A 55,692-nucleotide genomic window follows, 5' to 3' on the forward strand; every position below is an offset into this window, starting at 1 on the left:
GCGCAGATGAACACGATCATCATCGGGCTCAGGAAGATGGTGGATTTCACCGACGCGGCAACGCCCTGGAATTTCGTGATGGTGACGGCGATCCTTGCGATCATCCCGCCCATCCTCGTCGTGGTGCTGATGCAGCGCTGGTTCGTAAAAGGTCTTGTGGAGACGGAGAAGTAATGGCCAGAATCACCCTCAAGGATGTCCGCAAGACCTATGGCGGCGGCGTCGAAGTCATCAAGGGCGTTTCGCTTGACATCGCCGACGGCGAGCTCGTCGTTCTCGTCGGCCCCTCCGGCTGCGGCAAGTCCACGCTGCTCAGAATGATCGCCGGCCTGGAAGGCATCACGTCGGGCCAGATCGCCATCGGTGAGCGCGTCGTCAACGATCTGGAACCCTCAGAGCGCGATATCGCCATGGTCTTCCAGAACTATGCGCTCTATCCGCATATGACGGTGCGCCAGAACCTCGCCTACGGCCTGAAGAACCGCAACACGCCGAAGGACGAGATTGAGCGGCGGATCGTCAAAGCGGCGAAATCGCTGGAGATCGAGCCCTTCCTCGAGCGCAAGCCGCGCCAGCTCTCCGGCGGCCAGCGCCAGCGCGTCGCCATGGGCCGCGCCATCGTTCGCGAACCCGCGGCCTTCCTGTTCGACGAGCCGCTCTCCAATCTCGATGCCAAACTGCGTGTGCAGATGCGCGTCGAGATCAAGCGGCTGCAGCGGGCGCTCGCAACGACCAGCGTCTATGTCACCCACGACCAGATGGAAGCCATGACGCTCGCCGACCGGCTTGTCGTCCTGAACGGCGGCCAGATCGAGCAGGTCGGAACACCGATCGAGCTTTACGAAAAGCCGGCAACCACCTTCGTCGCCACCTTCATCGGCTCGCCCTCGATGAACCTCTTGGAGACCAGCGGCAGCGGCTTTGCACTCGGCAACGGCGCCACGCCGCTGCCGTCTGGTACCGCCACCCTCGGCATTCGCCCGGAAGACCTGCACCTTGCCGAACCCGGTAAGCCCGATGCCTTCACCGCCGATGTCCGGGTCGGCGCTGTCGAGTTGGTCGGTGCCGAGAGCTATGTCCACGGCACGCTGCCGAACGCCCAGGACATCGTCTTCCGCGTTCCCGGCCGGTCGCAGATCGCCATCGATTCCCGCGTCACCGTCGGCGCCGCCCAATCCAGCCTTCATTTCTTCGACGGCAACGGCAAACGGATCGGCTGACCCCAGCAGTCATCCCCTGATCTTCTGTTCCTGAGCAGCCCGGCAACGGGCTGCTCAGTCGCCGTTCTGCGTCCTGCAATCCCCTCCACTCGCCAAACGACCCGATTGCTGCGGCCTATGCGCTGCGCGACGTCGGGAGGTACTGTATGGACCACTATTTCAGAAATCCATACAATTAACGGTTTAGAGACGTTCATTCGACGCCACTTTGTCGCAGATTGTCGGCTTTCGTCGCGAGCGTGTTGATTGCGACGGCCTTTCCTGTTAGCGCATGCAGCACACAATCAATATTGTATGCGTATAAGGCATATTATGACAGAATTTTGTATGCGCCATGACGCGATGTCCGGCCGACCGAACCGTCGCGGCACGCTCTCCCGCGTTTTCCGTTTTCTCCGCACCGGCGGCGCGATGCTGCTGACGGCGGCCTCGCTCACCGCCTGCGAACATCTCGAGCTGATGAACCCGAAAGGCGATATCGGCGCGCAGGAAAAGACGCTGATCCTCATCGCGCTCGGCCTGATGCTGCTGGTCGTCATTCCCGTCATGGTGCTGACGGTGTTTTTCGCCTGGCGCTACCGCGCCACGAATACCGACGCGACCTATGCCGCCGGACTGGGCGCATTCGACCAAGATCGAAGCGATCGTCTGGACGATCCCCTGCCTGATCGTCGGCATCCTCGCCGTGATGATCTGGGAAACCACCCATTCGCTCGATCCATACAAGCCGCTGGATTCGAAGCTGCCGCCGGTACGCGTCGAAGTGATGGCGCTGAACTGGAAGTGGCTGTTCATCTATCCGGATTACGGCGTCGCTTCCGTCAATCACCTGGCGATCCCGGCCGGCACGCCGATCAACTTCACGCTGACGGCGGAATCGATGATGAATTCCTTCTTCATCCCGCAGCTCGGCACGCAGATCTACGCCATGGCCGGCATGCGCACCCGGCTGCATCTGATCGCCGACGAGCAGGGCACCTATGACGGCCTGTCCTCGGCCTTCAGCGGCCCCGGCTTCTCCGACATGCATTTCGACGTGGTGGCAACGAGCCCCGCCGACTTCGACAAGTGGGTGGCGCAGGCCAAGAGCTCGCCGCTGACGCTGAATGCGGAGAACTACCGGTCGCTCGAAGCCCCGAGCATCAAGAACCCCGCCGCAGTCTACGCCAATGTCGATCCGGGCATCTTCGATTCCGTCGTCAACCGCTACATGGCCGACCGCATGCCGCAGACCGCGGATGCCGCCACCTCCGACATCTGCACGGCTGCCACTCCCTATCCGACCGCCTGGAACAACAACTGATGTTTGGTAAGCTCACTCTCGACGCCATCCCCCTCCACGAACCCATCATCATGGGAACAGGCGCGGTCGTCGCCCTGCTCGGCATCGCGCTCTTCGCCTGGGTCACCTATCACGGCTGGTGGAAATACCTCTGGGAAGAATGGATCACCTCGGTCGATCACAAGAAGATCGGCGTGATGTATTTCATCCTCGGCCTCGTCATGCTGCTGCGCGGCTTTGCCGACGCGATCATGATGCGTGTGCAGCAGGCGATCGCCAGTGACGGCGCCGCCGGCTACCTGCCGCCGCACCACTACGACCAGATCTTCACCGCCCACGGCGTGATCATGATCTTCTTCGTCGCCACGCCCTTCATCCTCGGCTTGATGAACGTCGTCGTGCCGCTGCAGCTCGGCGCCCGCGACGTCGCCTACCCGTTCGTCAATTCGCTGGGCTTCTGGCTGTCGGCCGTCGGCGCCGTGCTCGTCATGGTGTCGATGTTCGTCGGCGATTTCGCCGCCACCGGCTGGGTCGCCTATCCGCCGCTTTCGGGGCTCGCCTACAGTCCGACGGTCGGGGTCGATTATTACATCTGGTCGCTGCAGGTCTCCGGCCTCGGCACGACGCTCGCAGGCATCAACTTCGTGGTGACGATCTTGCGCATGCGCGCGCCGGGCATGAACCTGATGAAGATGCCGGTCTTCGTCTGGACCTCGCTGATCACCAACATCCTGATCGTCGCGATCTTCCCGGTCCTGACGGCGACGCTCGCGCTGCTCGCCGCCGACCGCTACTTCGACATGCATTTTTTCACCAACGAGCTTGGTGGCAATGCGATGATGTATATCAATCTCATCTGGATCTGGGGTCACCCCGAGGTCTACGTACTGATCCTGCCGTGCTTCGGCGTCTATTCCGAAGTGATCGCCACCTTTTCGCGCAAGCCGCTGTTCGGCTACAAGTCGATGGTCTACGCCACCTCGTCGATCGGCATCCTGTCCTTCTTCGTCTGGCTGCACCACTTCTTCACCATGGGCTCGGGCGCCAACGTCAATGCCTTCTTCGGCATCATGACGACGATCATCTCGATCCCGACAGGCGTGAAGCTGTTCAACTGGCTGTTCACGATGTATCGCGGCCGGATCCGTTTCCATTCGGCAACGCTGTGGACCATCGGCTTCATGGTCACCTTTGCCGTCGGCGGCATGACCGGCGTGCTGCTGGCCGTCCCGGGCGCCGATTTCGTCCTGCATAACAGCCTGTTCCTCGTCGCCCACTTCCACAACGTCATCATCGGCGGCGTCGTCTTCGGCTGCCTCGCCGGCATGAGCTTCTGGTTCCCGAAGGTCTTCGGTTTCACGCTCAACGAGTTCTGGGGCAAGGTTTCCTTCTGGTGCTGGCTGATCGGCTACTGGCTGGCCTTCACGCCGCTCTACATCCTCGGCTTCAAGGGTATGACGCGGCGCATGAACCACTATGAGGTGCCCGGCTGGCACCCCTACCTGGTCGTCGCCCTGATCGGCGCCATCATCATCGGCCTCGGCATCCTGGCGATCCTCGTTCAGCTCTATGTCAGCGTGCGCGACCGCGAGCAGAACCGCGACGTCACCGGCGATCCCTGGGATGCGCGCAGCCTGGAATGGGCAACCGCTTCGCCGGCGCCGTTCTACAACTTCGCCCATGTGCCGGAGATCACTTCGCTCGAGCAGCATTGGGAAGACAAGCAGACCGGCAAGGCGAATGAGCGCGTCTGGGAATACAAAGACATCCACATGCCGCGCAACACGGCGGCAGGCTTCGTGATCTCGGCCTTCAGCTTCGTACTCTGCTTCGCGCTGATCTGGCACATGTGGGTCTTCGCGGCCATCGGCCTTGCCGGGATGATCGTAACCTTCCTCGCCCGATCCTACGACCGCGACGTCGATTATTACGTGCCGGCCGCAGAGGTCGCGCGGATCGAAAACGCACGCTTCGCCCTGATGCGCAAAGGAGCCTGACGGATGAACATTCACGTTAAACCAGACCAGCACGGCAGCCACGCCGGAGGCCATCACGGCCACGGCGAGCACGATAGCGGCGGCAACACCGTGCTCGGCTTCTGGATCTACCTGATGAGCGACTGCCTCATCTTCGCGACGCTGTTTGCGACCTTCGGCGTGCTGGCGGCCAATACCGCCGGCGCCCCGGGCGGCCGGGAGATCTTCGACCTCCCCTACGTCGCGATCGAAACCGTGATCCTGCTGATCAGCAGCTTCACCTTCGGCATGGCCGGGCTGCATCTGCAGGCGGGCGCGAAGGCCAAGGTCATGCAGTGGCTGGCCATCACCTTCGTGTTCGGCGCCGTGTTCATCGTCATGGAAATCCATGAATTCATGGCGCTGATCGCCGAGGGCGCAGGCCCCAGCCGCAGCGCTTTCCTGTCGGCCTATTTCACGCTGGTCGGCACGCACGGCCTGCATGTGACGGCCGGTCTTCTGTGGCTCGCGACGATGATCCACCAGGTCTGGCGCTTCGGCCTCGACGGCATCGTGCGCCGCCGCCTCGCCTGCCTCAGCCTGTTCTGGCACTTCCTCGACCTGATCTGGATCTGCGTCTTCACCTTCGTCTATCTCAGGGGCGTTCTCTGATGGCTCACTCTCCTTCCGAAACAGCGGCGCATGCCAGCCTGCGATCCTATGTCTGGGGCTTCATGCTGTCCCTCGGCCTGACCGGTCTTTCGTTCGGCGCCGTCATGAGCGGCGTGCTGCCCTCCGAGGCGATCCTGCCTGTCATCACCGTACTTGCCGTGGTGCAGCTCCTCGTGCAGCTCGTCTTCTTCCTGCACCTCGGCACCGCACCCGACCAGCGCAGCAACACGACGATCTTTCTGCTGACGATCATGCTGATCGCCATCATCGTCTCCGGTTCGCTCTGGGTCATCCACAACGCGAACGTCAACATGATGCCCTCGGGCATGACGATCGAGCGCGCCAAGGCGCTCGACTGATCCCTTTCATCCCATCGACTGAGCCGCCGGTCGTTCCCCCAGCCAGGCGGCGGAAAAGAGCAAGGCAATGGACTATGCTGCTAGATTTGAGACCCTTCTTTCCGAGTTGAAGCTCGACGGCCGGTACCGCACCTTCGCGGAACTCGAACGCATCGCCGGCGAGTTTCCGAGCGCGCTGTGGCACGGGTCGACGGGCGAAACCCGGCATGTGACGGTCTGGTGCAGCAACGACTATCTCGGCATGGGCCAGCACCCCGACGTGCTGGCCGCCATGCACGCGGCGATCGACGATTTCGGCGCCGGCACCGGCGGCACGCGCAACATCTCCGGAACCAACCGCCAGCATGTGGCGCTGGAAACCGAACTTGCCGATCTGCACGGCAAGGAGGGCGCACTGATCTTCACCTCCGGCTGGATCTCCAATCTCGCGGCGCTCGGCACGCTCGGCAAGGTACTGCCCGATTGCGCCATCTTCTCCGACGCCCTGAACCACAATTCGATGATCGAGGGCATTCGCCGCTCCGGCGCCGAGCGCTTCATCTTCCGCCATAACGACGCTGCCCATCTCGACGAACTGATGAGCAGGATCGATCCCGCAAGGCCGAAGATCGTCGCCTTCGAGAGCGTCTACAGCATGGACGGCGACATCGCGCCGATCGCCGAAATCTGCGACGTTGCCGAAAAGCATGGAGCGCTTACCTATCTCGACGAGGTGCATGCCGTCGGCCTCTACGGCGAGCACGGCGGCGGCGTTGCCGAACAGCTCGGCGTCGCCGATCGCGTCACCATCATCGAGGGCACGCTGGCCAAGGCCTTCGGCGTGATGGGCGGCTATATCACCGGCCCGGCCATGCTGATCGACGTCGTGCGCAGCTTCTCCGACAGCTTCATCTTCACGACATCCATGTGTCCGCACCTGGCGGCAGGCGCTCTGGCAGCCGTGCAGCACCTGAAGGCCCATCCGCAGGAGCGCAGCGAGCAGCAGGCGAATGTGACGCTGCTGAAGCAGATGATGAAAGCGGCCAACCTGCCGATCCTCGACAGCGCCAGCCACATCATTCCGCTGATGATCCGCGACGCGCATCTCTGCCGCGCCACCAGCGAATTCCTGATGCGCGAGCACAACATCTACGTCCAGCCGATCAACTACCCGACGGTCGCCCGCGGCCAGGAGCGGCTGCGGATCACGCCGACGCCATTCCACACGCAGGCGCATATGCGCGCACTCGTCTCTGCTCTCTGCGAGGCCCGCGAAAAGCTCGGCTGGTTCGGCCACTCGGCCGCCGCCTGACATTGCCCCAGAGGAGACGACCATGCCTGCCCATATGATAACAGCCAACCGGCTGAGCGACGGCGTTGCCGTCTGGTTCGACACACGCGGCCGCTGGACCGAGGACCTCGGCAAGGCAACCATTATCGAAGACGAGCGCCTTGCCGAACTGATAGAAACGGCCCGGCTTTCCGAACGCGGCAACATCGTCGTCGACACCCGCACGATCGAAGCCGAGTGCGTCGAGGGCGAATGGGTGCCGGCAGTACGGCGCGAGCGCCTGCGGGGTACGGGGCCGAGCGTGCGGCGAGACCTCGCGACACCCGGCAAGCCGGCGCAGTGGCCGCAGCCGCCCTTTCCTGAGCTCCCGTCGGCGACCTCGTCGTCGCCCTATGCCGGTATCTACCGCTATGACGAGTATGACCGGCAGTTCCTGCGCGACCGCGCCGAACAATTCCGCCAACAGATCAACCGCCGTCTGGCGGGGGAGCTCAGCGAAGAGGAATTCAAACCGCTGCGGCTGATGAACGGCCTCTATCTGCAGCTTCACGGCTACATGCTGCGCGTGGCTCTGCCCTACGGCGTCGTCAGCGCCGCACAGATGCGCCAGCTCGCCTATGTCGCCCGCTATTACGACCGCGGCTACGGCCATTTCACGACGCGCCAGAACATCCAGTTCAACTGGCCGCGGCTCGAAGACGCCGCCGATATTCTTGCCGTTCTGGCCGAGGCCGATCTGCACGCGATCCAGACCAGCGGCAATTGCGTTCGCAACGTCACGACCGACCATTTTGCCGGAGCGGCTGCCGAAGAAGTCGTCGACCCCCGCCTCTACGCCGAGATCCTCAGACAATGGTCGACCGACCATCCCGAGTTCACCTACCTGCCGCGCAAGTTCAAGATCGCCATCACCGGCAGCCCCGAAGACCGCGCCGCCGTGCGCGTCCATGACATCGGCATTCTGGCGAGCCGCAACGAGGCCGGCGAACCGGGCTTCACGATCTATGCCGGCGGCGGCCTCGGCCGCACACCCGTGGCCGGCACCAAGGTGCGCGACTGGTTGCCGGTGCGCGATCTCCTGCGCTATGTCGAGGCGATCCTGCGCGTCTACAACGCGCTCGGCCGCCGCGACAACATCTACAAGGCGCGCATCAAGATCCTGCTGCGCGAGATGAAGCCGGAAAACTTCATCCGCATGATCGAGGACGAATTCGCCGCCCTGCCGGACGATCACAACGTTCTCCACGAGGAGATCGTCGAAGCCGTCGCCGCCCGCTTCAACCCGCCGCCTTTCGAGGCATTGCCGGAGATACCCGCAGAAAAGGCGAATCGCGGCTTCAGCCTCTGGGCGAAGACCAATACGCATCCGCACAAGCAGCCGGGCTACATCTCGGCCGTCATCTCGCTGAAGCCGGAGGGCGGCATTCCGGGCGATATCAGCGCCGACGAGATGGATGTGGTCGCAGACCTTGCCGACCGCTACTCGCTCGGCGAGATCCGCATATCCCATGAGCAGAACCTGGTCCTGCCGCATGTGCGCCAGGCCGATCTGCAGGCTCTGTGGACCGGGCTGGTGGAGGCCGGGCTTGCAAGCGGCAATATCGGCCTGATCACCGACATGATCGCCTGTCCTGGCATGGACTACTGCAGCCTCGCCACCGCCCGCTCGATCCCCGTCGCGCAGCGCATCGCGGCGCGCTTTGCCGATCCCGACCGGCAGCGGCAGATCGGAGCGCTCGACCTGAACATTTCCGGCTGCATCAATGCCTGCGGCCATCACCACGTCGGCAATATCGGCCTGCTCGGCGTCGATAAGAGCGGCGAGGAGGTCTACCAGATCACCCTCGGTGGCGCCGCCGACGAGAAGGCCTCGATCGGCAGCATCATCGGTCCGTCGGTCGCCTCCGACAAGGTGGTCGATGCCATCGAAGCGATCACCGGCGCCTATCTGGCCGAACGCCAGGACGGCGAGCGGTTCATCGATACCTACCGGCGTCTCGGCTCGGCGCCGTTCAAGGAGGCCGTCTATGGCGCTGATTAATCACCTCGGCGAGGAGCTTCCCGATCGCTGGCTCTATCCGCAGCCGGAGACCGATGCGATACCGGCGCCTTACACCGTTGTGCCGGCCGAAGCCCTGCAGGGGCTGGAGCGCCTGCCACCGGATGCAAGGCCGGTCGGCGTCCTGCTGCGGCCGGAGCAATCGGCCGATTTGATCGCACCGCTGCTCGATGAGCTCGACGTGGTGGTCGTCCTGTTCGAAAAATTCCGGGACGGCCGCGGCTTCACCATCGCCCATGCGCTGCGCAACAAGCACCGTTTCATGGGCGACGTCCGCGCCATCGGCCATCTGCTGCCGGATCAACTGCCGCTGCTGCGGCAATGCGGTTTCACCTCGATCGTCACCCCGGCGGAACACCCACCGGCCCGGTGGAGGAACGGCAATGCCACCCAAGACCAGCGCGTGCAGGCCAAGCCGCTGCTGCAGCGGCTGATGAACAACCGGTCGTCAGACCACGGCGCGTGACGCCAGCGAAGGCTGTGCGATCAGACCGGAGAGAAGCGTCAACGCATCCTCCAGGGCGCCGCGGTCGGGCGCGACGCCGAGCGAAATGCGGACCGCTTCGGTCGTCGCGCCTGCCGTTGCAAAGGCCGATGCCGGTACGATCGAAACGCCGGCACGATCTGCATGTTCGGCGAAATCCGCCGCCCGCCAATGATCAGGAAGCGTCAGCCACAGATGGTGGCCGTGCGGATCGGCGGCAAAGGGAATGCCGCCGAGAATGGCGGCGGCAAGTTTCTGGCGGACGGCATTCTCGGCGCGAATGGCCGCCGTCAGCTCATTGAGCGTGCCGTCGGTGATCCAGCGGCTGGCAAGCGCCGACATCAGCGGCGGCGCCATCAGGATCGTCGCGCGCAGCACGCCGGCAAGCCGCAGCCCCTGCCCGGCATTGGGCGCCACGACATAGGCAACGCGGAGCGCCGGCGTGGCGCATTTCGAGAGCGTCGCGATATGCCAGGTGATATCGGGCGCCAGCTCTGCAAACGAGACGATCCGCTCCGGCTGCAACGAGCTGTACGGATCGTCCTCGATGATCGCCACGCCGTAGTGACGGGCAAGCGAAACAAGCGCCTGGCGCCGCGCCTGCGGCAGCGTTGCCGTGCTCGGGTTGTCGATCGACGGAATGACGTAGAGCGCCTTCGGTGGCGCACGGCTGCAAAGCCGCTCGAAGGCGTCGGGGATGATGCCCTCGGCATCCATCGCCAGCGGCTCGAGCCGGATACCCTTCTGCATCGCCACCGCCTTGAGGCCGGGATAGGTGACCTCGCCCGCGGCGATGGCATCACCGCCGCGCAGCAACAGATCGCAGACGGCAAACAGCGCGCTCTGCGCCCCGCCGGCAATGACGATTCGCTCGGCGGAGATGCCTGCAATACGCTGGCCGAGCCATGTGGCAGCAGCCTTCCTGTCGATCTCGGCGCCGTTACTCTCCTGATAATGCAAGCTGAGCAGGCCACGCGATCCGGCCAGAACCTCGGCGATCCCCTGCGGCAGGACCTTCTTCAGATTGGCCGATTGCGGCTGCGGCGGGATATTCATGCTGAGATCGATGAGCGGCGCCCGGCGTTCCAGCGGGCCGTTTTCCTCCAGCCGCTCGCTGATGAAACTGCCGCGGCCGGCCTGAGCCTCGACCAGTCCGCGCCGCCGCGCCTCGTTGAAGGCGCGTGTCACGGTGGTCAGATCGACGTTCAGCGTCTCGGCGATCGTCCGCTGCGGCGGCAGCCGTTCACCCGGCGTCACCCGGCCCGCGCGGATATCCGCCTCGAGCGCCTCGACGATGCCGAGATATTTCATGCGGGCGGTTTCATTCAGCCGCGGCTGCCACATAAGATACCCTCCATGTATGCCGCATTGACATACATTTTTATGCCCATGTATGGCAATCCCGATGCGCCGCAAAACGGCTGGTATTGCTAGGGGAAGAGAATGTCTGAACGACGCGGCTTGTGGGCGGACTACGCGCTCGAGATCACCGGCAAGGGTATCGGTGAGATCGAAACCGCCCGGCCGGTAATCGCGCCGGGTACGCCGGTCAATATCGCCTTCCTCGGCAACGAGACGCATGCCCAGCGCATCGAGGTCGCGCGCATCCTGCGCCGCTCCGGGTTCGAGCCGGTGCCGATCATCTCCGCCCGCCGCCTGACATCGGAAGACGACGTGGAGACACTGATCGGTGGGCTGAAAGCCGCCGCTTCTCCGCAGCGCTTCCTCTTCGTCGGCGGCGATCCGGCCACGGCGGCCGGGCCTTATTCCGATGCGATGACACTCCTCGAAAGCCGCGTTCTACAGCGCCACGGCATCGCCCGCGCAGGGATCGTCGGCTATCCCGAGGGACATCCGAAGATCAGCGATGCGGCGCTGTGGCAGGCGCTGCTCGCCAAGCTGGCCTTCCTTCGCGACAGCGGCTGCGAGACCGAGATCACCACGCAATACGGTTTCGATGCGGATGCCATTATCGGCTGGATCGCCAGGCTGCGGGATGCGGGCATCCATGTGCCCGTCCGCATCGGCATTCCCGGCCCGGCGCGGGCGGCAACGCTGATCCGCTTCGCCCGGCAATTCGGCGTCGCACTCTCCCCTGAGCCACTCGGCGATCCCGATGCGGTGGTGACGGCCGACCGCTTTGCAGCGCGCCTGCTCGAAGGTCTCGAGAGGCGGGCGCTCGGCAACGTGTTCTTCCATCTGTACCCGTTCGGCGGCATCGCAGCAGCCATCGAGTGGTTGAACCGCGTGGTGACGCCGAACCATTCTGCTATTGACTGACGGCGGTCAGCGGCTACGAAAAGGGAACCAACCCAGAAGAAGCATCGATGACGCCGCCAGACTCTTCCCCGACCAAGGCCAAGGGCCAACGCAACGAGATCCGCCTGATCGCGCGTGCCGCGTCGATCCTGCGGGCGCTCGCCGAGGAGCCTTCGGGGCTCAGCCTCGGGCAGATCGCCAAGCAGACCGGGCTTGCCCGGGCAACCGTGCAGCGGCTGGTGGGGGCGATGGAGGTCGAGCGGCTGGTGGCGACCGAGGTGGATAAGGTCGGCGTCAGGATCGGCTCGGAAATACCGCGGATCGCGACGCTCGCCTATCGCGATATCAGGCAATTCTTCCGCACGGCGATCGAGCAGCTGCATCAGGATGTCGAGGAAAGCGTCGACCTGACCCTGCTGCAGGGCAATGCCGCCGTGGTGATCGACCAGGTCCAGGGCGCCGGGCGGGTGCTGCGCGTCGTCTCGCAGGTCGGCTCGGCCCTTCCTCTCTACTGTACCTCGAACGGCAAGGCGCATCTGTCACAGATGTCCGATGCCGATGTCGCCGAAATCATCGCCGGCGGATTGCCGAAGATCACGCCGCAGACAATCACCGACGGCCCCACGCTGCTCGCCGAAATCACCAAGATCCGTGCCGGCGGCATTGCGGCCGACGAGGAGGAATATGCGGCGGGCGTCTGCGCGCTATCGCTTCCGGTTCGCGGCGTCGGAAATGCCAGTTACGCGCTTGGCGTCCTGATGCCGCGGCAGCGGTATGACGAGCGCGCCGGACTGGTGCGCGAGGCGCTGGCAAAGTGCCGGGCCTCGATCGAGACCGTAACCGGCCACTGACCGACCGGTCTCCGGGAATCGATAAATCCAAGCGAAATTAGGATGTTAACTCGCGACGCCGCGTGCCCGCAGGGCTAAGCGGCGTTTTGCCGTTGACAATTTCCCGCTCGCGTATCTACAATTTCGATACAGCTGTACCGCATATCGATACAGTCTTGGATGCCGCAGCCTTTCTGGAGGAGGAAACCATGCTGCTTGCCGTGAAGATTCTTTTGACCATCGTGACCCTTGGTTACAGCCTCATTCCGGCTCTGGCCGATCTCAACAAGACGCACGCGACCAACCCGCGCTGGACCGGCCATGCGCGCTTCCATTGTGTGTGGCAGGTGGTGAGCTACATCATTCTCGCCATCGCCATGCTCGCGATCATCTGGTTCCCTATCCTGCCGGAACGGCCGCAGCTGATCCTGCCGCTGGTGGCTGCCGTGGCGGTCTATGGCGGCTTCTTCGCCGCCGTGCTCGGCAAGCGGTTCTACGCGGGCGAGAACTACGACGAGAACGGCTACCTGCCGGTCGGCGGCCCGCTCGGCCTCGCGCTCGACGTCAACATCACCATCTTCACCACGATGGTAGCCTTCGTCGCCGTCACCGCATTTCTGGTGTCGCAGCTTGTGACCGCGGCCGTCTGAGGCCCCCGAGCACATCAGGAAAGCGGCCGCATCCCGGCCGCTTTCGTCATCCCGTTTCAAGGACATCCGAAATGCCACTGACCGAAGCCCAACTCGACGCCGCAGCCCGCTCGCTTTTCGATGCGGAAATGAGCCGCGCCGTCATTCCGCAGCTCTCGAAGAGCCATCCCGAACTCGTGCTCGCCGAAAGCTATGAGATCCAGCGCCGCTGGGTGAAACATCATCTTGCCGAAGGCCGTCGCATTGTCGGCCACAAGATCGGTCTGACATCGCGCGCCATGCAGATGGCCTCGAAGATGACCGAACCGGACTACGGCGCCCTGCTCGATCACATGATGTTCCGCGACGGCCAGACAATCCCTGCCGGACGCTTCATCAGGCCGCGGCTCGAGGTTGAGCTCGCCTTCGTCCTGAAGGACGATCTGAGCGGACCGGGCTGCAACATCTACGACGTGATGCGCGCCACCGAAGTCGTCGTTCCCGCGCTCGAGATCATCGACTACCGCACGGAAGTGCCGCGCGCGATCACCGATACGATCGCCGATAACGCGGCATCGGGCGGCGTGGTCGTCGGCGGGCGGCCGGTGCGGCCGTTCGATGTCGATATCCGCTGGGTCGCCGCGACATTGTCGAAGAACGGTATCATCGAGGAATCGGGCGTATCGGCCGCCATCATGGGACACCCGGCCGCCGGCGTCGCCTGGCTCGCCAACAAGCTTGCAGACCAGGGCGAGGTCCTGCGCAAGGGCCAGTTCATCCTCGGCGGCTCCTTCACCCGCCCCGTCGATATCGTCTCCGGAGACGTCATCCAGGCCGATTACGGCCCGCTCGGCGCCATCGGCATCTCCTTCGCATAGGTGACGCCATGCCCCGCAATCTGTTCAAACAGGCCCTCTCGGAGGGTCGCCGCCAGCATGGCCTCTGGTGCACCCTGTCCTCTGCCTTCGCCACAGAAGTGGTGGCAGGGGCGGGCTACGACTGGCTGCTCCTCGATACCGAACATTCGCCCGGCGATGCGCTGACCGTGCTGCCGCAGCTCCAGGTGATCGCCGGCTATCCCGGCGTCTCGGCGATCGTCCGGCCCGCCTCCAACGATGCCGTGCTGATCAAGCGGCTGCTCGACATCGGCGCCCAGACGCTGCTGATCCCTTATGTCCAGAACGCGGCGGAGGCGGAAGCCGCCGTGCGCGCGACCCGCTATCCGCCATGCGGCATACGCGGCGTCTCCGGCCTGACCCGGGCGACCCGTTTCGGCCGCGAGAAGGGCTACTTCGACAAGGCCGCCGAGGATCTCTGCGTCATCGTCCAGATCGAGACGGCGGAAGCGCTTGGCAACCTGAAGGCCATCGCGGCGGTTCCGGGTGTCGATGCGCTCTTCGTCGGTCCCGCCGATCTCGCCGCCAGCATCGGCTTCGGCGCCGATCTTAGCAATCCCGGCCTGCGCAAGACGGTCGTCGATGCGATCAGCAAGATCAAGGCGGCTGGCAAGCCAGCCGGGCTTCTGAGCGGCGATCCGGTGCTGATGAAGATGGCGGCGGACGCCGGCGTCGATTTTCTCGCCGTCGGCGTCGATGCCGGGCTGCTGGCCCGGTCGTCGGAAGCGCTGCTCGCGCAGGCGGCATCGCTCTAGAAGGGCGGCCGATAGCGCCCGGTCTGCGGGCTGCGACATACTCTGCCGTGGCTTCCTGCCGCGCTGATTTCCTGTTGATTTTCAATAGGAAATGCGCGGCATTGCCGTATCTGCGCCCCGGCAGGAAAACGCCGAAAAATCGTTAATGTCTTATTTTTTTCATATTGACGTAATCATGAAAAATAATAGACTTCACTGCAGATCAATACCAGACAGTCAGCCCGCCCGTTCGGGTCGCGGAATGTGAGTTCGACGCCCCGCGCATCGCGGCGGCGAAGGGTCTCGCTCGGCCTCAAAACGATCGGTCACGCATGCCCAATCGCCCGGAGATGCCCTCCGGGAGACAGGTTCTTTGCTGCCAATAAAGGGGAACGATATGACGGCAAGCCTTATCAGCATGAAGAGAATTCTCGCAGGCGCATTTCTGCTTACCGCTTTGCCCGCCGGGCAGGCGCTGGCGGCGGACTGTAGCATCAGCATCGGCCGTATCGTGCCGATGACCGGCCCGCTCGCCGATGTCGGCAAGGATACGCCGTGGGTCGACGACAACAAGCTGAAGCCGATCAACGACGCCGGTGGACTGAAGGTCGGCAACGATCTCTGCAAGATCAGCTACAAGATCTACGACAGCAAGAGCACCGTCGCCGGTTCAGCCGAAGCCGCCACCCAGGCCATCCTGCAGGACAAGGTGGATTTCCTGATGGCGCAGGGCACGCCCGATACGACCAATGCGCCCTCCGATCTCTGTGAACGCAACAAGATCCCCTGCATCGTCACCAACACCCCGGTCGAAGCCTGGCTTCTCGGCCCCGACGGCAAGCCGAAGGAATACAAATACGCCTTCGAATTCTTCTTCTCGGTGCCCGATCTGGTGAAGAACCATGTCGGCATGATCAAGGCGCTGCCGGGCGGCTTCAACGGCAAGATCGGCTATCTCTATCCGAACGATGCCGACGGCACCGTGTTTGCCAAGATCTTCGATCCGGTCTTCAAGGGCGAGGGCTGGAAGCCTGTCGATCCCGGCCGTTTCCAGCAGGGGCTGCCCGACTTCTCCTCGCTGATCAACCAGTTCAAACGCAATCACGTCGAGGTCGTCGCCGGTGTGCTCGCCCCGCCGGATATGCAGAACTATCTGCAGCAGGCCGCCCAGGCCGGTTTCAAGCCGAAAATGTACATCATCGACAAGGGCACCGGCTATCCGGAGCCGATGGCGGCCCTCGGCGAGGTCGGCTACGGCCTGCTCTCGGTGAATTTCTGGTCGCCCGCCTATCCTGGCAGCTCGTCCTTCGGCGGCTATAGCGGCCAGGCGCTGGTCGACAGTTTCGAGAAGGCGACCGGGAAGCAGTATATCCCGCCGCTCGGATACGACGATGCCTCCTATGACGTGCTGCTGAGCGCCATCCAGCGTGCCGGCACCAAGGACAGGGAAGCGGTCCTCGCCGCGCTGCGGACCACGAAGGTCGATACCGTCGCCGGCCCCGTCGCCTTCAACAAGCAGAACTTCTCGGTCCAGCCGCTCGGCGGCGCGCAATGGCGCTTCGACCCGGCGCAGGGAAAGATCATCAAGGAAAACGTCTTCAACGCCGTCTACCCGTCAGTCCAGAAGACAGCCGAGATGAAGCTCTACGAATAGGGCGCCTTCGATCTGCGACACATCCGGACGGAGACAACCGACATGACCAGGATTCTCGAAGTCACCAATCTCACCAAATCCTTCGGCGCACTCACCGTGGCGAAGGACGTGAGTTTCCATGTCTCGGAAGGCGAAGTGCTTGGCGTGATCGGCCCGAACGGCGCCGGAAAGACGACGCTGTTCGGCATGCTTTCCGGCCATATCAAGCCTTCGTCCGGCATGGTGCGGTTCTGCGGCAAGGACATCACGACGGCGCCGCCGCATCGCCGTGCCAGGCTCGGCATCGGGCGGACCTATCAGGTGCCGAAGCCTTTCGGGCAAATGACCGTCGAGCAGAACCTGCGCGTGGCGGCAACCTTTGCCGGACAGATGGACCAGCGTTCCGCCGACCATTGGGTCGGCGAGACGCTGGCGCTGACCGGGCTTTCGGCGCATGCCGGCATGCTCGCCGGCAGCCTGCCGCTCCTGGTGCGCAAACGCCACGAGCTTGCCCGCGCGCTCGCCATGCGGCCGCGCCTGCTGCTGATCGACGAGGTGGCGGCGGGGCTGACCGAAGAAGAGGTCAGTGCTTTCATCTCCATGGTGAAAAGCGTGCGCTCCCTCGGCATCGCCGTCGTCTGGATCGAGCATGTGATCCGCACGATGCTGACCGCCACCGACCGGCTGATGGTTCTGGCTGGCGGCGAGATCGTCGCCGACGGCAATCCCGACAAGGTCATGGCCCTTCCCGAAACCCGCCGCATCTATCTCGGAGCCTGACGATGTCCGCGACCGGAACCATTCTCGCACTCGACGAAATCTCCGCCTTCTATGGCGAACTGCAGGCACTGTTCGATATCGATCTTGAGCTTCGCCGCGGCGACATCCTGGCGCTGATCGGCGCCAACGGCGCCGGCAAATCGACGCTGCTGCGGACCATCACCGGACTGACGACAGTCGGCGGAAAGACGCGGCTGACCGGCCGCATGCGCTTCGAGGGCCAGGCGATCGAACGCCTGCCGCCCGAGCGCATCGTCGAGCTGGGCATTGCCCTCGTCCCGGAGGGACGGCGGCTGTTTTCGCGCATGAGCGTCGAAGACAATTTGCTCTGCGGCGCCTACCTGCCGGTCTGGCGGCGTAGCGCCCGGCAGAAACTCGACGAAATCTACGATCTCTTCCCAAAGCTTGCGGAACGGCGCCGCCAGATCGTGACGCAAATGTCCGGCGGCGAGCAGCAGATGGTGGCGATCGGCCGGGCGCTGATGACCTCGCCGCGCCTGCTGCTGCTCGATGAAGTCTCGCTCGGGCTTTCGCCTGCCACCGTCGAGGACCTCTACGGCAATCTGCAGCGGCTGCGCGACCGGTTGAGCATCATCCTCGTGGAACAGGATCTGCAGCGGGCGATGACCTTTGCCGGGCGCGCCGCCGTCATGCTGGAGGGCCGCATCGTCCTGTCCGGCGAGACCGCTGCGCTCACCCGCGAGGCGATCACCGCCGCCTATTTCGGCGGCGGCCGCCATTCCCATCCCTCGATCCGCAAATTTGCCCAGGGAGCCCTGTGATCATGACAATGGAGGATTTCTACTGGGCCTGGATCGACCTCGCCAACGGCCTGATGACGGGAGCGACGCTTGGCGGCTATTACGCGCTGATCAGCGTCGGCCTTGCGCTCAGCTTCGGGGTCATGAAGCTCGTCAACCTGTCGCATGGCGACTGGCTGATCCTGGCGGCCTATCTCGCCGTCGTCATTCTCGGGCTCTATCCGGTCTCGCCTTTCTGGGCGCTGCTGCCGCTGGTGCCGGTGATGTTTCTCATCGGCTATGCCCTGCAGCGCGGACTGCTGAACCGCGTCTCGACATTCGCCGTCGAGCGGCGCGGCCTCTCGCCGATCATGGGGATGATGCTGCCGCTGCTGATCACCTTCGGCATCTCGACGGTGCTATCGCAGGCGATGCAGGTGGTGTTCAGCACCAACGCCCAGACGATCCGCAACAGCTATTCCTTCTCGGCGATCGCGCTCAGCGACGATCTCAGCATCTCGACGCTGCGCCTTGGTTTTCTGGTACTTGCCGCCCTGCTGATCGGCGCGTTGGCACTTTTCATGCAGCGCACCCATATCGGCCGGGCGATCCGGGCGACATCGGATGATGCCGAAATCGCCGCACTGATGGGGATGCGTACCGCCCATGTCTATGGCGTTGCGGCCGGGCTGTCGCTGATGTTTGCCGCCTTCGCGGGGTTCATGATCGGCATGTCGCGCTCCTTCCAGCCGTTCGATGGCCCTCCCTACCTGCTGACCGCCTTCGGCGTCGTCGTCATCGGCGGGCTCGGATCGCTCGGCGGCTGCTTCCTCGGCGGCATCGCGCTTGGCATCACCCAGGTTCTGGCCGGCACCTATTTCGGGCCGGCGGCGCAGCAGCTCGCCGGCTACCTGCTCATTCTTCTCGTACTCGCAGCACGCCCCCAGGGGCTCTTCAAGCGATAGGACCGGCACCCATGGACATCTCCAGTTCCCCCGCCATCGGCTCGCCTCCGGCAACCGCCAGCCTTGCCAGACCGGCGCCGCGGCTGATCGCAGTATTCGCTTTGCTCGCCGCCTTGACGCTCGTTCCCGTAGCAACCGGCGCCGACAGCTATGTCGTCCACCTGCTGATGTCGGTCTTCATCTTCGCGACGCTCGGCCATGCCTGGAACCTGATGGCCGGGTTCGGCGGCATGCTCTCCTTCGGCCAGCAGGTATTCATCGGCCTTGCCGGCTTTTCCGAAGCCATCCTGATCTACTACGCCGCCGCACCCATGGCGGCGGTCTGGATCTTTGCCGGCCTCGTGCCGCTGGCTTTTGCCATGCTGCTCGTCGTGCCGATGGGCTTCAAACGGCCGGTGAGGCGATCCTGGGCGCTCGGCGCCGCCCTCTGTCTTGCCGTTGGATATGAGATCGCCGTGACGCTGTGGCCTGAGCTCGATCTCTTCGGCGACGCCTTCACCCGCCGCGCCTCACTGCTGCTCTTCCTGTTTCTCGGCGCCCTGCCGCTCCTGCGGCTTCGCGGGGCGCATTTCGCCATCGCCACCTGGCTGATCGCCGAATCCGTCGCAACGATCTTCAACGGCTGGCCGCTTGCAGGCGCGGGCGGCGGCATGCAGATCAATGCCGGTGTCGATGCGCTGACGCTCTATTATCTGGCGCTCGGCCTCGCCGCCGCCGTCACGCTCGGCATCTTCCTCTCGATGCGCTCGACCTACGGGCTGGCGCTGATGGCGGTGCGCGACGACGAGGAAGCGGCCGAAAGCAGCGGCATCGACGTGATGCGCATCAAGACCGCGATCTTCCTGATCGGTGCCTTCGTGACCGGGCTCGCGGCCGGGCTCTATTTCATGGACGCGATGATCATCACGCCGGCATCCGGCTTCTCGATCTCCTGGGCGTCCTACGTCGTCTTCGTCGCCGTGGCCGGCGGCATGGGAACCGTCTCCGGCCCGCTGATCGGCGCTGTCCTCTTCGTCATCGTCGATCGCATCCTCGGCCAGATGTCCGGCCAAGGCCAGCTGGGGGTGCTCGGGCTGATATCGATCGCCCTGATGCTGTTTCTGCCGCAGGGGCTCGCCGGCCTTCTCGATCGGCGTGGCGGGCATCGCCCCGCCCTCACCCGATCGCTACAGCAACCATCCACCTCAGGAGAAGCGCAATGACACAGTTGTTTTCAGGCTACGAGACCCAGGCCGCGCTGGATGCCGCCTATGACGTCGAGGCCTCCGTTCCCGATTTCATGATCTATGCGCGCCGCTTCATGGAAGACAGCGCGGCCGCCGAAGCGGCCATCGACGACAAGCAGCTCGGTATCGCCTACGGCCCGACGCTGATGGAGCATCTCGATCTCTACCGTCCCTCGCCTTCTCCGAAGAAGGCGCCGATCTTCGTCTTCGTTCACGGCGGCTACTGGAAATCGCTGACCTCACGGGTCTTCTCCATGGTGGCGCCCGGACCGGTCGCGGCGGGTGCCTGTGTCGTCAACGTCACCTACGATCTCTGCCCCACCGTCGAAATCGGCGAGATCGTCCGCCAGGTCAGGGCCGCCGTCGCCTGGACCTACAGGAATGCCGAATCTTTCGGCGGCGATCCCGACAGGATCGTTGTCGGCGGGCATTCTGCGGGCGGCCACCTGACGGCCACCACGCTGCTGACCGACTGGTCGCGCTACGGCCTGCCTGACGACACGGTGAAGGCCGGTTTTGCGATCAGCGGCCTGTTCGACCTGACACCGCTTGCCGGCAGCTTCCTGCAGCCGTCGCTGAGGCTGACGCCGACAACGATCCAGAACGACAGCCCGCTGTTGAATGTCCGCAAGCTCGCCGCACCGCTTGCGCTGACCTGGGGCGATGCGGATCCGGAGGCTTTTGCCGGGCAGTCCCGGCGTTTCGAAGAGGCCTGGCAAGCCAGCGGCAATCGCTCCAGCAGCTTCGTCCTGCCGAATGCAAACCACTTCGAAGTGCTGGAAGGTTTCAAGACGCGCGACGGAATAATGACCCGCACCGTCATGGATCTCATCGACGGAAAGCTACCGCATTGAAAAGGTTGAGGCAGGTGCGGCCGGGCGGCGGATCATCCTGAAACACACCCTGTCAGTATTTACGGGATGTTCACCATGCCAGCCGCATCGGCCTTCGCAGGCCATGATTGCCGGTTAAGTGTCTAGCGAAACTCGATCCCGAGTCGCTTCAGACATAGGAACCTCATGGGCTATCTGACATCCGATGTTCAATCGCTCCTGCACGAGCTCGATCTGTTCGCAGCCGACCTTTCGAATCTGACGAAATCGGTCGAGGTGACGGCGCTCGAGCTTCGCTTTGCCATGCTGCGGGCGATGATCGAGGATAGCCTGGGCATCAACTCGTCGAACGACAATGCGGCGTCGGAAAGCCTGGACGGAGCCGGTCATGCGAGCTGACCGGATGAAAATGCGCGCCTCGCTTGCCCGCATCCACGCCGACGCCCGGCACATGCCGCTGACGCAGCTGTCGCTCGAGACGGCCGCCTTCATCGCCGAGCTGGAGCGTGTCGCGATATCGCTGCCGGGCATGACCGATATCGGCAAACGCGACGAGCTGACCAAGGTCTGCGAGGCGGGGTTCGAGCTGTCGGGAAAGCTCGACGACGGGACGCCGGCAGCGGGTGAATTCGAGGATGCCATTACCGGATTGGGCATCATGCAGGCGAGCGATAGCGAGCTGCTGGAAGCGATCGTCGGTGTCGCGCAATCGGCTCTCGCCCTGCTGACGGCCAGGGATGGCCGCGCGGACGGGGCGCTCTAGTCAGCCGCGCCACGTCAGGGGCCACCTATTCGATAACCGCCAGACGCGCCCCGAATTTTTCGGCGAGCGCCCGGCATTCGGCGCAATCGAGCATCAGCTCTCCCATCACAACCTTGGCGCCGCGATGCTCGCAGGCGGCCTTTTCCAGGCTGGCCACATGCAGGATCGCGTTGCCGAGCAGCATGTTGCACGGGCTTTCCTCGAGATCGTCGCCATGCACATTGTGAAGATGGACGCCCGAGACCGTCGCCAGCCAGTCGCGCTTCATCAGAACTTCTTCGTCGTCGACCACTGCACTATCCTCCTTGAGCAACCGGACGATCGCAGACGTCAGCCGTGGCGCTTGAAATACTGCACCTCGCGCTTATGCTTCTCGGCCGCCTCGCGGCTCTTGAACGTCCCGAGATTGCGCCGTTTGTGGGTCTTCGGATCGACCTTGCGGGAATAAAGCCGGTATTCGCCGGATTTCAGCTTGCGGATCATGGTCATCTCCTCTGCATTCCATAAATTCGCGGAATGGCCTCCCGGTTCCCGACTACGGCATGGACAACCGCTTAGCGCCTCCTTAATCATGCTGCGAATGCGGAGATTTCCGGCTTTGACGCCGTGACGGTGTACTCTGTATGGTTTTCCTGTCTTGGTTGAGGGCTGGACATGAGTACACGCCGTTGGGAAATGCCGGTTCTGGTCGCCTGCAAGCGAACGGGCGACATGCATATCGTGGCGACGACAGCAGAGGCGCTGGCCATCCTGCTGAACGCATGGCCGGTTTCGACCGGCCGCGCCTTCATGGAAGCACTGCAGATCTGCTCGGATGTCGAGGCCGGGCTGCGCACGCCGCTGGAAGCGAGGCTGAGCTTCATCTCCGCCGCCTCCGAGGCAGGCGTCCCGATCGAAGCGCCTGCCGTCGTTTAGCGTTTAGTGCCGAACGGACAGCGCGCTTCGGACCACAAGATGCGTCACCTCGTCCTGGTTCTCTGGCACAGCAGGTCTTGATCGCGTTCTCATTTCGAGAATAGAAGAGCCTCGACAGTTGAGATGCCTGGCCGATGCGGCGGTTTATTCCCTATCACCGTTGATCCCCTTAGCGGCTTCAAGGACCTGCTCCTTGCCGCGCCATCCGCCTCCCCGGCACAGATTTCTCACTGAAGACAGCAATTCATCTGACAGGCCGATCCATGCCCCCTAAAGGACCGCGCGACGCAGCGAGCAAGCGCTCCCTATCATCCAGGCTCTTCCACCCCATGCTGGCGGGCGCGACGCTTCGCGACCGGCTTCTTGCCTGCCTCGGGGCGCTGGTGGCGATCGCGCTCACCGGCCTTATGTGCGGATTGCTGTTTGGCGAAGGATCGCATCTGCCGCTGATCGTTGCGCCGATGGGCGCCTCCGCCGTGCTGCTCTTTGCCGTGCCGGCGAGCCCGCTGGCGCAGCCCTGGTCGATCATCGGCGGCAATACCATCTCGGCGATCATGGGCGTTGCCGCCGCCAGCCTGATCAAGGATCCGATCATCGCCACCGGCGTCGGCGTGTCCCTGGCGATCGCCGCCATGTCCTTCACCCGCTGCCTGCATCCGCCGGGCGGTGCTGCGGCTTTGACGGCCGTTCTCGGCGGACCTGTCGTCGCCAGTTGGGGAATGCTGTTTCCCTTCGTGCCGGTGGCGCTGAACTCCTGCCTGCTGGTGGCGATCGGCCTGCTGTTCCACAAGCTGTCGCGCCACAACTATCCGCATGTTGCCGCCGCCCCTGTGAACACGCACCTGACGGCCGATCCGCCGGCAGCCGAGCGCACCGGATTTCGCGACGAGGATATCGATGCGGCGCTCGCCGCCTTGAACGAAGTCTTCGACATCGATCGCGCCGATCTCGGCCGCGTGCTGCGCCGCGTCGAATTCGAGGCCGTTGCCCGCTCGAACGCCGAAATCACCTGCGCCGACATCATGTCGCGCGACGTCATCGCCATCGATTTCGATGGTACCGTCGAGCAGGCCCGATGGCTGCTCCTCCACCACAATATCCGCACGCTGCCGGTCAGGGACGCCGAGAGGCGGCTGATCGGAACGGTCGGCCTGCGCGAAATCGCGCTCCTGCCGGGCTCACTGGAGGGTCAGATTTCGGAAGCGGTCACCGCGCGCGCCGAAGACCGGGCCTTCGATCTCCTGCCGCTTCTGACCGATGGCCGCACCCATGCCGTCATCATCGTCGACGGCAACAGTCATATCCTCGGGCTGATCTCGCAAACAGATCTGCTGAGCGCCGTCGCCCGGTCGCTTCCGAAGAAAGAGGGACCGCCTATCTCAGCGCAACGTAGCTGAGCAGGCAGGCGACCGACAAAGCGGCCGTCATCCGCGGATTGTCCTGATCGAAGACCAGCGCCACCAGAAGGCCACCGCCGATGGCGACGGCCGCATACCACAGTCCCCGATCGGAAACCGCCAGCGCGAGCGCCGCCAGAAACACCGCACTCGCCACCATCGTCACCGGCGAGGACTGCTCAGCAATCTCGCCTTTCGCAAGATATGGCAGGCTGAACCGGCGCAGGCTGAGGCCAAGTGCTGCGGCAAGAAGCAGGCAGGTTATCGCAAGGTTGAACATGGGCACCCATCGATCTGTCGATATCAGATCGAAGCAAGCGCCGTGCCACCCCTCTAATCCCGGTGTTTTCCGCCTTTGGCGGCCGGAGGCTGACTATTTCGCCAGCAGGGCGCGCCTTTTTTCGGCAGGCGAGCCTCCACTGCGAGCGTGAGCCTTACCTGTCGTGCAGATGTTTCTTCAGAAACGAGCGGGTTCGATCCTGCGCCGGATTCTGGAAGATCTGTTGCGGCGTCCCTTCCTCGACGACGACACCGCCGTCCATGAAGACGATCCGGTCAGCGACTTCGCCGGCGAAGCGCATTTCATGGGTCACGATCAACATCGTCATGTGCTCGGCAGCGAGCTGTTTCATCACGGCGTTGACCTCATCCACCAGCTCGGGATCCAGCGCCGATGTCGCCTCGTCGAAAAGCATCACCTTCGGCTGCATGGCCAGTGCTCTGGCAATGGCCACGCGTTGCTTCTGGCCACCCGACAGGCGGGACGGATATTCATCGATCTTGTCCGCAAGGCCGACCTTCGACAGCAGACCGAGCGCGAGCTCCCGGGCCACCTGCTTCGAAAGGCCTTTGAGCTTGATCGGCCCAAGCGCAATATTCTCGAAAACCGTCAGATGCGGGAACAGATTGAAGTGCTGGAATACCATGCCCATCTGCTGGCGCACGGCATTGATATGCTTCTCGAAGGCTTGCCCCTTAAGCGGCCTGTTCACCTGCTCGCCGTCCAGCCAGATCTCTCCGGCGTTGAGCAATTCGAGCTGATTGATCGATCGCAGAAGCGTGCTTTTTCCTGACCCGCTGGGGCCGATGATCGCGATGATCTGGCCCCGCGACACAGAGAGGTCGATACCCTTGAGGACCTCCAGCGGCCCATATGCCTTCCGGGCACCTTTGACCTCGACCATAAGCTTTGCGGTGCTCACCGTGACATCTCCACCTTGATTTCAAGAAATTGCAGGCCGGCTTCGAGAACAAGATTGGCCGCGTAATAGATGGCGGCGACAGTCAGGTAGAATTCGAACGGGCTGTAGGTCTCGCTGATAGCGAGCTGTGCGCTGTAGACCAGTTCGGCAATGCCGATGATGGAGACCAGCGATGTGTCCTTCAGGAGAACGATCAGGTTGTTTCCGATGGGTGCAATCGTCCGGCGCAGCGCCTGTGGGACGATAACGTAGCGCTGTGCCTGACCGCGGCTGAGCCCGATCGAACGGGCGCCTTCCATTTGTCCTGCGTCGACAGACAATATTCCGGCTCTGAAGACGTCGGCATTATAGACGGCAAAATGCAGGCTTAGGCCGATGATACCGGCGCCGATCGCCGGAATGTCGATGCCGACCTGCACCAGACCGTAATAGATCAGATAGAGCTGCAGAAGCAGCGGCGTTCCCATGAGAAGCCAGGTCAGAAAGCGAACCGGCAAGGCCCAGAACCACGGGGCGTAAAGCAGCACGAGCGCAAAGCCGATGCCGAAGGTAAGGCTCAGTATGCTTGAGCCGACGAACATGACGAGTGTCCACCACAAGCCGGTCGCAAGAAGCCCGGCATAGGGTGTAACGATGGAGAAATCCAGATTCTGCATATCGGCGTCCTCACCTTGCCGCGAAACGCTGATCAAGGCGATCGACGACCAACCGGACCGCATAGACCATGACGATGTAAAGCACCGCGGATACCGAGAAGATTTCGAACGGCTTGTAGGTTGAGCTGATGAACCGCTGGGCGGTGTAAGTCAGCTCCACGACGGAGATCGATGACACCAAGGCAGATCCCTTGATCAGCCCCACGGCGTTCACGCCGAGCGGTCTGATCATCAACCGCGCCGCCTGGGGCAGCACCACGAGCCTGAGTGTTGCAGCCCGCCCAAATCCGATCGATCGGGCGGCTTCCGACTGGCCACGATCGACATTCTCGATGGCTCCGCGGATGGATTCGGCCATGTACGCGGCAATGTTCAGGCCGAGGCCGATCACGCCGGCGACGAAAGGGTCAAGCTCCAGGCCCATTTGCGGTCCGCCAAAGTAGATGACGAAGAGCTGAACCAGGCAGGGCGTGCCGCGGAACACACTGACATAGAGCCTCGAGAGGCACCGGACAGCAAGAAAATCGGAAAGCCGGAGAGCGACCAGCGCGATCGCGACCAGGAATCCGAGCAGAAGTGAAAGACAAGATATCTGCACCGTCACCCACGCAGCCTCCAAAAAGAAGGGGAGGACGCGCTGCATAAGCGCCAAATCCATAGAAACGCTCCGAAAAGTCGAATGGTCAGGGCCGGAATTGATCCGGCCCTTATCGGGATCAGCGGATGTCGCGGCCAATCCACTGCATCGAGATCTTTTCGTAGGCGCCGTCCGCCTGCATGTCCTCAAGGACCTTTTGCATCTTGGCCTTGAGCTCAGGATTGTTCTTGCGGATCGCAATACCGAGAGCTTCGCGGCCACCTTCGATGTTCGGGGTATCGAGGATGCGAACCTTCTGGCCCGTTTCCTTGACGGCGACCATGACGGGGATGCTGTCCATGACGAGCGCATCGATGCGTCCGGCATCAAGGTCGACGAGCATTTCGGGAAGACCCTTGTAGGTGCGCACGGTCAGATTGCCCTGGGCTCGCGCCCACTTGTCGTGGGAATCGCCGAGCGTGACGCCGACGGTCTTGCCGGCGAGCTCTTCAAGCTTCTGGATCGGCGAGTCCGCCTTGACGACGATCGTGCGGCCGGCGTGGTAGTAAGGTCCGACAAAGTCGACTGCTTTTTCGCGCTCGGGAGTGATCGTCATGGACGCGACGATTGCGTCATATTTCTTGGCCAGAAGGCCGGCGATGATGCCGTCGAATGGCGTCGTGACGATCTTCGCCTTGACGCCCATGCGCTCTGCCATGGCCTCGCTGATCGAGGCGTCAAAGCCAACGATCTCGTTCTTGTCGTTCGCGAAGCTGAACGGCGGATACTGGCCGCTCATCGCAACGCGAAGGTCGCCTGAATCCTGAATCGTCTTCAGTTCGTCGGCCGATGCCGGCGACGTTGAAAATGCGGCTGCAACCGCGATAGCGGCGACCGCGATGAAACTTTTAAACCTATGATTGGGCACGTCATATCTCCTCTGGGATTATTTTATTTCGTTCTTGTGGGTCTCACCGGGCAACCGTCACCCGAAGAGTTTTGCATGGCGGTTTTCCATGGGCATCCGGCAAGATGTCAGTCGGGCTGACACATTGCCGGAAACGACCGGCACTTTGCCGGCCGATGCTATGGGCGCGATGCAACGTCCCGGCACCGGCCAAGCGGTGCAGGGATAGGCTGGATTCTCCGCTCTATTTCAGGGCTGCTTCGAAGCTCGCGCTCAACACGTCGAGCAGGTGGTCGGCATTGGCCTGCGAAAAGACCATCGGCGGACGCATCTTCAGGACGTTGTCGTGCGGCCCTTCCGTTCCCATCAGGATCCCACGTTCGCGCGCCCCGTCGTTGATCTTCCTTGCCAGGTCCGTGGCCGGAGCTTTCGTCTTGCGATCAACGACCAGTTCGATACCAAGGAACAGCCCCAGCCCGCGCACGTCGCCGATGATGTCGAAGCGCTGCTGCATCTTGCGGAAGCCATCGAGCAGATAGTTGCCGACGCTGAGAGCATTCTCCCGCAGGCGGTCGCGCTCGATCGCATTCAGCACGGCGAGCCCGATCGCACACGACACCGGATTTCCGGCGAACGTATTGAAATACTCCATGCCGTTGTTGAAGCTGTCCGCCACTTCGCGTGTCGTCACCACGGCCGACATCGGGTGACCATTGCCGATCGGCTTGCCCATCGAGACGATGTCGGGAACAACATCCTGCGTTTCAAACGCCCACCAGTGGCTTCCGACCCGGCCAAAGCCCACCTGGACCTCATCGGCCAGGCAAAGGCCGCCTGCCGCCCGGACCATGGCATAGACTTCCTTGAGATAGCCGTCCGGCAAGAAGACCTGACCGGCGACGCTCGGAATGGATTCCGCAATGAAGAAGCCCGGGGAGCGCCCATCTCTGCGCATCGCTTCGATATGATCCGCAACGCTCTGGGCGAAACGCTTGGCGTGCTCCGCATGGGGCCAGCTTTCGGGTGCGTGGTAGCTGTCTGGAATGACCGCTTCATAGACGTGGTCGGGCCGTCCCTTGCCGCCCTTGCGCTTATACTTGTAGGCACTGAGATCGATCAGTTCCTGCGTCGTGCCGTGATAGGCCCAGTCGAGGACAATAGCCTCGTTGTGGCCCGTATGATTGCGCGCCATGCGCAGCATCAGGCTATTGGCTTCGCTGCCCGAGCAAGCGAAGGAAGCAACAGCGAGGCCCGCGGGCAGCGTTGCCGTCAGCCGTTCGGCATATTCAACGATGTTGTCGTGAAGATAGCGCGTATTGGTGTTGAGCACGGCTGCCTGACGTGAGACCGCCTCGACGACATCCGGATGGCTATGGCCGAGATGGCATACGTTGTTGAAGCAATCGAGATAGGCGCGGCCGAAATTGTCGATCAGCCACGCGCCTTCACCACGCACGAACTTGATCGGCTCGGAATAGGAAATCGACAGGTTGGGAAGCAGAAGTTCCCGACGCTTGGAAATGATTTCTTCCCTCGTTCGCCCGGTCTGACCGAATGCTTCCGGCGGAATCTTGGCGAGCGCCGCGACATCGGGAAAGAGGTCTTCCCAGACGTCGAGATAGGCAGCCTCGCCGACGCCGATGATCTCGGCCGCGGTCAATTCGGTATCTGATGATACCTGGAAGTGGAGATGGGGCGTCCAGCCGCCATTCTCGCCGATGCCGCCCATGTAGCCGACGAGATCACCGGCCTCCAGCCGATCGCCGGGCTTGAGGCGTTCGAGGGCTTCATGGGCCATATGCCCCCAAAGCGTGTTGAAGGGCGGGCATCCTTCCGGCCGGTGCTCAAGCAGGACCAAGCCGCCGTAGCCGAGAGGTTCGCGCTCGACCTCGACGCTCTTCACGGTCGCCGCAAGGGGGGTAAAGAGCGGCGTTTGCGCCGGCATGAACAGATCGACGCCGAGATGGTGAATTCGCCGCTTGCCTTCGATGAAGCGCGATTCAAAGGCCTTGTCTGTGTAGACGGTTCTCGCCTCGCCCCAGGGGCCGATACCGAGAGTGACCTTGTGGCGTGCCGAGAAGTCGTCCCACCATTTTGTCGCCTCTTCGGGACGCTGCTCCGCCGAGGCAACGGTCATCACATGTGCGGGATCGCCATAAGGCACGATTGCCTTGGTCATCTGCGCCGCCGCAGGGCGAACGACATCCGCGAACGACTTGCTATTGTCAGAAATCCAGCGGCGCACCGCGCCGGCACCCTCGATGGCATCGAAGCCGCAGGCTTTCCGGAGGATCGCTGTCGCAAGGCGCGGGTTCATCGCATCCATCTTTTCAAGCAATCGCCAGGCCGGTGCCTCGCTGATTGCCAGGTACGGATTGTCACCGGTCTGCTCGTGACGCGACGCGGAGAAGGTCACGCTGGTGACGAGGCGCATTGCGATCAGGTTGAACAGGACGTCGATTTCCTCCGCCTGAAGCGGATAACGCTCATGGAATCCCGCAGCGAGAGCAGCGGCCGCGCCGATCGGGTCTTCCATATCGAGAATGGCGTAGGCACAGGCAATGGCGACTTCGGCGATGAGGACCGTGTGGACGGCATCGCCGAAATCGATGACGCCGGAAATCCGCTGATGGTCGTTCTCGTCGACGAGGATGTTCCAATCGTTGGCGTCGTTGTGGATGACCTGTGACCGCAGACGCGAGAGCTTCGGCTCGACCTTGTTTTCGAAGGTCGCGATAAATCGCTCGAGGATCGCCCGGCGGCTCTCGTCCCTGATAAAGTGGAGACGCTGACGCGCGCGCTTGGCATGACGCAGATCCCAATCCAGATCGCGCAGGGCGCCGGGATGAATGAAGCCTTGAAGAGCACGGTCCAGCTCGCCCAGCGAGCGGCCAAAACTACGCATGAGCTCGGTCGTCCTGCCGACCTCCGCAAGCGGCGTGCCGGCCAGCCAGCCGACGAGCCGCACGGCATGTGCCTCGCCATTGGCAGCAACCGTGCTGGCCAGAAAATCGCCCGCGCGGCTCTCCTTGAGGTGCGGCACCATGAGGTCCGGTGCTGCCCGGCCGAGATGATGAAGAAGAGCGGTCTGGAACTCGCTTTCGATCTTTGGTTCGGTCGAGTTGACGATCTTCAGGATCCAGCCGGCGTCGATCTCCGTCTTGATGCGGTAGTTGCGATCACGCTCGCTATCAAGAGGCGAAGCGGTTCCCTCAACCCCGAATATATCCTTGGCGAGACGTTCCGCATCATCAGGAGAAAACTGTGGCGCCGGATGGGAAAGATCGGTCATAGTCGTTGTTTTTCCAAGCTATTTCTTATTCGAACAACTTGGCATGCAATGTGTTTTGAGGCATCAAGTAAGCTGTCGGATCAAACCGGCATATTGTCGGGATGGGCCGACATATGTCCGGTCCTGAGGAGGATGGGCATGCGTGAGCTCGACGTCAAAGATCGAGAGATACTCCAGATCCTGTCCAAGGAAGCGCGTATCGCTCTGAAGACTTTGGCCGGAAGAATCGGGCTGTCGCGCAGCGCGACGAGCGAGCGTGTTACGAATCTCGAGCGCAGCGGCATTATCAGGGGCTATCGCGCCGACATTGGTGAGATCGACGCCAATGTCATCCGGGCGATCTTGCTGGTCAGCCTGAAGCGGACGCCCGCCCTCGGTCTGCTCGATCTGCTTGCCCGCAATACGCAGGTTCGCCGTGTTTCCTCGGTCAGCGGTCAGCTCGACCTTATAATAGAGTTGGAAGCAGCCTCGATCGACGATCTCAATCGTATCCGCGATATGATCGCCAGCCACGAGACCGTCGACGACATCACCACGGCGGTCGTGCTGCGCCGGGATATCGATCGCGAGACGCGCTAGTCGTCAGACAGCGCTACTCCGCGCGGGCCACGCTTGCGGCCACCGGCTCATCCGCGCCCACTTCCGACAAAAGCCAGCTTTGGAACTCCTCCGCCACGGGATGGCTCTGCTTTTCCTCGGGGCGGACGACGTAGTAGGCGTTTTCGGTGCGCATCGTCGTCGGCAGCAGCGGGGTGAGGAGGCCGGAGCGCAGTTCTTCCTCGATCAGGTAGGTCGGCAGCAGGGCGGCGCCGAGGCCGGATATGGCGGCCGAGACCATCATCGAGAACTGGTCGAAACGCAGGCCGTGATAGGCGTTTTCGATGCCGAGTTCCTGCAGGCGGGAGAAATCGGACCACAGCTTCGGGCGGGTGGTCAGATGCAGAAGCGGCATCTGCGTGAAGTCCGGGCGGCCGTCGACTCGGTACCGCTTGGCGAGCTCGGCGCTTGCGGCCGGGATCACGGTTTCGTCGCAGAGGAAGACCGGAGTGCCGCCCGCCCAGACCGGCAGGCCGTAATGGATGGCGAGATCGAAGCTGTCTTCCATGAAGCTGAACGGCTTCGAGCGGGATTCGATCGTCAGCGACACATCGGGGCAACGCGCCAGAAAGCGGCCGAGCCGCGGCACCAGCCATTTCGCCCCGAATGTCGGCAGGGTCGCGACCTTCAGCGTGGCGCGCATGCGTCCGGCGGCGGCCGCATCGATCATCAGCCGCTCTGAGCGCGACAGAAGATCCCGGACCTCCGGAAGCAGCCGGCGCCCGGCCTCCGACAGGATGACCCGCTGGCGTATCCGTTCGAACAGCTTCAGCCCCGTCTGCTTTTCGAGATCGGCGATCTGGCGGCTGATGGCGCTCTGCGTCAGGTTCAGCTCCTCGGCGGCGCGCGAAAAATTTCCATGCCGTGCGGCGCATTCGAAAGCCTGCAACGTGACGATGTCGGGAACCAGGCTTCTGCGCATGTCATTCCGTTTCGGCATCAAGTTAGGTGTAGATTTCACAACACGAGACTATATGGACGGAATATAGTGCATTTCGAGCATGAAGTCCTATCGTTTTCGAAGGTTGAGCAAAATGACGAAGCACATCACGTCGAGCGAAATCCGGTCGTCCTTTTCCGCGGCCATGTCGGCCATGTACCGCACCGAGGTTCCCGCTTACGGAACGCTGATGGACCTGGTCGCCCGCGTCAATGACGAGGCCCTCTCCGCCGAGCCGGAACTCAAGACGCGCCTTGAAGCGACCGACAATCTGGAGCGCATTTCCGAGGAACGCCACGGCGCGATCCGTCTCGGAACGGCTGAAGAACTGGCGATGATGCGTCGCGTCTTTGCCGTCATGGGCATGTATCCGGTCGGCTATTACGATCTCTCGACTGCAGGCGTTCCGGTTCATTCGACCGCCTTCCGGCCGGTCGGCGACGCCGCGCTGAAGCGCAATCCCTTCCGCGTCTTCACCTCGCTGCTCCGCCTTGATCTCATTGCCGACGCTGAGCTGCGCGAGGAAGCGGCAAAGATCCTGGCGACCCGCCGCATCTTCACCGATGAGGCGATCGAGCTGACGAAGAAAGCCGAAGAGAACGGCGGGCTGACCAAGGACGATGCCGATCGTTTCGTGGCTGCCGTGCTCGAAACCTTCCGCTGGCACGACAAGGCGATCGTCGATGTCGCGATGTACCATCGTCTGCATGACGCGCACCGCCTGATTGCCGACGTCGTCTCCTTCAAGGGTCCGCATATCAATCACCTGACGCCGCGCACGCTCGATATCGACAAGGTGCAGAGCCTGATGCCCAACTACGGCATTGCGCCGAAGGCCGTTGTGGAGGGTCCGCCGACCCGGCGCTGCGCCATTCTGCTGCGCCAGACATCGTTCAAGGCGCTCGAAGAAGCCGTCGCCTTTTCAGATGGCAAGGGCGGCTGGCAGACCGGCTCGCATACAGCGCGTTTCGGCGAGATCGAACAGCGCGGCATTGCGCTGACGCCGAAGGGCCGCGGCCTCTACGACCAGCTTCTGGAACAGTCGCGCAAGGTCGTGCGCCCGGCGGCCGACGGTTCGAATGCCGATGCCTACGAGGCAGCGCTTGCCGCCACCTTCGAGGCCTTCCCCGATGACTGGGCGGCGATCCGCGCCGAAGGGCTCGGCTATTTCAGCTATTCGCTGACCGAGAAGGGCATGAAGGCATCGACGGATGCGGCCGACATCGAAACGCTGATTTCGGACGGTCTCGTCCAGTTCGACCCGATCGTCTACGAAGACTTCCTGCCGGTCAGCGCCGCCGGGATTTTCCAATCCAATCTCGGCGACGGCGCGCAACAGGAATTCGTCGCCAGCCCCAACCAGCAGCGCTTCGAGACCGATCTCGGCGCCAAGGTTCTCAACGAATTCGATCACTATGCAGGGATCGAGCAAGCATCAATCGACGAATGCCTTTCGAGGCTCTCGCGCCGCCCCGCGGCTCAGTAATCGTCAACACACGGCAGCAATCCGCACAGGAGTCCGGCACATGAACATTTCCGTAAAGTCCTCTTCCGTCCTCGACGAAGCACACGCCATTCTCGATCGCCTCGGCGTCGACAAGTCTGCCTATACCGATGGCAGCATGGTTTCCTTCTCGCCCATCACCGGCGAGAAGATCGGCAAGCTGAAGACCGTCGACGCGAAGGGTGCAGCCGCCGCGATCGAAGAGGCGCATGCCGCCTTCCAGACCTGGCGCCTGACGCCCGCTCCGAAGCGCGGCGAACTCGTGCGTCTTCTCGGCGAGGAATTGCGCGCCGCCAAGGCCGATCTCGGCCGCCTCGTCTCGATCGAGGCCGGCAAGATCCCGTCTGAAGGTCTCGGCGAAGTGCAGGAAATGATCGACATCTGCGATTACGCAGTCGGTCTGTCGCGCCAGCTTTACGGCCTGACGATCGCCACCGAACGTCCCGGCCACCGGATGATGGAAACCTGGCACCCGCTCGGCGTCGTCGGCATCATCTCCGCCTTCAATTTCCCGGTTGCCGTCTGGTCCTGGAATGCCGCACTGGCTCTCGTCTGCGGCAACAGCGTCGTCTGGAAGCCGTCGGAAAAGACGCCCCTGACGGCGCTCGCATCGCAGGCCATTCTGGAGCGCGCCCTGAAGCGCTTCGGCGACGCGCCGGCCGGCCTGTCGCAGGTCATCATCGGCGGCCGCGAGATCGGCGAAGCACTCGTCGACCACAAAAACGTCGCGCTGGTCTCGGCGACGGGCTCCACCCGCATGGGCCGTGAAGTCGGTCCGCGCCTTGCCAAGCGCTTTGCCCGTTCTATCCTCGAACTCGGCGGCAACAACGGCGGCATCGTCTGCCCGTCGGCCGATCTCGACATGGCGCTGCGCGCCATCGCCTTCGGTGCCATGGGCACCGCCGGTCAGCGCTGCACGACGCTTCGCCGCCTCTTCGTCCACGACAGCGTTTATGAAGAGCTCGTTCCGCGCCTGAAAAAGGCCTATGCCAGCGTCTCCGTCGGCAACCCGCTCGACAGCGCAGCTCTCGTCGGCCCGCTCGTCGACAAGGCCGCTTATGACGGCATGCAGAAGGCGCTCGGCGAAGCCCGCGCGCATGGCGGCAACGTCCATGGCGGCGACCGTGTCGATCTCGGCCATCCCGATGCCTATTACGTCAAGCCGGCGCTGGTCGAAATGCCGAAGCATGAAGGTCCGGTTTTCGAAGAAACCTTCGCGCCGATCCTCTATGTCATGAAATACTCCGATTTCGACGCCGTCATTGCCGATCACAATGCGGTCGGTGCCGGCCTCTCCTCGTCGATCTTCACGCTCGACATGCGTGAGGCAGAGCGCTTCCTTGCCGCCGACGGTTCGGATTGCGGTATCGCCAACGTCAATATCGGCACATCCGGCGCCGAAATCGGCGGGGCATTCGGCGGCGAAAAGGAAACCGGCGGCGGCCGCGAATCCGGCTCGGACGCCTGGCGCGCCTACATGCGCCGTGCGACCAACACGATCAACTATTCGAAGGCCCTGCCTTTGGCACAGGGCGTGTCCTTCGACATCGCATAAGGTAGACCTCTGATGACGGTTTCAGCGAAAATCGAGGAGGCGGGCTTCCGGCCCGCTTCGCGGATCGCCTCGGTCGGCGTTTCGAAGATCCTGCAGATCGGCGCGAAGGCCGCCGCCATGAAGCGTGATGGCCTTCCGGTCATCATTCTCGGCGCCGGCGAGCCCGATTTCGATACGCCCGACAACGTCAAGGATGCCGCCAAGCGGGCGATTGATGCCGGGGAGACGAAATATACCGCTCTCGACGGCACACCGGCCCTGAAGAAGGCGATCGTCGAGAAGTTCCGCCGTGAGAACGGCGTCGACTATACGACCGAGGAAGTGACGGTTGCTACTGGCGCCAAGCAGATCCTGTTCAACGCCTTCATGGCGAGCATCGATCCGGGCGACGAGGTGATCATCCCGACCCCCTACTGGACGTCCTATTCCGATATCGTCGAGATCTGCGGCGGCGTTTCCGTGCTCATCCCCTGCGATGCAAAGGCGGGATTCCGCCTGCAGGCCGAGCAGCTGGAAAAGGCGATCACGCCGAAGACCCGCTGGGTGCTGCTCAACTCGCCGTCCAACCCGTCGGGTGCTGCCTATAGCGCCGAAGACTACCGCCCGCTGCTCGACGTGCTTCTGCGCCATCAGCATGTCTGGCTGATGGTCGACGACATGTACGAGCACATCGTCTATGACGATTTCGCCTTCGTGACGCCGGTTGCCATCGAGCCGCGGCTGAAGGAGCGCACGCTGACCATCAATGGCGTGTCGAAGGCCTATGCGATGACCGGCTGGCGCATCGGCTATGCCGGTGGCCCCAAGGCGCTGATCAAGGCCATGGCGGTTATCCAGAGCCAGGCCACCTCCTGCCCCTCCTCCGTCAGCCAGGCGGCCTCCGTCGAGGCGCTGAACGGGCCGCAGGATTTCCTGAAGGGCCGGCGCGACAGCTTCCGCCAGCGGCGCGATCTCGTCGTCTCCCGGCTGAACGCGATCGACGGCCTGGAATGCCGCGCGCCGGAAGGCGCCTTCTACACCTTTTCGGGATGTGCGGGCGTTCTCGGCAAGACGACGCCGAAGGGCAAGAGGCTGGAAGCCGATCAGGATTTCACCGATTACCTGCTCGAAGAGGCGCATGTCGCGGTGGTTCCGGGATCGGCGTTCGGACTTTCGCCCTACTTCCGGATTTCCTACGCGACATCGGAAGCGGAGCTCGTCGAGGCCCTCGACCGCATCGAGCGCGCCTGCGCCGCATTGCGGACCTGATAGGATTCCGGCACCACTCGGCAATGATCCCACGTCTTCGCTCCGATCATGGTCAGCAGCCATCACATCCCGGCTTCTTCGAACGTCTCGTCGAAGCCGGGTTTGCTGGCGACGTGGAAACGAGCGCTGCCTCGCGCACGGTTTCGGCGACCGATAATTCGATCTACCAGATCGTGCCGTCCGGCATCCTGTTTCCGAAGGGTGTCGATGATCTGAAGGTGATCGCCAGCGTCCTCTCGGAACCTCGCTTCCAGAAGATCGCGATCGCACCCCGCGGCGGTGGCACCGGCACCAATGGCCAATCGCTGACCTCAGGCGTGGTGGTCGACTGTTCCCGGCATATGAACCGCATTCTGGAGATCGATCCCACAAGACGGGTCGCCCGCGTCCAGGCCGGTGTCGTCAAGGACCAGCTGAACCGGGCGCTGAAGCCCTACGGCCTCTTCTTCGCACCTGAGCTATCGACCTCGAACCGCGCGACGATCGGCGGCATGGTCTCGACGGATGCCTGCGGCCAGGGCTCCTGCCTCTATGGCAAGACCTCCAATCACGTGCTCGGCCTGCATATCGTCCTGACCGACGGTTCGGAATGGTGGTCGCGACCGATGGATGATGCGGAGCTTGCCGGCATCATGGCGCAGCAGGACCGCATCGGCGACATCCACCGCACGGTGGAGACAATCGCGCGGGAAAAGCGCGAGCGCATCGCCGCGGTGTTTCCGAAGCTCAACCGTTATATGACCGGTTACGACCTCGCCCATATCCGCCGCGAGGACGGCCGTTTTGACCTGAACGCCATCCTTTGCGGTTCGGAAGGCACGCTGGCGATGATTGCCGAGGCGGAGCTGAACCTCCTGCCGATCCCGGCAAAGGCCGCACTCGTCAATATCCGCTATGGCGACTTCAACGCGGCGCTCGAGGATGCCCGCAGCCTGACGGCGCTGAAGGTCGCCTCGGTCGAGACCGTCGACGAAAAGGTTCTCGGTCTCGCCCGGAAGGACATTGTCTGGACCGGCATCGCCGGCTTCTTTCCGGAGGGTGACGCGGTTGCGGCAAACGGCATCAACATCGTCGAGGTGCTTGCCGATGATGCAGCCGGGCTCGAAGAGAAACTAGCGGCACTGACGCAAACGCTCGATCGGGGGCAGGATGCCGGACGGCTCGGCTACACGGTTGCCCGCGATCCCCAGGATATCGAGGCGATCTGGACGATGCGCAAGCGCGCCGTCGGCCTGCTCGGCAATGTCGATGGCCCCATCAGGCCGGTTGCCTTCGTCGAGGACACGGCGGTGCCGCCGGAGAATCTCGCGGCCTATATCCGCGAGTTCCGCGCGCTGCTCGACGATGCCGGCGTCTCCTACGGCATGTTCGGCCATGTCGATGCCGGCGTGCTCCACGTCCGCCCGGCGCTCGATCTCACCCGCGAGGATCATGTGCCGATGGTGCGCCGGATCAGCGATGCCGTGGTGGCGCTGACGCGCAAGCATGGCGGCGTCTTGTGGGGCGAGCATGGCAAGGGTGTGCGCTCCGAATACGTGCCCGAATTCTTCGGTGATCTCTATCCCGACCTCCAGGACATCAAGCGCGCCTTCGACCCGGAAAACCGGCTCAATCCCGGCAAGATCGCCGCGCCGTCTTCGGCCCCCGCCCCTCTCCTGAAGATCGACGAGGTGCCGTTGCGCGGTGCATCCGACCGGGTGATCGGCAACGAGATCCGCGCCGCTTTCGACAATGCCGCCTATTGCAACGGCAACGGCGCCTGTTTCGATTTCGACGAGACGAGCCCGATGTGCCCCTCCTACAAGGCCACGCGTGACAGGCGGTTCTCGCCTAAGGGCCGCGCCATGCTGATGCGGGAATGGCTGCGGCTGCTTGCCGACAAGGGTATCGATCCCCGCAAGGAAGCCGGACGTCTGCGGAGCGGCAACTCGTTTGCCCGTCTTCCGGCGCGCCTCTTCAACAGCCTCAATCCCAAAAACCGCGCCGACTTTTCCCATGAGGTGCGCGAGGCGATGGACAGCTGCCTCGCCTGCAAGGCCTGCGCCGGGCAATGTCCCGTGAAGGTCAGCGTCCCCGCCTTCCGCTCCAAGTTCCTGGAGCTCTACTATGGCCGCTACCTGCGGCCGCTGAAGGACCCGCTCGTCTCGGCAATCGAGACCACTCTGCCGTGGATGAGAAGAGTTAGGCCGCTCTACAATCTCGCCGCCGGAACGGCTCTCGGCCAGCGCCTGATGCGGACCGCCGGCCTGACATCGCTTCCATTGCTGCCGAAGACGTCACTGCAGACGGCGGCAAGCCGTCTCGGCATCGCCAATGCGGACCCCGAGGCCCTTGCCAAGCTCTCCGCCGCCGAGCGGCAGGCCATCGTCGTCTTCGTGCCGGATGCCTTCACGGCGTCTTTCGAGCCCGACGTGGTGATCGCCGCAATCAAGCTGGCGCAGAAGATGGGGCTTTCGCCGCTGCTTGCCGCATCGCATGTCAACGGCAAGGCGCTGCATGTTCACGGCTATCTCGGCCAGTTCGAGAAGGCTGCCCTCAAGACCGCGAACCATTTGCAGCGGCTCGCGGAGACCGGCGTGACGCTTGTCGGCCTCGATCCCTCCATGACGCTCGCCTTCCGCAGCGAATACAAGGGCACCGCACTCTCCGCACCGGTGCTGCTGCCGCAGGAATGGCTGACCGCCAATCTCGAGCGGCTGGCGAAAAACATCACGACGCCCTCCGGCAAGCGCTTCCAGCTGCTGCCGCATTGCACCGAACGCAGCAATGCTCCGGCCTCGACGGCACAGTGGAAAGCCGTCTTCGACGCCGTCCAGATCAAGCTTGAAACCATCCAGGCCGGATGCTGCGGCATGGCCGGAACTTTCGGCCACGAGACCTGCAACCGCGCCGTCTCGGAACAGCTCTATGCGATGAGCTGGGCCGGCCCCATCGCCGCCTCGTCGGATGACACTGTCGTCATGGCGACCGGCTATTCCTGCCGCTCGCAGGCAAAGGCGATCGATGCCATCCGCCCGCCTCACCCGCTCGAAATTCTCAGCCAGTTGGTCAACTAGGCAACAAAAAACGCCCGATCGCTTTCGCGGCCGGGCGTTCTTACCTGCTCAGCGCAGAATTACATCGCCTGCTTCAGGCGCATCGCTTCCGGATCATAGACCCGGCCGAAGCGGCTGTTCAGGAAGTCGGCCAGGGTGATCTCCTCCTGGCGAACGAAGCCCTTCTGCGGGAGCTTGCCGTCTGCGAGGAGATCGAGAACCGTGGTGATGCCGGCTGCCGTGGTGATCTGGATCGCGCTCATCTTCTTGCCGGCGACGACGCCTGCATAGACCTTGTTCGCGTAGGTCTCCTGCATGTAGCGGCCATCCTTCCAGCCACAGACGGTGACGAAGATCACGACAACGTCCTGCATGGTGGCCGGAAGTGCGTTCTCGAAGAGGTCCTTCAGGACGTCACGGCGGTTCTTCAGGTTGAGGTCGTTCAGCAGCGCCTTGATGATTGCCTGATGGCCGGGATAGCGGATCGTGCGATAGTTCATGGTCCGCACGCGGCCTTCGAGCGACTTCGCCAGCGTGCCGAGGCCGCCGGACGTGTTGAAGGCTTCGTAGGTGACGCCATCGAGCGAGAACTCTTCGCGCTCTTCCATCGCCGGAACCGTGACGAGCTTGCCTTCGACGACAGCTTCGCAGGGCTCGATATATTCGTTGATCAGCCCGTCCGTGCTCCAGGTCAGGTTATAGTTCAGAGCATTCGACGGATATTGCGGCAGGGCGCCGACGCGCATGCGAACGCTGTCGAGCGTGTCGAAACGGGTGGCAAGCTCATTGGCGACGATCGAGATGAAGCCCGGCGCCAGGCCGCATTGCGGAATGAAGGCGACATCGGCACCGTTCGCAAGCTCTTCGACCTTCTTGGTCGTGGCGACGTCTTCGGTGAGATCGAGATAGTGGACGGAAGCTGCGAGCGCTGCTTCGGCAACCTTGCCGGTCAGGTTGAAGGGGGCGGCCGAGAGAACGGCGAACTTGCCCTTGAGGACGGCGACCAGCGCGGCGCTATCGGTGATGTCGACGGCTGCGGTCGAGATCGCCGGATGGCGGTCGATCTTCGAAAGCTGCTTCTCGTCGCGATCGGTGACCACGACCTTGTAGTCACCCGTCTCCGCCAGCATCAGCGCAATCGCTCCGCCGATCTTGCCAGCACCGATAACCACTATTTCCTTCATATAAATCCCCTGGGGTTTGCCTATAAGATTTTTATAAGTTTGCCGCCGAGGCAGGACGATTCATAGCGACATTATGAGCAATATGACGTAGATAATTCGGCATAATGCCGGAGATGATCGGCAGATTGTGGGAAGCATGGCACTATCTGACAAAGATCGCGAGCTGCTCGCCGTGCTTAGCGAAAATGCCCGGATGCCGGTCGCGACTCTCGCCAAGCGGCTGTCGCTGTCGCGCACCACTGTACAGGCCCGTCTCGAACGTCTCGAGAGAGACAAGGTCATCGCCGGTTATTCGATCCGGCTCTCGGAAAGCTATGCCTCCAGCCTGGTGCGCGCGCATATCCTGATCACCATTGCGCCGAAGGCGCTGTCGCAGGTGACGGCGTCGCTGGAAAAGATGACCGCCGTCACCGAGGTGCATTCCGTCAGCGGCAGCTTCGACCTGATCGCCATCATCGCCGCACCGTCGATCTCCGAGCTCGACCAGATGATCGACGATATCGGCACGATCGAGGGCGTCGAGCGGACGCTCTCGTCGATCATCCTTTCGACGCGGATTTCGCGCTAGTCAGGCAACGCGGAAGGCAACAGCCCCACCGGCCATGCCAGCGCCGGCCGCCGCCAGCAGCAGGCACTCGCCGGAAGCAAAGCGCCGCTCTTTATTGGCCAGCGAGAGCGACAGGGGAATGGTCGCCGCGGAGGAATTGCCGAACTCGCCGATGGTGCGCAGCGCGACATCCGGCGCAATCGAAAGCTGGTCGCAAACCGCATCGATGATGCGGGAATTGGCCTGATGCGGTGCGAAGCGGCCGATATCCTGCGCGACAAGTCCCGCCTGCTCCATCGCCCGTGCCGCCGATTGCGTCATCATCCGCACGGCGTGCGCGAAGACCGCCTTGCCGTCGCGCATCGTCATGCGCAATTCGCCGATGTCGAAACCGGGCTCGAATGGCCGCGCGCTGCCACCGGCGGGGATCTGGATCAGATCGTAATTCTGCCCCTCCTGGATAAGCTCGACACCGATCACACCGCTATCCCGCACGGCCGACGGCATCAGCAGGACGGCGCCGGCGGCATCGGCAAAGACTGCGGCCGTACCCCGCTCCTTCATGTTGATACGCCGGCTCAGGATGTTGGCGGCAATGACGAGCACCGGCTTGCCATGCGCCCTGACGAAGCCGTCGGCGAGCACCAGTGCATAGAGAAAGCCGGAGCAGGCGCCCGCAAGATCTATCGCGCCCGAGGAAGACAGGCCAAGACGGAATGCCAGCAACGGTGCCGATGGCGGCAGGAGATGATCCGGCGTCGATGTTGCAAGCAGCGTCAGCGCCACGGTCTTGCGATCGACGCCTGCCTCCTGAAGAGCCATCTCGCCTGCTTTCGCCGCAATATCCGTCAGCGTTTCTCCCGCTGCCGCCCAGCGCCGCGAGCGGATGCCGGTGCGCCGTTCGATCCAGCCGGCGTCGAGACCCAGCTGCAGCTCGAGCTCCAGATTGTCGACGCGCCGCCCGGGCACGTAATGCCCGAAGCCCGCCATCCGGCTGGCAACCGTCATCGCGCCGCGCTCCTGATGAAATCGGCGGCCTCGTCGATGGCGTTGTAGGCCTTGTCGAGATCCGCCTCGGTCACGCAGTAGGGCGGCATCAGATAGATGACGTTGCCGAGCGGGCGGATGAGGAGATCGCGCTGGCGGAAGAAGGCTCTGAGGCGCGGCCCCACTTCCGAGAGGTAGCCCGTCGTATCGGCCGCGAGATCGAGAGCCGCAATCGTGCCCTGCTGGCGGATATTGGCGAAACGCGGATCCGAGCGAAGCCGCGCCAGCCTGTTGCGATGCATTGCCGCCACGGCCTCGATGCGCTTGGCGACCGGTTCGGTACGCCAGATCTGGAGATTGGCGACGGCTGCGGCGCAGGCGATCGGGTTGGCCGTATAGGAGCTCGAATGGAAGAAGGTCCGGCGGCGGTCTTCGGAGAGGTGCGCGTCGAAAATCTCGGCGGTGCACAGAGTGACCGCCAGCGGCAGGGCGCCGCCGGTGATACCCTTCGACAGGCAGAGGATATCGGGCGCGAGACCGGTCTGATCGCAGGCGAGCAGCGATCCCGTCCGCCCCCATCCGCTCATCACCTCGTCGGCGATCAGCAGCGTACCGTATCGCTGAGTGATGCGCCGGAACTCCGCCAGGAGATGAGCCGGATACATTTTCATACCACCCGCGCCGAGGACCAGCGGCTCGATCAACAGGGCTGCGACATCCCCACCGCGACAGAACCGCTCGAGGGCATCGAGCGTCTGCTGCTCGCGGCCGGGTTCCGGAAAGGGGATCGTGTCGACATTGAAGAGCAGCGGCGCATAGGCGGCGTTGAAGACGCCGCGTTCGCCTGCGGACATCGTGCCGATCGTATCGCCGTGGTAGCCGTGCTCCATGACGACGACGCGCGAGCGCGGCGCGCCGTTATTGTGGAAGAATCCGAGCGCCATCTTCAGCGCGACTTCGACCGCTGTCGATCCGCTATCTGAATAGAAGACATGCGCCATTTCAGGCGGCGCAAGTTCGATCAGTCCCCTCGCCAATTCCTCGGCCGGCTCGTGGGTATATTCGGCAAAGATGATCTGGTCGTAGCGCTCCGCCGCAAGCCGGATCGCCTCAGTGATCACGGGATGGCGATGCCCATGCGTGATCACCCACCAGGAGGAAATCGCATCGAGAACAGAGCGACCGTCTTCGTCGATCAGATGGGCGCCTTCGGTTTTGACGATCTTCTTGAAGGCCGGTTCGAGCTTGTGCTGGCTGAACGGGTGCCAGACCGGCGATGTCTTCGCAGTGCCGGTCATGCCGCAGCCTTTTCGAGAAGGATGGAGAGATCGAAATGATCCCTGAACGCCTGGCGCAGGTTCTCCGACGTCAACACATCAAGCACGGGCAGACGGCCGAGAACCGGCACGCCGCTCATCTCGGCAATGATCGCCTGCGTGTCAGAGCGTTCCTCGCCGATGAAGGCAATCCCCATGATCGGGATGCGCCGCTGGCGCAACGCCTCGACGGAGAGAAGCGTGTGATTGATCGTGCCCAGCCCGGTGCGCGCGCAGAGAATGACAGGCCGGCCCCAGCGGGCGAAGACGTCGATGTAGGTGCTTTGCCGGGTCAGCGGGACGAGCAGCCCGCCGGCGCCTTCGACGACAAGGGGACGGTCGGTCTCAGGAAGCCGAAGCGCATCGGGGTCGATCGCCACGCCATCGATCTCGGCCGAGAGATGCGGAGAGACCGGCGTCTGCAGGCGCCAGGCTTCCGGGAATATCCGCTCCGCCGACAGACCGGATAGCCGCCTCACGGTCTCGCTATCCGTCTCCTCATCGAGGCCCGATTGCACCGGCTTCCAGTAATAGCCATCGAGCGCGCCTGCCAGCGCCGCCGAAAAGACGGTCTTGCCGATGCCGGTATCTGTTCCGGTGACAACGAAGTACCTGCTCATGCTCTTTCCTCTTCCATCGCCTCTGCCAATCCATCCATCATTCGTGCAATGGCGGGCCTATCGACATTGAGTGTGATCGTGATGCGGAGCCTGGCCGTGCCCGCAGGCACGGTCGGCGGGCGGATCGCCCGGATATCAAAGCCTCTCACTTGCATTCGCTCCGCGATACGAACCGTGCGGCTGTTGTCGCCGATGATGACAGGCAGGATCTGCGTGCCGCTTGCTGGCATGCCGAAGCGGCCGGAGAATTCGGCGTTGGCATAGTCGATCAGCGCATGTAGCCGGCTGCGCCGCTCCGGCTCACTGGCGAGAATGCCGAGCGCATGGCGCACACAGGCCGCCTGCAGCGGAGACGGCGCCGTCGAATAGATAAAAGGACGCGCCCGATTGACGAGGAAATCGCAGAGCACGCGATTGGCGCCGACAAGCGCGCCAGCCGAACCCAGCGCCTTGCCGCAGGTATGGAGAACGATGACGTTGTCGCGGCCTTCGAACTCGGCCGAATAGCCGATCCCGCCTCTGCCATGCACACCCGTTGCATGCGCCTCATCGATAAAGAGAAAGCCATTGTGGCGATCGGCGATAGTCAGAAGCGCGGGGAGCGCGCTGCGGTCACCATCCATCGAATAGAGGCTCTCGACGACGATCCAGGGAAAGCCGGTGCCGCCAGCGGCGCGCCAGGCGCGGATCGCATCCTCGACCGCATCGGGATCATTATGCGGCACTGCGGCCATCTCGGCCTTCCCCGCCTTCATTCCTTCATGCGCGCTGGCGTGGACGAGGCAATCGTAGACGATGAGATCGCCGCGCTGCGGCAAGGTTGAGAGGATCGCCAGATTGGCGGCGTAGCCGCTGCCGAAGTAAAGCATCCGCTCGCAGCCGAAGAAGGCGGCGGCCTCTTCCTCGAGCGCCTCATGCTCAGCATGGTTGCCGCGCAGCAGGCGCGATCCGCCGGCGCCCGCGGGAACGCCGCGTTCGATCGCGGCGAGCAATGCGTCGCGCATCTCGGTCGATGCGGCCAGCCCCAGATAGTCGTTGGAGGTAAAGTCGGCGCCGGTATCGCGCTTCAGCGCGCGTAACCGGCCCTTTTGGCGAAGCTGGCCGAGCGCCGCGCTGTAGCGGGCAAGCCGGTCAGCACTCACCCGGGATCTCCAGGCTGGTAGCGGTCATGCCGAGCCGGGCGAGGAGGTTCGAATCCCGGTCATTACCAGGATTGGCCGCCGTCAGCAGCGTATCGCCGATGAAGATCGAGTTGGCGCCGGCAAAGAAGCACAGCGCCTGCATCTCGTCGCTCATGGCGGTGCGCCCCGCCGTCAGGCGGACGGAGGACGCCGGCATCATCAGCCGCGCCAGCGCGATGATGCGGATGAATTCGATCGGGTCGACGGGATCGACATTGGCCATTCTGGTTCCCGGCATCGGGATCAGCAGATTGATCGGCACGCTCTCGGGCGGCTCCGGCAGATTGGCGAGCGTGACGAGCATGTCGATCCGGTCGTCGACCGTCTCGCCCATGCCGAGAATGCCGCCGCTGCAGACCTTGATGCCGGCTTCGCGCACATGCGCCAGGGTCTCCAGGCGATCGGAGAAGCTGCGGGTGGTGATGACTTCGGGATAGAAGCGTTCCGAGGTGTCAACGTTGTGATTGTAATAATCGAGACCGGCGTCGGCGAAGGTTTCGGCCTGCTCGGACGAGAGCATCCCGAGGGTCATGCAGGTTTCGAGGCCGAGCGACTTCACGCCCTTGACCATGGCGACGATCGCCGCCTCGTCCCGCGCCTTCGGGCTGCGCCAGGCAGCGCCCATGCAATAGCGGGTGGCGCCGCTCTCCTTGGCCTTTCGGGCCTCCGACATGACGTCGTCAAGCTTCATGAGCTTGGAGGCCACGAGACCGGAAGCATGGGCGGACTGGCTGCAATAGCCGCAATCCTCGGGACAGCCGCCGGTCTTGATGTTGAGCAACTTGCTGAGCTGAACCTCATTCGGATCGAAGTTGGCGCGATGGATGCCATGCGACCGGTAGAGCAGGTCGTTGAAGGGCAGGTCATAGAGTTCCCGCGCCGAATCCAGTGTCCAACGGCTTTCGGCAGATCCGCGCTCCGCCGCCTTCGCCACTTCAGTTTTCAGCATGTCGCCTTCCTCTCTATCGATCTCAAGGCAACGCACAAAAAAACTCATTGAATTATAGATTATCTATAATTATGCTGCCTATCGAAAAGGCTATCGGCCGATTTTGAGTCAATCAATCTATTTTTTAATAGATTATCTATGGAATACCATGGCTGAAACTGTCGCAGAACGCATGGCCCGGGTGATCGGGGAGAGAATTGTTTCCGGAGAGCTGGCGGCCGGAACGCCACTTCGGCAGGACCATATCGCCGAGGAATTCGACGCCAGCCATGTGCCCGCCCGCGAGGCCTTGCAGCTGCTTCGCGCCCAGGGGCTCGCCGTCAGCCTGCCGCGCCGCGGCATGCGCGTCGCCCCCTTGGATCAGGCCTCGATTCAGGAAACCGTCGAGATTCGCGCCGCGCTGGAGGCGCTGGCGCTGCGGCATGCCGCCCCGCGGATCAATGCGGCGGCGCTTGAGCGGATCGAGCTGGCGCTGGCTGCCGGCGACAAGGCGGAGACCATCGCCGAATGGGAAAGCGCCAACCGCGTCTTTCATCGCGAACTGGTGAGCGCCTGCCGCATGCCGAGACTGCTGGCGATGCTCGACGACTTGCAGCTCGCCAACTCGCGCATCATCTTCTCGGCAACCCGCTCGGCCGGCTGGCGGCCGGGATCCAGCATCGCCCACCGGCAGATCGTCGATGCGCTGAGAAAGCGGGATTATCACGCTGCAGTATCGCTGCTCGACGCCCATATCCGGGCGCTCGAACGTGCGACCGCTGACGGCAAGCCGTCATCGCGGGAAACGAGGCCGAAAGGCTAGGACCGATCGACATTCAGTTCAGGTTGAGCCGAGTATATCGGTCCTAATCGCGAACCGGCGGTTCGAACTTGAGAATCAACCGGTCTTCGTCATCTTGCCGCTGGACGAATTCCGTCAGGCGGCTGCGGGCGGGTTCTCCGAGCGTCCTCGCGGTTTCGGATATCAGGAGCTCGGTCAGCGCGAAGGCTGCGGTCATGGAATCGAAGGGTTCCAGGCCCTTGTTGCTGGCGGTCAGCAGCGCCGTTGCCTTGGAGGCAAGCGGCGAGAGATACTGATCCGTGACCAGAATGATCTTAGCGCCCTTATTGATCGCCTCGATGCCCCAGTTGATCGTCGTCTGCTGGTAGCGGCGGAAATCGAAGATCACGGCAACGGTCGAGGGACTGATGTCGACGAGGCTATGAATATCAGGCACCGAAAGACGCACCTGCGGGCGCAGGATCGACAGGTAGCGATAGAGCTGCTGGGCCAGAACCTGGCTGAAACGACCGCCGACCACGACGATATCGTGTTCCCGGTCGCAGAGCAGCCGCACCGCATTGGCAATCTCGTCATCGCTGAGCGAGGCGAAGGTGTTGCGGATACTTTCGAGATAGACGAGCTGCGCCTGCCCGGCGGGCGAGGATTCATCCGAGGAGGCGCGATTGTTGGGATAGCTGCCAACCGGCGAAAACAGCCGGTTCTGGGCCTCCTGGCGCAGCGCTTCCTGGAATTCCGGATAGCCTTCGAAACCCATCTTCCGCACGAAGCGGACGACGGTCGGCGGGCTTGTTCCGGCATTGGCGGCAAGCTGGACGATCGGCACGAGGCCGCCCATCGGGTAATTTTCGGAAATCGAATTGGCTACGGCGAGTTCGGCTGGCGGCAAGCGATCGCGAAGCACCCTGATGCGCTGTGAAACAGTCCCATCGGCTCCGTCTTTCTCTGTCATTCCGCCTTTTTTCGCCACCATTGCCGTTTCGGTTGTATTCGACCGCCCGGCCTGCGGCAAGCCCGGCCGGACGAATATCGAGACGAACCGGAAGGCGCTAGGACCGACCGTGATCGGCCCCAGGTGCTAGAGGTCGAGCACCAGCTTGCGCGTTCTCGATCGGCCAACGCAGATCATCATCGTCCGGTTTGCCTGCCGCTCCTCATCGGACAGCACCGTATCACGATGTTCAGGCAGCCCGGCAAGCACGGCCGTCTCGCAGGTGCCGCAATAGCCGTCGGCACAGGAGAAGGACAGGCCCTGGCGGACCGTGCGGGCGCATTCGAGGATCGTCTGGCCCCTGCCGACGGTGACAGTCGCGCCGGTCTTGCGCAGCTCGACCTCGAAAGCGCCATCGGCATCGCAAGCCTGCTGCGTGGCATCGTCGGCGATCGCCTCGACATCTGCGGCAACGGCGATCTCGGCGCGGCCGAAGCGCTCCATGTGGAGATGGATCGACGGGCGGCGCGCAACCTGCGCCGCCAGCGCATCCATCAGCCCGTTCGGACCGCAGGTATAGACTGCCGTTCCATCCGGCAGGCCATCGACCAGCGCTGCAAGATCGATGCTCGTACCCTCATCATCGATGTGAATGCCGGCCTGACCGGGGTTTGAGGGCGAAAGTCCGGCGACCGTCTCCAGATAGGCCATCCGCCCGCGCGAGCGGCCGAGATAGTAGAGCCGCCAGGGTCTTCCCTCCTGCTTCAACCTGTCGATCATCGGCAGGATCGGGGTGATGCCGATCCCTCCGGCGACGAAGACGTGATACCCGGCCGGTTCCAGAGCGAAGGAGTTCTTCGGCTCGGTGGTAAAGACGGTATCCCCCGGCAGCAACTGCTCGTGAACATATTGCGAGCCGCCGCGGCTCTGCGGTTCGCGCAGGATCGCCAGCTCGTAGCTGCGGCCTGGATCGCCAGAGACGATCGAATAGGCGCGCGCCAATCCACCGGGAAGCGCAAGCTCGATATGGGCTCCCGGCTCCCAAGCCGGAAGGTCCGCCCCGGCAAGCCGCAGCCTCACGATGCCATCGGCTGCAGCCTCCTTGCTTTGCACGGTGAGCCGCAGACGGAACTTCGGCGCGACCGCGGTTTCTGGGGGCATTCTGAAGGCTGCAGCAGAGGCGTTCATCATCTTATCTCACAGCAGGAACGTCATGTTGTGGTGGCTGCGCGGGGCATCGAGCAGGCAGACGACCTTGCGGTCGATCTTGGTGATCCCGTCCTCTTCGACGAAGACGTGCCCCATCCAGCCGCTGAAGGTCTGGATCTCGTGGCCGGCGCGCATCTCCTGGATCAGGAACTGCGAGCGCACCTTCACTTCCGACTTGTTCTCCGACGGCATCCGCACGAAGGCCGTGCTGATATGCGAGGTGTAGGAGGGCGGAAGTTGGGAATAGGCAACGCCAGTGCGCAGCCAGACGATGCGGTCGCCGAGACGGCGGCGGTCGTCGAAGGCGATCGTCACCTGGCGCTGAGGATCGGCCCTGACAGGATCGGGCAGATCGCCGACCGCCGGAACCCAGTAGACGCATTTGCGGCTGTAAAGCTGATACCAGCGCTCGAAGGCGCGCCGGTCGAGCAGCCAGTTTTCCTCGGTGATCAGCGCCTCGTAGATATGCCGCTCGGCTTCACTGAGCAGCGTGCCCTTGCCGTCCCACTCGACCATGTCGTTGCGCAGCTTGGCGTAATAGGCATCGTCGATATAGGTCGAATCCAGCGTGTCGCGCAGGATGTCTTCGAGCGTGAAGCCGCCCTGCATCGGGTCTGTCTTGATGTTCATTGCGTCACCCATGCGTTGCCGGATTCCATTCGTTTCAGCCACTCCCGCCAGAAGACGCGCAGCGGCAACTCGTCGGAAACCGGGCCGGTCAGCATGCCCTTGGCGCCGATATATTCCTTGCCGGTATCGAGATGGCGGCTGGTCTGAACCCAGGCGACTTCCTCGATTTCGAGACCGGCCTGGCATTCCTCGAAATTGGCGAGATCGTCCGGCTCGCCGAAGGACGGGAAATCCTCCTGCAGGCGCATGCGCAGCGAGTTGACCTCATCCGGCAGATCGTCGGCCACGAGCGCCGTCGCATACCAGTTGATATGGGTCTGGTTGACGCTCTGCGGCTCCAGAACCTGGATCTGGTTGCCGATAATCAGGAGGTTCGGGAAGATGTTGAGGTTCATGCCCGAGCCCATGACGACGTCGAGCGCATCCTCGCCCTTTTCGCCGAGACGCTCGCGGATGATGCGCGCATAGGCATCCTCGCCCGGCATCGGCGCAGACTGGTCCCAGTAGCGGGTGATCTCGGCGCGCTGGTCGATGAAGGTGCCGCCATTGCCGGTATCGGCGACGGTCTGCAGGCCGTCGTCGACATTGCCCAGCGTCCACTGCATGTCGACGCCGCCGCCATAGCGATCCTTGCGCATGCGCAGCAGCGAGGCATGCGAGAAGCCCGGATGATAGCCGTCGGCAGCGTTGTCGTAGATGAGCTTCCAGTTGCCGGCGCACATCAGCTTGTGGGCGCCGCGGCGCAGCTGGATTTCCGCACCCGGCCAGCGGTCAAGCCACTCGTCGAGCAGCTGCACCGAGGGACCGAGATGGGTCTTCAGGTCCGGCAGGTCCTGATTGAACGTGCCGAAAATGAAGCCGCGATAGCTCTCGACGCGCAGCTTGCCGAGACCGAGCTCGCTCTTGTTGAAGGACGGGCCGTAGCCCTCCTCCATCGGCACCGCGGCAAGTTCGCCGGTATTGGTGAAGGACCAGTTGTGGTAGGGACAGGTGAAGCGGCGCGCATTGCCCTCGTCCTGCCGGCAGATCGTCGCGCCGCGATGGGTGCAACGGTTCAACAGACCGTGGAACTTGCCCTCGCGGTCGCGGGTGACGATGACCGGGCGCAAGCCGAGCCGCTTGCGCACGAAATCGTTCGGGTTCGGCAGCTCGCTGGCGTGAGCGAGATACGTCCAGGTGCCGCCGAAGATGCGGCTCATCTCGAGATTGAAGATGCTGGCGTCTGTGTAAAGGGTACGGTGAACCCGCCGGTCTTCGATCAGATGACCGAAGCCCCTTGTTGCAGTGTGAACGTTCACGTCAATTTTCCTTTGTTGCTGCCGTCTCAGTAGCGCGTGAAATACTCACGGTGCTCCCATTGGGTCACGGCATCGGGGTTCTTCTCCCAGTCGGGCTCGGCTGCGAGGAAGCGGTTGATTTCGCTCTTCTTCATGCCGACCAGCCAATCGATGAACTGATCGCCCATCGCCGCCCTGAAGAACTGGCTCTTGTCGAGGGCAGCCGTCGCTTCCATCAGATTGGTCGGCAGCTTCGGCCGGTGCGCCGCCTCATAGGGGCTGGCCTCGACCGGACCGGGATCGAGCTGCCGCTCCAGGCCGTCGCAGCCGCTGAGGATCTGCGAGGCGATGTAGAGATAGGGGTTGGCACCCGGCTCGCCGATGCGGTTTTCGATATGCGACGAGCGGTGACCGGGCCGGCCCTGGACGCGGACCATGGCGGCGCGGTTGTCATAGCCCCAGGTGGAGCGGTCCGGCGCCAGCGAATTCGGCTTGCGGCGGCGGTAACCGTTCACCGTCGGCGTGGTGAAGACCGAAGCCTCGACTGCATGCTCCAGGAGACCGGCGACATAGGCCTGACCGGTTGCCGAGAGCAGCTCGTTGGTACCCGGCGTGGCGACGAAGGCATTGCGATTGCCCGGCGACGACAGGCTCTGGTGCAGGTGCCAGCCGGATGCCACGAAGCTCGGGAAGATCGGCCGGGTCATGAAGGTGGCGTGCAGGCCCATGCGGGCCATGGTCTGCTTCACCATCGAGCGGAACAGCACCATGGAATCGGCAGCCTTGAGGGGATCCTGGACGTCGAAAGTGAATTCCAGCTGCCCCGGCCCCATCTCGTCTTCCATGGTGCGCAGCGGCAGGCCGAGACCGAGACAGTTCTCGGCCAGGGAATCGGTGATCTCGCTGATCCGGTCCTGCTGGTCTTCGGACATATAGGCAAAACCGCGCCAGAGCGCCTCGACCGTCGGCGGCGTCGGCGGCACGCCGAGTCCGCCCATATGCTCTTCGCCGAGATTCTGGTCGAGCACGCGGGTCACGTAGAATTCGACTTCCAGACCGGTGACCAGCTCGAAACCGAGCGTCTTCAGCCGGGAGATCGACGACTTCAACTGGTGACGCGCATCGAAGGGCACCGGTTTGCCGCTGCGCAGATGGATGTCGCAGAGCACCCAACCGACAGTCGGCGCCCAGGGCAGCACGCGGAAGGTCAGTGGATCGGGAACGAGGATCGCGTTCGAGAAGCCATGCATCTCGTCGAGGCCGATGCCGCCGCTTTTGCCGAACGGATTGTAGGCGACACCTTCGGCAGAATCGAAGCTGAAGAATGCGCTGGTAAACTCGACACCATCGCGCAGCGCCGACTTGAAGGCATCGGGCAGCAGCGTCTTGGACCGCAGCTTGGATTGCGCATCCGGCACGGAGACGCGGAAAGTCTTCAGCTTGCCGCTATCGACCAGCGCCGCAATGTCGCGCGCCGCTTCGCGCTGCTCTTCCGTCCAAAGCCCAAACTCATCGATAAAGCCGGAAAATACCGGTGTCGTGTCCATAGCTGTTCCCTTTTTTCTGAAGCTATGGCCACATGTTCATTTTTTTTCATCATGCTGTCAATATGAAAAATTACAAACATCCGGTTTGATGTCTGAAATTTTTCATCCGTATCCAAGCCTTGATTTGCGGGCTTCGACGGCGCCGAATTTGCCCTGTTTAAGCGACCGGTCACGAACCGCTTGCAAAATGCAATTGGTCGGCGTATCGTAACTTCAATGATGAAAGCTACTAGGTGGCGAGATGCAGAATAAGAGCTTCAAATCCATGCAGTGCCCGGTGGCCCGCAGCCTCGATCGCGTCGGCGAATGGTGGAGCATCCTCATCCTTCGCGACGCGATGCGCGGTGTGACGAGATTTGACGATTTCCAGAAGAGCCTTGGCATTGCGACGGCGACGCTGACCCGCCGCCTTGATGCTCTGGTGAAAGCCGGGCTGTTCGAACGCCGGCAGTATCAGGAGCGGCCGCAGCGTTTCGAATATGTGCTGACGGCCTGCGGCGAAGATTTCCGGCCGGTGATCTGGTCGATGATCGCCTGGAGCAACCGCAACTTTGCGCCGGAAGGACCGAGCCTTGTCATCGTCGACAAGGAGAGCGGCGCCTGGGCCGATCCCGTGCTGGTCGACCGCAATACCGGCAACCCGCTCGCCAAGCCGCAATATGACGTTGCTGCCGGTCCCGCCGCCGGCGAGACGCTGCAGGCCCGCTACCCCTTCCGTTCGGAGGCGCCGGGCACGGCGCTGATCGAGCGTCCGCCCCTTTCCAACCAAGAACAATAAGACTGGAGCATGGCCATGAATAAGGTCGTGACTGAATCCGAACTCTCGCAGGGCGCCGTTGCCCTGAAGCCGAAGAGAAGCCTGAAGCGCCCGCTCGGCATTCTTGCCCTCATCGCCATTGCAGGCGGCGCCGGCTGGTACGGCTACTACTGGTCGCAGACCGGCCGCTTCCTGGAGACCACCGACGACGCCTATATCGGCGGTAATACCACGGCGCTCTCGCCGCGCGTTTCCGGCCATATCGAGGCCGTGCTCGTCGGCGACAACCAGCATGTCAGCGCCGGGCAGCTGCTCGTGCGCCTCGACGACCGCACCTTCAAGACGGCACTTGACCGCGCCGAAGCTGCCGTGCGCGAACAGCAGGCCAGCCTCGACAATCTGCACGCCCAGTCGGACATGCAGGCCTCGCTGGTCAAGCAGGCCGAGGCCGATCTCGAAGCCAAGAAGGCGGCCGCGGATTTCACCGAGATCGACGCCGTCCGCTACAAGAACCTCGCCAGCCAGAGCACCGGCACCGAGCAGAACGCCCAGAAGGCGGTGATGGCCGACATGCAGGCCAAAGCCGCCGTCAACGCCTCCGAGGCCGGGCTCACCGCGGCGCGGCAGGAAATCCAGGTGCTGAACACCCAGATCACCCAGGGCGAGTCGGCGCTCGAAGGCGCCAAGCTCGATGTCGAGACCGCCCGGCTGAACCTCGGCTATACCGAGATCCGCTCGCCGGTTGACGGCTATGTCGGCAACCGCGCCGCCCGGATCGGCGCCTTCGTCTCCGATGGCAGCTATCTGCTCAGCGTCATCCCGGACAAGGGCCTGTGGATCGATGCCAACTTCAAGGAAGACCAGCTCGCCGTCATCAAGTCTGGCCAGAAGGTCACCGTCGTCGCCGACATCTATCCCGGCCACGATCTGAACGGCACCGTCACCAGCATCGCGCCGGCGACCGGCGCTACCTTCAGCGTCATCCCGCCGGAAAACGCCACCGGCAACTTCACCAAGATCGTCCAGCGCGTGCCGGTTCGCGTCACGCTCGACGATGCTTCTCTCAAGGATCAAGTGCTGCGCCCCGGCCTGTCGACGACAGTCACGGTCGACACACGCCCCTGACAGGAGTGGACAATGACAGCCCCCGTCACGCCTGCCCAGCAAAGCTGGGTTCGCAGTCTGCTGCCCTTCGTGGTGATGTGCTTCGGCATGTTCATCGCCCTGCTCGACATCCAGATCGTCGCCTCCTCTCTGCAGGATATCGGCGGCGGTCTGTCGGCCTCGCAGGATGAGATCAGCTGGGTACAGACCGCCTATCTGATCGCCGAGATCATCGTCATCCCGCTATCGGGATGGCTGACGCGCGTGTTCTCGACACGCTGGCTGTTTACCGCCTCGGCTGCCGGTTTCACCATGACCAGCATGCTCTGCGGGCTCGCCTGGAACATCGACAGCATGATCGTCTTCCGCGCCCTGCAGGGTCTGCTCGGCGCCTCGATGATCCCGACCGTCTTCACCTCGTCCTTCCACTATTTCGACGGCCCGCGGCGGGTCTATGCCGCTGCCGTCGTCGGCACCATCGCCTCGGTCGCGCCGACGCTCGGACCGGTCATCGGCGGCTGGATCACCGATACCTGGAACTGGCACTGGCTGTTCTACATCAACGTCGTGCCCGGTGCGCTGATTGCCGTCCTCGTCGCCATCCTCGTGAAGATCGACGAGCCCGACCTGAAGCTCCTCAAGGAAGCCGATTATCCCGGCATCGTGCTGATGGCGATCGCGCTCGGGACGCTGGAATACACGCTGGAAGAAGGAACGCGCGCCAACTGGTTCGACGACCAGACGATCCGCACGACCGCGACGATCGCCGCCATCTCCAGCCTGTTGTTCTTCGTCCGCAGCCTTACCTATTCAAAGCCGGTCGTGGATCTGCGCGCCTTCGGAAACCGCAATTTCGCGATCGGTTGCCTGCTCTCCTTCGTCACCGGCATCGGCATCTTCTCGACCATCTACCTGACGCCGCTGTTTCTCGGCTATGTGCGCGGCTTCAATGCCTGGGAGACGGGACTTGCCGTTTTCTCGACGGGTGCCGCATCGATGATCGGCGTGCCCTTCTACATCATGCTCGCCAAGCGCTACGACATCCGCTGGCTGATGATGTTCGGCCTTGCCTCCTTCGGCATTTCCATGTGGGGCTTCAGCTACATTACCCATGACTGGGGCGGCGACGAGCTGTTCTGGCCGCAGGTCTTCCGCGGCTTCCCGCAGGTCTTCGCGGTGGCGCCAAGCGTGACGCTCGGCCTCGGCAGCCTGCCGCCGGAACGGCTGAAATATGCAAGCGGCCTGTTCAACATGATGC

56 protein-coding genes (2 of these 56 cut by a window edge) are annotated in these 55,692 nt (G+C 63.1%); 34 read left to right on the forward strand and 22 right to left on the reverse strand.

What is annotated here, in order from left to right:
- On the forward strand, nt 1-174 hold the 3' portion of the coding sequence (gene ugpE / locus ABIE40_RS20845) for a sn-glycerol-3-phosphate ABC transporter permease UgpE (protein WP_112516416.1). It extends 675 nt beyond the left edge of the window; the window shows 174 of its 849 coding nt (coding positions 676-849); its start codon lies off the left edge, out of view; its stop codon occupies nt 172-174.
- Nucleotides 174-1,220, forward strand: coding sequence for a sn-glycerol-3-phosphate import ATP-binding protein UgpC (locus ABIE40_RS20850; RefSeq protein WP_199625578.1), 1,047 nt, complete (start codon nt 174-176; stop codon nt 1,218-1,220). The genes ugpE and ABIE40_RS20850 overlap by 1 nt, the downstream gene beginning before the upstream one ends.
- A 264-nt stretch (nt 1,221-1,484) precedes the next feature.
- On the opposite strand, the gene ABIE40_RS20855 is transcribed toward ABIE40_RS20850, so the two are convergent.
- Nucleotides 1,485-1,853, reverse strand: coding sequence for a hypothetical protein (locus ABIE40_RS20855; RefSeq protein ID WP_354541094.1), 369 nt, complete (start codon nt 1,851-1,853; stop codon nt 1,485-1,487).
- On the opposite strand from ABIE40_RS20855, the gene cyoA reads away from it, so the two are divergent.
- The 7 genes from cyoA to ABIE40_RS20890 all read left to right on the forward strand — a co-directional run bounded on the left by cyoA (nt 1,825) and on the right by ABIE40_RS20890 (nt 9,283).
- Complete coding sequence (cyoA, locus tag ABIE40_RS20860) at nt 1,825-2,523, forward strand: ubiquinol oxidase subunit II (RefSeq protein WP_354541095.1); 699 nt, start codon at nt 1,825-1,827, stop codon at nt 2,521-2,523. The two genes, ABIE40_RS20855 and cyoA, sit on opposite strands and share 29 nt — an antisense overlap.
- Nucleotides 2,523-4,499, forward strand: coding sequence for a cytochrome o ubiquinol oxidase subunit I (cyoB, locus tag ABIE40_RS20865; RefSeq protein WP_199625580.1), 1,977 nt, complete (start codon nt 2,523-2,525; stop codon nt 4,497-4,499). The genes cyoA and cyoB overlap by 1 nt, the downstream gene beginning before the upstream one ends.
- A gap of 9 nt (nt 4,500-4,508) precedes the next feature.
- Nucleotides 4,509-5,129: a cytochrome o ubiquinol oxidase subunit III gene (gene cyoC, locus ABIE40_RS20870; protein ID WP_502944821.1), complete on the forward strand. Its 621-nt coding sequence runs from the start codon at nt 4,509-4,511 to the stop codon at nt 5,127-5,129.
- Nucleotides 5,129-5,488, forward strand: coding sequence for a cytochrome o ubiquinol oxidase subunit IV (gene cyoD, locus ABIE40_RS20875; protein ID WP_199625582.1), 360 nt, complete (start codon nt 5,129-5,131; stop codon nt 5,486-5,488). Before cyoC ends, cyoD begins: the two co-directional genes overlap by 1 nt.
- A gap of 67 nt (nt 5,489-5,555) precedes the next feature.
- The gene (hemA, locus tag ABIE40_RS20880) at nt 5,556-6,779 is read left to right on the forward strand and encodes a 5-aminolevulinate synthase (protein ID WP_199625583.1); all 1,224 of its coding nucleotides are present in this window, start codon (nt 5,556-5,558) and stop codon (nt 6,777-6,779) included.
- A 22-nt stretch (nt 6,780-6,801) separates the two neighbouring features.
- Complete coding sequence (locus ABIE40_RS20885) at nt 6,802-8,799, forward strand: DUF2849 domain-containing protein (RefSeq protein ID WP_199625584.1); 1,998 nt, start codon at nt 6,802-6,804, stop codon at nt 8,797-8,799.
- Nucleotides 8,786-9,283 carry a DUF934 domain-containing protein gene (locus tag ABIE40_RS20890; protein WP_199625585.1) on the forward strand — a complete coding sequence of 166 codons (498 nt, stop codon included), beginning with the start codon at nt 8,786-8,788 and terminating at the stop codon, nt 9,281-9,283. The genes ABIE40_RS20885 and ABIE40_RS20890 overlap by 14 nt, the downstream gene beginning before the upstream one ends.
- On the opposite strand, the gene ABIE40_RS20895 is transcribed toward ABIE40_RS20890, so the two are convergent.
- The gene (locus ABIE40_RS20895; RefSeq protein WP_354541096.1) at nt 9,266-10,645 is read right to left on the reverse strand and encodes an aminotransferase-like domain-containing protein; all 1,380 of its coding nucleotides are present in this window, start codon (nt 10,643-10,645) and stop codon (nt 9,266-9,268) included. The genes ABIE40_RS20890 and ABIE40_RS20895 overlap by 18 nt on opposite strands.
- A gap of 99 nt (nt 10,646-10,744) precedes the next feature.
- Between ABIE40_RS20895 and ABIE40_RS20900 the strand changes: the two genes are divergently transcribed.
- The 13 genes from ABIE40_RS20900 (at nt 10,745) to ABIE40_RS20960 (ending at nt 21,589) form a co-directional block, all read left to right on the forward strand.
- Complete coding sequence (locus ABIE40_RS20900; RefSeq protein WP_199625586.1) at nt 10,745-11,581, forward strand: methylenetetrahydrofolate reductase; 837 nt, start codon at nt 10,745-10,747, stop codon at nt 11,579-11,581.
- A 47-nt stretch (nt 11,582-11,628) separates the two neighbouring features.
- Entirely contained in the window at nt 11,629-12,411 is a 783-nt protein-coding gene (locus ABIE40_RS20905) for an IclR family transcriptional regulator (protein WP_199625587.1), read from the forward strand.
- 92 nt (nt 12,412-12,503) lie between these two features.
- Nucleotides 12,504-13,040: a hypothetical protein gene (locus ABIE40_RS20910; RefSeq protein WP_199625588.1), complete on the forward strand. Its 537-nt coding sequence runs from the start codon at nt 12,504-12,506 to the stop codon at nt 13,038-13,040.
- Between the two features lie 71 nt (nt 13,041-13,111).
- Nucleotides 13,112-13,897 carry a 2-oxo-hept-4-ene-1,7-dioate hydratase gene (gene hpaH / locus ABIE40_RS20915; RefSeq protein WP_199625589.1) on the forward strand — a complete coding sequence of 262 codons (786 nt, stop codon included), beginning with the start codon at nt 13,112-13,114 and terminating at the stop codon, nt 13,895-13,897.
- Nucleotides 13,898-13,905: 8 nt separating this feature from the next.
- The gene (locus ABIE40_RS20920) at nt 13,906-14,670 is read left to right on the forward strand and encodes an HpcH/HpaI aldolase family protein (RefSeq protein WP_199625590.1); all 765 of its coding nucleotides are present in this window, start codon (nt 13,906-13,908) and stop codon (nt 14,668-14,670) included.
- A gap of 376 nt (nt 14,671-15,046) precedes the next feature.
- Nucleotides 15,047-16,303: an ABC transporter substrate-binding protein gene (locus ABIE40_RS20925; protein WP_112714545.1), complete on the forward strand. Its 1,257-nt coding sequence runs from the start codon at nt 15,047-15,049 to the stop codon at nt 16,301-16,303.
- A gap of 42 nt (nt 16,304-16,345) precedes the next feature.
- A complete protein-coding gene (locus ABIE40_RS20930; protein WP_112714547.1) occupies nt 16,346-17,062 on the forward strand; it encodes an ABC transporter ATP-binding protein in 717 nt (238 codons plus the stop codon).
- 2 nt (nt 17,063-17,064) lie between these two features.
- The gene (locus ABIE40_RS20935) at nt 17,065-17,844 is read left to right on the forward strand and encodes an ABC transporter ATP-binding protein (protein ID WP_199625591.1); all 780 of its coding nucleotides are present in this window, start codon (nt 17,065-17,067) and stop codon (nt 17,842-17,844) included.
- A 2-nt stretch (nt 17,845-17,846) separates the two neighbouring features.
- Nucleotides 17,847-18,767, forward strand: a complete 921-nt coding sequence (locus tag ABIE40_RS20940; RefSeq protein WP_199625592.1) for a branched-chain amino acid ABC transporter permease — start codon at nt 17,847-17,849, stop codon at nt 18,765-18,767.
- Nucleotides 18,768-18,778: 11 nt separating this feature from the next.
- Nucleotides 18,779-19,969 (forward strand): branched-chain amino acid ABC transporter permease, encoded by a 1,191-nt coding sequence (locus ABIE40_RS20945; protein ID WP_354541097.1) that lies wholly within the window; start codon nt 18,779-18,781, stop codon nt 19,967-19,969.
- A complete protein-coding gene (locus tag ABIE40_RS20950) occupies nt 19,966-20,847 on the forward strand; it encodes an alpha/beta hydrolase (RefSeq protein ID WP_199625594.1) in 882 nt (293 codons plus the stop codon). The genes ABIE40_RS20945 and ABIE40_RS20950 overlap by 4 nt, the downstream gene beginning before the upstream one ends.
- Nucleotides 20,848-21,012: 165 nt before the next feature.
- On the forward strand, nt 21,013-21,225 hold the full coding sequence (locus ABIE40_RS20955; protein ID WP_112714557.1) for a hypothetical protein: 213 nt from the start codon (nt 21,013-21,015) through the stop codon (nt 21,223-21,225).
- Nucleotides 21,215-21,589, forward strand: coding sequence for a hypothetical protein (locus ABIE40_RS20960; RefSeq protein WP_199625595.1), 375 nt, complete (start codon nt 21,215-21,217; stop codon nt 21,587-21,589). The genes ABIE40_RS20955 and ABIE40_RS20960 overlap by 11 nt, the downstream gene beginning before the upstream one ends.
- Before the next feature lie 25 nt (nt 21,590-21,614).
- Here the strand turns inward: ABIE40_RS20960 and ABIE40_RS20965 are convergent, their stop codons facing one another.
- The gene (locus ABIE40_RS20965; protein WP_246777582.1) at nt 21,615-21,881 is read right to left on the reverse strand and encodes a hypothetical protein; all 267 of its coding nucleotides are present in this window, start codon (nt 21,879-21,881) and stop codon (nt 21,615-21,617) included.
- 38 nt (nt 21,882-21,919) lie between these two features.
- Nucleotides 21,920-22,072: a hypothetical protein gene (locus tag ABIE40_RS20970; RefSeq protein WP_199625596.1), complete on the reverse strand. Its 153-nt coding sequence runs from the start codon at nt 22,070-22,072 to the stop codon at nt 21,920-21,922.
- A 171-nt stretch (nt 22,073-22,243) separates the two neighbouring features.
- Between ABIE40_RS20970 and ABIE40_RS20975 the strand changes: the two genes are divergently transcribed.
- Both ABIE40_RS20975 and ABIE40_RS20980 read left to right on the forward strand, forming a co-directional pair.
- Nucleotides 22,244-22,504: a DUF982 domain-containing protein gene (locus ABIE40_RS20975; protein ID WP_199625597.1), complete on the forward strand. Its 261-nt coding sequence runs from the start codon at nt 22,244-22,246 to the stop codon at nt 22,502-22,504.
- A 263-nt stretch (nt 22,505-22,767) separates the two neighbouring features.
- Complete coding sequence (locus tag ABIE40_RS20980) at nt 22,768-23,901, forward strand: HPP family protein (RefSeq protein WP_199625598.1); 1,134 nt, start codon at nt 22,768-22,770, stop codon at nt 23,899-23,901.
- On the opposite strand, the gene ABIE40_RS20985 is transcribed toward ABIE40_RS20980, so the two are convergent.
- The 6 genes from ABIE40_RS20985 to ABIE40_RS21010 all read right to left on the reverse strand — a co-directional run bounded on the left by ABIE40_RS20985 (nt 23,879) and on the right by ABIE40_RS21010 (nt 30,535).
- Nucleotides 23,879-24,181 (reverse strand): hypothetical protein, encoded by a 303-nt coding sequence (locus ABIE40_RS20985; RefSeq protein ID WP_112714567.1) that lies wholly within the window; start codon nt 24,179-24,181, stop codon nt 23,879-23,881. The two genes, ABIE40_RS20980 and ABIE40_RS20985, sit on opposite strands and share 23 nt — an antisense overlap.
- 154 nt (nt 24,182-24,335) lie before the next feature.
- Nucleotides 24,336-25,085 carry an amino acid ABC transporter ATP-binding protein gene (locus ABIE40_RS20990; RefSeq protein ID WP_199625893.1) on the reverse strand — a complete coding sequence of 250 codons (750 nt, stop codon included), beginning with the start codon at nt 25,083-25,085 and terminating at the stop codon, nt 24,336-24,338.
- A gap of 14 nt (nt 25,086-25,099) precedes the next feature.
- Nucleotides 25,100-25,759, reverse strand: a complete 660-nt coding sequence (locus ABIE40_RS20995) for an amino acid ABC transporter permease (RefSeq protein WP_199625599.1) — start codon at nt 25,757-25,759, stop codon at nt 25,100-25,102.
- A gap of 10 nt (nt 25,760-25,769) precedes the next feature.
- Nucleotides 25,770-26,417 (reverse strand): amino acid ABC transporter permease, encoded by a 648-nt coding sequence (locus ABIE40_RS21000; protein WP_112714571.1) that lies wholly within the window; start codon nt 26,415-26,417, stop codon nt 25,770-25,772.
- 58 nt (nt 26,418-26,475) lie between these two features.
- Nucleotides 26,476-27,264: an ABC transporter substrate-binding protein gene (locus ABIE40_RS21005; RefSeq protein WP_130280343.1), complete on the reverse strand. Its 789-nt coding sequence runs from the start codon at nt 27,262-27,264 to the stop codon at nt 26,476-26,478.
- A 223-nt stretch (nt 27,265-27,487) separates the two neighbouring features.
- Nucleotides 27,488-30,535: an aminotransferase class III-fold pyridoxal phosphate-dependent enzyme gene (locus tag ABIE40_RS21010; protein WP_199625600.1), complete on the reverse strand. Its 3,048-nt coding sequence runs from the start codon at nt 30,533-30,535 to the stop codon at nt 27,488-27,490.
- A 138-nt stretch (nt 30,536-30,673) separates the two neighbouring features.
- On the opposite strand from ABIE40_RS21010, the gene ABIE40_RS21015 reads away from it, so the two are divergent.
- Nucleotides 30,674-31,114 carry an Lrp/AsnC family transcriptional regulator gene (locus tag ABIE40_RS21015; protein WP_112714577.1) on the forward strand — a complete coding sequence of 147 codons (441 nt, stop codon included), beginning with the start codon at nt 30,674-30,676 and terminating at the stop codon, nt 31,112-31,114.
- Nucleotides 31,115-31,127: 13 nt separating this feature from the next.
- On the opposite strand, the gene ABIE40_RS21020 is transcribed toward ABIE40_RS21015, so the two are convergent.
- Nucleotides 31,128-32,054 carry a LysR family transcriptional regulator gene (locus tag ABIE40_RS21020; protein ID WP_199625601.1) on the reverse strand — a complete coding sequence of 309 codons (927 nt, stop codon included), beginning with the start codon at nt 32,052-32,054 and terminating at the stop codon, nt 31,128-31,130.
- Nucleotides 32,055-32,166: 112 nt separating this feature from the next.
- Between ABIE40_RS21020 and hglS the strand changes: the two genes are divergently transcribed.
- From hglS to ydiJ, 4 genes are read left to right on the forward strand one after another with little or no spacing between them, the layout of a single operon-like run.
- The gene (gene hglS / locus ABIE40_RS21025; protein WP_199625602.1) at nt 32,167-33,558 is read left to right on the forward strand and encodes a 2-oxoadipate dioxygenase/decarboxylase HglS; all 1,392 of its coding nucleotides are present in this window, start codon (nt 32,167-32,169) and stop codon (nt 33,556-33,558) included.
- 40 nt (nt 33,559-33,598) lie between these two features.
- Nucleotides 33,599-35,131 (forward strand): L-piperidine-6-carboxylate dehydrogenase, encoded by a 1,533-nt coding sequence (gene amaB / locus ABIE40_RS21030; protein ID WP_112714583.1) that lies wholly within the window; start codon nt 33,599-33,601, stop codon nt 35,129-35,131.
- Between the two features lie 12 nt (nt 35,132-35,143).
- The gene (locus ABIE40_RS21035) at nt 35,144-36,379 is read left to right on the forward strand and encodes a pyridoxal phosphate-dependent aminotransferase (protein ID WP_199625603.1); all 1,236 of its coding nucleotides are present in this window, start codon (nt 35,144-35,146) and stop codon (nt 36,377-36,379) included.
- Nucleotides 36,380-36,402: 23 nt separating this feature from the next.
- A complete protein-coding gene (gene ydiJ, locus ABIE40_RS21040; protein WP_199625604.1) occupies nt 36,403-39,435 on the forward strand; it encodes a D-2-hydroxyglutarate dehydrogenase YdiJ in 3,033 nt (1,010 codons plus the stop codon).
- Nucleotides 39,436-39,494: 59 nt separating this feature from the next.
- Here the strand turns inward: ydiJ and ABIE40_RS21045 are convergent, their stop codons facing one another.
- Nucleotides 39,495-40,598 (reverse strand): saccharopine dehydrogenase family protein, encoded by a 1,104-nt coding sequence (locus tag ABIE40_RS21045; RefSeq protein ID WP_199625605.1) that lies wholly within the window; start codon nt 40,596-40,598, stop codon nt 39,495-39,497.
- Nucleotides 40,599-40,734: 136 nt separating this feature from the next.
- Here ABIE40_RS21045 and ABIE40_RS21050 point away from each other — a divergent pair, with 136 nt between their 5' ends.
- Nucleotides 40,735-41,166 (forward strand): Lrp/AsnC family transcriptional regulator, encoded by a 432-nt coding sequence (locus ABIE40_RS21050; RefSeq protein ID WP_112714591.1) that lies wholly within the window; start codon nt 40,735-40,737, stop codon nt 41,164-41,166.
- Here the strand turns inward: ABIE40_RS21050 and ABIE40_RS21055 are convergent, their stop codons facing one another.
- The 5 genes from ABIE40_RS21055 to bioB are packed head-to-tail and all read right to left on the reverse strand — an operon-like array spanning nt 41,167 to nt 46,198.
- Complete coding sequence (locus ABIE40_RS21055) at nt 41,167-42,153, reverse strand: beta-ketoacyl-ACP synthase III (protein WP_199625606.1); 987 nt, start codon at nt 42,151-42,153, stop codon at nt 41,167-41,169.
- Complete coding sequence (locus ABIE40_RS21060; RefSeq protein ID WP_199625607.1) at nt 42,150-43,430, reverse strand: adenosylmethionine--8-amino-7-oxononanoate transaminase; 1,281 nt, start codon at nt 43,428-43,430, stop codon at nt 42,150-42,152. The genes ABIE40_RS21055 and ABIE40_RS21060 overlap by 4 nt, the downstream gene beginning before the upstream one ends.
- Complete coding sequence (gene bioD / locus ABIE40_RS21065) at nt 43,427-44,068, reverse strand: dethiobiotin synthase (protein ID WP_199625608.1); 642 nt, start codon at nt 44,066-44,068, stop codon at nt 43,427-43,429. Before bioD ends, ABIE40_RS21060 begins: the two co-directional genes overlap by 4 nt.
- Entirely contained in the window at nt 44,065-45,210 is a 1,146-nt protein-coding gene (locus tag ABIE40_RS21070) for an 8-amino-7-oxononanoate synthase (RefSeq protein WP_199625609.1), read from the reverse strand. Before ABIE40_RS21070 ends, bioD begins: the two co-directional genes overlap by 4 nt.
- Complete coding sequence (gene bioB, locus ABIE40_RS21075) at nt 45,200-46,198, reverse strand: biotin synthase BioB (RefSeq protein ID WP_199625610.1); 999 nt, start codon at nt 46,196-46,198, stop codon at nt 45,200-45,202. Before bioB ends, ABIE40_RS21070 begins: the two co-directional genes overlap by 11 nt.
- A gap of 148 nt (nt 46,199-46,346) precedes the next feature.
- On the opposite strand from bioB, the gene ABIE40_RS21080 reads away from it, so the two are divergent.
- Nucleotides 46,347-47,000, forward strand: coding sequence for a GntR family transcriptional regulator (locus ABIE40_RS21080; RefSeq protein WP_199625611.1), 654 nt, complete (start codon nt 46,347-46,349; stop codon nt 46,998-47,000).
- 43 nt (nt 47,001-47,043) lie between these two features.
- Here ABIE40_RS21080 and ABIE40_RS21085 read toward each other — a convergent pair whose 3' ends face one another.
- The 5 genes from ABIE40_RS21085 to ABIE40_RS21105 form a co-directional block, all read right to left on the reverse strand.
- Nucleotides 47,044-47,931 (reverse strand): MurR/RpiR family transcriptional regulator, encoded by an 888-nt coding sequence (locus ABIE40_RS21085; protein WP_199625612.1) that lies wholly within the window; start codon nt 47,929-47,931, stop codon nt 47,044-47,046.
- 126 nt (nt 47,932-48,057) lie between these two features.
- Nucleotides 48,058-49,071, reverse strand: a complete 1,014-nt coding sequence (locus tag ABIE40_RS21090) for a PDR/VanB family oxidoreductase (RefSeq protein WP_199625613.1) — start codon at nt 49,069-49,071, stop codon at nt 48,058-48,060.
- A gap of 36 nt (nt 49,072-49,107) precedes the next feature.
- Complete coding sequence (locus ABIE40_RS21095; protein WP_354541098.1) at nt 49,108-49,749, reverse strand: aromatic-ring-hydroxylating dioxygenase subunit beta; 642 nt, start codon at nt 49,747-49,749, stop codon at nt 49,108-49,110.
- The gene (locus ABIE40_RS21100) at nt 49,746-51,047 is read right to left on the reverse strand and encodes an aromatic ring-hydroxylating oxygenase subunit alpha (protein WP_354541099.1); all 1,302 of its coding nucleotides are present in this window, start codon (nt 51,045-51,047) and stop codon (nt 49,746-49,748) included. Before ABIE40_RS21100 ends, ABIE40_RS21095 begins: the two co-directional genes overlap by 4 nt.
- A gap of 26 nt (nt 51,048-51,073) precedes the next feature.
- Entirely contained in the window at nt 51,074-52,573 is a 1,500-nt protein-coding gene (locus ABIE40_RS21105) for a glutamine synthetase family protein (RefSeq protein ID WP_199625615.1), read from the reverse strand.
- 241 nt (nt 52,574-52,814) lie between these two features.
- Here ABIE40_RS21105 and ABIE40_RS21110 point away from each other — a divergent pair, with 241 nt between their 5' ends.
- The 3 genes in view from ABIE40_RS21110 to ABIE40_RS21120 are tightly spaced (at most 15 nt apart) and all read left to right on the forward strand, a layout consistent with a single transcriptional unit that may run on beyond the window.
- On the forward strand, nt 52,815-53,351 hold the full coding sequence (locus ABIE40_RS21110; RefSeq protein ID WP_112714611.1) for a winged helix-turn-helix transcriptional regulator: 537 nt from the start codon (nt 52,815-52,817) through the stop codon (nt 53,349-53,351).
- 15 nt (nt 53,352-53,366) lie between these two features.
- On the forward strand, nt 53,367-54,455 hold the full coding sequence (locus tag ABIE40_RS21115; RefSeq protein WP_199625616.1) for an HlyD family secretion protein: 1,089 nt from the start codon (nt 53,367-53,369) through the stop codon (nt 54,453-54,455).
- A 12-nt stretch (nt 54,456-54,467) separates the two neighbouring features.
- On the forward strand, nt 54,468-55,692 hold the 5' portion of the coding sequence (locus ABIE40_RS21120) for a DHA2 family efflux MFS transporter permease subunit (RefSeq protein ID WP_199625617.1). Its footprint extends 353 nt past the window's final position; the window shows 1,225 of its 1,578 coding nt (coding positions 1-1,225); its start codon is at nt 54,468-54,470; its stop codon lies beyond the right edge, outside the window.

This window comes from Rhizobium sp. OAE497, assembly GCF_040546565.1.
Taxonomy (GTDB): Bacteria; Pseudomonadota; Alphaproteobacteria; order Rhizobiales; family Rhizobiaceae; genus Rhizobium.

What these genes read in the sequence shown, in the direction of transcription:
- ABIE40_RS21050 (WP_112714591.1), top strand. Translation starts at nt 40,735, where the DNA reads ATGGCACTATCTGACAAAGATCGCGAGCTGCTCGCCGTGCTTAGCGAA.
- ABIE40_RS20890 (WP_199625585.1), top strand. Translation starts at nt 8,786, where the DNA reads ATGGCGCTGATTAATCACCTCGGCGAGGAGCTTCCCGATCGCTGGCTC.
- hglS (WP_199625602.1), top strand. Translation starts at nt 32,167, where the DNA reads ATGACGAAGCACATCACGTCGAGCGAAATCCGGTCGTCCTTTTCCGCG.
- ABIE40_RS20945 (WP_354541097.1), top strand. Translation starts at nt 18,779, where the DNA reads ATGGACATCTCCAGTTCCCCCGCCATCGGCTCGCCTCCGGCAACCGCC.
- ABIE40_RS20970 (WP_199625596.1), bottom strand. Translation starts at nt 22,072, where the DNA reads ATGATCCGCAAGCTGAAATCCGGCGAATACCGGCTTTATTCCCGCAAG.
- ABIE40_RS20885 (WP_199625584.1), top strand. Translation starts at nt 6,802, where the DNA reads ATGCCTGCCCATATGATAACAGCCAACCGGCTGAGCGACGGCGTTGCC.
- ABIE40_RS20995 (WP_199625599.1), bottom strand. Translation starts at nt 25,759, where the DNA reads ATGCAGAATCTGGATTTCTCCATCGTTACACCCTATGCCGGGCTTCTT.
- cyoD (WP_199625582.1), top strand. Translation starts at nt 5,129, where the DNA reads ATGGCTCACTCTCCTTCCGAAACAGCGGCGCATGCCAGCCTGCGATCC.
- ABIE40_RS21095 (WP_354541098.1), bottom strand. Translation starts at nt 49,749, where the DNA reads ATGAACATCAAGACAGACCCGATGCAGGGCGGCTTCACGCTCGAAGAC.
- ydiJ (WP_199625604.1), top strand. Translation starts at nt 36,403, where the DNA reads ATGATCCCACGTCTTCGCTCCGATCATGGTCAGCAGCCATCACATCCC.
- ABIE40_RS21090 (WP_199625613.1), bottom strand. Translation starts at nt 49,071, where the DNA reads ATGCCCCCAGAAACCGCGGTCGCGCCGAAGTTCCGTCTGCGGCTCACC.
- ABIE40_RS20950 (WP_199625594.1), top strand. Translation starts at nt 19,966, where the DNA reads ATGACACAGTTGTTTTCAGGCTACGAGACCCAGGCCGCGCTGGATGCC.
- bioB (WP_199625610.1), bottom strand. Translation starts at nt 46,198, where the DNA reads ATGCTGAAAACTGAAGTGGCGAAGGCGGCGGAGCGCGGATCTGCCGAA.
- ABIE40_RS21110 (WP_112714611.1), top strand. Translation starts at nt 52,815, where the DNA reads ATGCAGAATAAGAGCTTCAAATCCATGCAGTGCCCGGTGGCCCGCAGC.
- ABIE40_RS21115 (WP_199625616.1), top strand. Translation starts at nt 53,367, where the DNA reads ATGAATAAGGTCGTGACTGAATCCGAACTCTCGCAGGGCGCCGTTGCC.
- ABIE40_RS21010 (WP_199625600.1), bottom strand. Translation starts at nt 30,535, where the DNA reads ATGACCGATCTTTCCCATCCGGCGCCACAGTTTTCTCCTGATGATGCG.
- ABIE40_RS20930 (WP_112714547.1), top strand. Translation starts at nt 16,346, where the DNA reads ATGACCAGGATTCTCGAAGTCACCAATCTCACCAAATCCTTCGGCGCA.
- ABIE40_RS20935 (WP_199625591.1), top strand. Translation starts at nt 17,065, where the DNA reads ATGTCCGCGACCGGAACCATTCTCGCACTCGACGAAATCTCCGCCTTC.
- ABIE40_RS21055 (WP_199625606.1), bottom strand. Translation starts at nt 42,153, where the DNA reads ATGACGGTTGCCAGCCGGATGGCGGGCTTCGGGCATTACGTGCCCGGG.
- hemA (WP_199625583.1), top strand. Translation starts at nt 5,556, where the DNA reads ATGGACTATGCTGCTAGATTTGAGACCCTTCTTTCCGAGTTGAAGCTC.
- ABIE40_RS21045 (WP_199625605.1), bottom strand. Translation starts at nt 40,598, where the DNA reads ATGAAGGAAATAGTGGTTATCGGTGCTGGCAAGATCGGCGGAGCGATT.
- ABIE40_RS20980 (WP_199625598.1), top strand. Translation starts at nt 22,768, where the DNA reads ATGCCCCCTAAAGGACCGCGCGACGCAGCGAGCAAGCGCTCCCTATCA.
- ABIE40_RS21085 (WP_199625612.1), bottom strand. Translation starts at nt 47,931, where the DNA reads ATGACAGAGAAAGACGGAGCCGATGGGACTGTTTCACAGCGCATCAGG.
- cyoA (WP_354541095.1), top strand. Translation starts at nt 1,825, where the DNA reads ATGCCGCCGGACTGGGCGCATTCGACCAAGATCGAAGCGATCGTCTGG.
- bioD (WP_199625608.1), bottom strand. Translation starts at nt 44,068, where the DNA reads ATGAGCAGGTACTTCGTTGTCACCGGAACAGATACCGGCATCGGCAAG.
- ABIE40_RS20925 (WP_112714545.1), top strand. Translation starts at nt 15,047, where the DNA reads ATGACGGCAAGCCTTATCAGCATGAAGAGAATTCTCGCAGGCGCATTT.
- ABIE40_RS20985 (WP_112714567.1), bottom strand. Translation starts at nt 24,181, where the DNA reads ATGTTCAACCTTGCGATAACCTGCCTGCTTCTTGCCGCAGCACTTGGC.
- ABIE40_RS20920 (WP_199625590.1), top strand. Translation starts at nt 13,906, where the DNA reads ATGCCCCGCAATCTGTTCAAACAGGCCCTCTCGGAGGGTCGCCGCCAG.
- hpaH (WP_199625589.1), top strand. Translation starts at nt 13,112, where the DNA reads ATGCCACTGACCGAAGCCCAACTCGACGCCGCAGCCCGCTCGCTTTTC.
- amaB (WP_112714583.1), top strand. Translation starts at nt 33,599, where the DNA reads ATGAACATTTCCGTAAAGTCCTCTTCCGTCCTCGACGAAGCACACGCC.
- ABIE40_RS20940 (WP_199625592.1), top strand. Translation starts at nt 17,847, where the DNA reads ATGACAATGGAGGATTTCTACTGGGCCTGGATCGACCTCGCCAACGGC.
- ABIE40_RS21080 (WP_199625611.1), top strand. Translation starts at nt 46,347, where the DNA reads ATGGCTGAAACTGTCGCAGAACGCATGGCCCGGGTGATCGGGGAGAGA.
- ABIE40_RS21105 (WP_199625615.1), bottom strand. Translation starts at nt 52,573, where the DNA reads ATGGACACGACACCGGTATTTTCCGGCTTTATCGATGAGTTTGGGCTT.
- ABIE40_RS20955 (WP_112714557.1), top strand. Translation starts at nt 21,013, where the DNA reads ATGGGCTATCTGACATCCGATGTTCAATCGCTCCTGCACGAGCTCGAT.
- cyoB (WP_199625580.1), top strand. Translation starts at nt 2,523, where the DNA reads ATGTTTGGTAAGCTCACTCTCGACGCCATCCCCCTCCACGAACCCATC.
- ABIE40_RS20990 (WP_199625893.1), bottom strand. Translation starts at nt 25,085, where the DNA reads ATGGTCGAGGTCAAAGGTGCCCGGAAGGCATATGGGCCGCTGGAGGTC.
- ABIE40_RS20895 (WP_354541096.1), bottom strand. Translation starts at nt 10,645, where the DNA reads ATGTGGCAGCCGCGGCTGAATGAAACCGCCCGCATGAAATATCTCGGC.
- ABIE40_RS20960 (WP_199625595.1), top strand. Translation starts at nt 21,215, where the DNA reads ATGCGAGCTGACCGGATGAAAATGCGCGCCTCGCTTGCCCGCATCCAC.
- ABIE40_RS20975 (WP_199625597.1), top strand. Translation starts at nt 22,244, where the DNA reads ATGAGTACACGCCGTTGGGAAATGCCGGTTCTGGTCGCCTGCAAGCGA.
- ABIE40_RS21035 (WP_199625603.1), top strand. Translation starts at nt 35,144, where the DNA reads ATGACGGTTTCAGCGAAAATCGAGGAGGCGGGCTTCCGGCCCGCTTCG.
- ABIE40_RS21020 (WP_199625601.1), bottom strand. Translation starts at nt 32,054, where the DNA reads ATGCGCAGAAGCCTGGTTCCCGACATCGTCACGTTGCAGGCTTTCGAA.
- ABIE40_RS21000 (WP_112714571.1), bottom strand. Translation starts at nt 26,417, where the DNA reads ATGGATTTGGCGCTTATGCAGCGCGTCCTCCCCTTCTTTTTGGAGGCT.
- ABIE40_RS21015 (WP_112714577.1), top strand. Translation starts at nt 30,674, where the DNA reads ATGCGTGAGCTCGACGTCAAAGATCGAGAGATACTCCAGATCCTGTCC.
- ABIE40_RS21060 (WP_199625607.1), bottom strand. Translation starts at nt 43,430, where the DNA reads ATGACCGGCACTGCGAAGACATCGCCGGTCTGGCACCCGTTCAGCCAG.
- ABIE40_RS20900 (WP_199625586.1), top strand. Translation starts at nt 10,745, where the DNA reads ATGTCTGAACGACGCGGCTTGTGGGCGGACTACGCGCTCGAGATCACC.
- ABIE40_RS20850 (WP_199625578.1), top strand. Translation starts at nt 174, where the DNA reads ATGGCCAGAATCACCCTCAAGGATGTCCGCAAGACCTATGGCGGCGGC.
- ABIE40_RS20905 (WP_199625587.1), top strand. Translation starts at nt 11,629, where the DNA reads ATGACGCCGCCAGACTCTTCCCCGACCAAGGCCAAGGGCCAACGCAAC.